36 protein-coding genes and 1 pseudogene are annotated in these 50987 nt (G+C 67.3%); 19 read left to right on the top strand and 18 right to left on the bottom strand.

Going from position 1 to position 50987, the window contains the following annotated elements; genetic code table 11:
• Positions 1-94 precede the first annotated feature (94 nt).
• From BLR75_RS14215 to BLR75_RS14195, 5 genes are read right to left on the bottom strand one after another with little or no spacing between them, the layout of a single operon-like run.
• A complete protein-coding gene (locus BLR75_RS14215; protein ID WP_084315442.1) occupies positions 95-2191 on the bottom strand; it encodes an HlyD family secretion protein in 2097 nt (698 codons plus the stop codon).
• Positions 2191-3534, bottom strand: coding sequence for an efflux RND transporter periplasmic adaptor subunit (locus BLR75_RS14210; protein WP_084315440.1), 1344 nt, complete (start codon positions 3532-3534; stop codon positions 2191-2193). Before BLR75_RS14210 ends, BLR75_RS14215 begins: the two co-directional genes overlap by 1 nt.
• Positions 3521-4294, bottom strand: coding sequence for an efflux RND transporter periplasmic adaptor subunit (locus BLR75_RS14205; RefSeq protein ID WP_084315438.1), 774 nt, complete (start codon positions 4292-4294; stop codon positions 3521-3523). Before BLR75_RS14205 ends, BLR75_RS14210 begins: the two co-directional genes overlap by 14 nt.
• Entirely contained in the window at positions 4275-5825 is a 1551-nt protein-coding gene (locus BLR75_RS14200) for a TolC family protein (RefSeq protein WP_084315436.1), read from the bottom strand. The genes BLR75_RS14205 and BLR75_RS14200 overlap by 20 nt, the downstream gene beginning before the upstream one ends.
• A gap of 14 nt (positions 5826-5839) precedes the next feature.
• Positions 5840-17188 (bottom strand): VCBS domain-containing protein, encoded by an 11349-nt coding sequence (locus BLR75_RS14195; RefSeq protein WP_084315435.1) that lies wholly within the window; start codon positions 17186-17188, stop codon positions 5840-5842.
• Positions 17189-17477: 289 nt separating this feature from the next.
• Between BLR75_RS14195 and BLR75_RS14190 the strand changes: the two genes are divergently transcribed.
• From BLR75_RS14190 to BLR75_RS14160, 7 genes are all read left to right on the top strand, one after another.
• Positions 17478-19109, top strand: coding sequence for a mechanosensitive ion channel family protein (locus BLR75_RS14190; RefSeq protein ID WP_084315433.1), 1632 nt, complete (start codon positions 17478-17480; stop codon positions 19107-19109).
• Positions 19106-20791 carry an aspartate-alanine antiporter gene (gene aspT, locus BLR75_RS14185; protein WP_084315432.1) on the top strand — a complete coding sequence of 562 codons (1686 nt, stop codon included), beginning with the start codon at positions 19106-19108 and terminating at the stop codon, positions 20789-20791. The genes BLR75_RS14190 and aspT overlap by 4 nt, the downstream gene beginning before the upstream one ends.
• A 142-nt stretch (positions 20792-20933) precedes the next feature.
• A complete protein-coding gene (locus BLR75_RS14180) occupies positions 20934-21440 on the top strand; it encodes a DUF3015 domain-containing protein (RefSeq protein ID WP_084315430.1) in 507 nt (168 codons plus the stop codon).
• A gap of 108 nt (positions 21441-21548) precedes the next feature.
• Complete coding sequence (locus BLR75_RS14175) at positions 21549-22145, top strand: paraquat-inducible protein A (protein ID WP_084315428.1); 597 nt, start codon at positions 21549-21551, stop codon at positions 22143-22145.
• A complete protein-coding gene (locus BLR75_RS14170) occupies positions 22142-22777 on the top strand; it encodes a paraquat-inducible protein A (protein ID WP_084315426.1) in 636 nt (211 codons plus the stop codon). Before BLR75_RS14175 ends, BLR75_RS14170 begins: the two co-directional genes overlap by 4 nt.
• Positions 22758-24398 carry a PqiB family protein gene (locus BLR75_RS14165; RefSeq protein WP_084315424.1) on the top strand — a complete coding sequence of 547 codons (1641 nt, stop codon included), beginning with the start codon at positions 22758-22760 and terminating at the stop codon, positions 24396-24398. The genes BLR75_RS14170 and BLR75_RS14165 overlap by 20 nt, the downstream gene beginning before the upstream one ends.
• Positions 24399-24422: 24 nt before the next feature.
• Positions 24423-24962 (top strand): PqiC family protein, encoded by a 540-nt coding sequence (locus tag BLR75_RS14160; protein WP_084315422.1) that lies wholly within the window; start codon positions 24423-24425, stop codon positions 24960-24962.
• A 20-nt stretch (positions 24963-24982) separates the two neighbouring features.
• Here the strand turns inward: BLR75_RS14160 and BLR75_RS14155 are convergent, their stop codons facing one another.
• From BLR75_RS14155 to BLR75_RS14125, 7 genes are all read right to left on the bottom strand, one after another.
• Positions 24983-25942: an HlyD family secretion protein gene (locus BLR75_RS14155; RefSeq protein ID WP_084315420.1), complete on the bottom strand. Its 960-nt coding sequence runs from the start codon at positions 25940-25942 to the stop codon at positions 24983-24985.
• Position 25943: 1 nt separating this feature from the next.
• Complete coding sequence (locus BLR75_RS14150; protein WP_084315418.1) at positions 25944-26297, bottom strand: DUF3302 domain-containing protein; 354 nt, start codon at positions 26295-26297, stop codon at positions 25944-25946.
• A gap of 148 nt (positions 26298-26445) precedes the next feature.
• A complete protein-coding gene (locus tag BLR75_RS14145; protein WP_084315416.1) occupies positions 26446-27117 on the bottom strand; it encodes a DUF3313 domain-containing protein in 672 nt (223 codons plus the stop codon).
• A 533-nt stretch (positions 27118-27650) separates the two neighbouring features.
• Positions 27651-28517 (bottom strand): isocitrate lyase/PEP mutase family protein, encoded by an 867-nt coding sequence (locus tag BLR75_RS14140; protein ID WP_084315415.1) that lies wholly within the window; start codon positions 28515-28517, stop codon positions 27651-27653.
• 245 nt (positions 28518-28762) lie between these two features.
• Positions 28763-29371 (bottom strand): L(+)-tartrate dehydratase subunit beta, encoded by a 609-nt coding sequence (ttdB, locus tag BLR75_RS14135; protein WP_084315413.1) that lies wholly within the window; start codon positions 29369-29371, stop codon positions 28763-28765.
• On the bottom strand, positions 29368-30267 hold the full coding sequence (ttdA, locus tag BLR75_RS14130) for a L(+)-tartrate dehydratase subunit alpha (RefSeq protein ID WP_084315411.1): 900 nt from the start codon (positions 30265-30267) through the stop codon (positions 29368-29370). Before ttdA ends, ttdB begins: the two co-directional genes overlap by 4 nt.
• Before the next feature lie 60 nt (positions 30268-30327).
• Positions 30328-31665 (bottom strand): dicarboxylate/amino acid:cation symporter, encoded by a 1338-nt coding sequence (locus BLR75_RS14125; RefSeq protein ID WP_084315409.1) that lies wholly within the window; start codon positions 31663-31665, stop codon positions 30328-30330.
• 176 nt (positions 31666-31841) lie between these two features.
• On the opposite strand from BLR75_RS14125, the gene BLR75_RS14120 reads away from it, so the two are divergent.
• Entirely contained in the window at positions 31842-32768 is a 927-nt protein-coding gene (locus BLR75_RS14120; RefSeq protein ID WP_084315407.1) for a LysR family transcriptional regulator, read from the top strand.
• A 225-nt stretch (positions 32769-32993) separates the two neighbouring features.
• A complete protein-coding gene (locus BLR75_RS14115; protein WP_084315405.1) occupies positions 32994-33962 on the top strand; it encodes a helix-turn-helix transcriptional regulator in 969 nt (322 codons plus the stop codon).
• Between the two features lie 48 nt (positions 33963-34010).
• Here BLR75_RS14115 and BLR75_RS14110 read toward each other — a convergent pair whose 3' ends face one another.
• From BLR75_RS14110 to dgoD, 3 genes and pseudogenes are all read right to left on the bottom strand, one after another.
• On the bottom strand, positions 34011-34910 hold the full coding sequence (locus BLR75_RS14110) for an SMP-30/gluconolactonase/LRE family protein (protein ID WP_084315403.1): 900 nt from the start codon (positions 34908-34910) through the stop codon (positions 34011-34013).
• On the bottom strand, positions 34907-35674 hold the full coding sequence (locus BLR75_RS14105; protein WP_217633613.1) for an SDR family NAD(P)-dependent oxidoreductase: 768 nt from the start codon (positions 35672-35674) through the stop codon (positions 34907-34909). Before BLR75_RS14105 ends, BLR75_RS14110 begins: the two co-directional genes overlap by 4 nt.
• A gap of 37 nt (positions 35675-35711) precedes the next feature.
• Positions 35712-36365 (bottom strand): annotated as a pseudogene (gene dgoD / locus BLR75_RS14100) (galactonate dehydratase); the annotation flags it as partial.
• Between the two features lie 50 nt (positions 36366-36415).
• On the opposite strand from dgoD, the gene BLR75_RS14095 reads away from it, so the two are divergent.
• From BLR75_RS14095 to arsJ, 3 genes are all read left to right on the top strand, one after another.
• The gene (locus tag BLR75_RS14095; RefSeq protein WP_084315397.1) at positions 36416-36772 is read left to right on the top strand and encodes a metalloregulator ArsR/SmtB family transcription factor; all 357 of its coding nucleotides are present in this window, start codon (positions 36416-36418) and stop codon (positions 36770-36772) included.
• Between the two features lie 83 nt (positions 36773-36855).
• Positions 36856-37860, top strand: coding sequence for an ArsJ-associated glyceraldehyde-3-phosphate dehydrogenase (locus BLR75_RS14090; RefSeq protein ID WP_084315396.1), 1005 nt, complete (start codon positions 36856-36858; stop codon positions 37858-37860).
• A 19-nt stretch (positions 37861-37879) separates the two neighbouring features.
• Entirely contained in the window at positions 37880-39112 is a 1233-nt protein-coding gene (gene arsJ / locus BLR75_RS14085; protein ID WP_084315394.1) for an organoarsenical effux MFS transporter ArsJ, read from the top strand.
• Between the two features lie 92 nt (positions 39113-39204).
• On the opposite strand, the gene BLR75_RS14080 is transcribed toward arsJ, so the two are convergent.
• Entirely contained in the window at positions 39205-40440 is a 1236-nt protein-coding gene (locus BLR75_RS14080; RefSeq protein ID WP_084315392.1) for an NADH:flavin oxidoreductase/NADH oxidase family protein, read from the bottom strand.
• A gap of 76 nt (positions 40441-40516) precedes the next feature.
• Between BLR75_RS14080 and BLR75_RS14075 the strand changes: the two genes are divergently transcribed.
• Positions 40517-40975, top strand: coding sequence for a MerR family transcriptional regulator (locus BLR75_RS14075; RefSeq protein ID WP_084315390.1), 459 nt, complete (start codon positions 40517-40519; stop codon positions 40973-40975).
• 342 nt (positions 40976-41317) lie between these two features.
• The gene (locus BLR75_RS14070) at positions 41318-42247 is read left to right on the top strand and encodes a malate dehydrogenase (protein WP_084315388.1); all 930 of its coding nucleotides are present in this window, start codon (positions 41318-41320) and stop codon (positions 42245-42247) included.
• A 67-nt stretch (positions 42248-42314) separates the two neighbouring features.
• On the opposite strand, the gene BLR75_RS14065 is transcribed toward BLR75_RS14070, so the two are convergent.
• Positions 42315-43823, bottom strand: a complete 1509-nt coding sequence (locus BLR75_RS14065; RefSeq protein WP_084315386.1) for a winged helix-turn-helix domain-containing tetratricopeptide repeat protein — start codon at positions 43821-43823, stop codon at positions 42315-42317.
• Between the two features lie 135 nt (positions 43824-43958).
• Here BLR75_RS14065 and BLR75_RS14060 point away from each other — a divergent pair, with 135 nt between their 5' ends.
• The 5 genes from BLR75_RS14060 to BLR75_RS14040 all read left to right on the top strand — a co-directional run bounded on the left by BLR75_RS14060 (position 43959) and on the right by BLR75_RS14040 (position 50457).
• A complete protein-coding gene (locus tag BLR75_RS14060; protein ID WP_084315384.1) occupies positions 43959-44174 on the top strand; it encodes a DUF1127 domain-containing protein in 216 nt (71 codons plus the stop codon).
• Positions 44175-44615: 441 nt separating this feature from the next.
• Entirely contained in the window at positions 44616-46010 is a 1395-nt protein-coding gene (locus BLR75_RS14055; RefSeq protein WP_084315383.1) for a TackOD1 domain-containing metal-binding protein, read from the top strand.
• Between the two features lie 2 nt (positions 46011-46012).
• Positions 46013-47341, top strand: a complete 1329-nt coding sequence (locus BLR75_RS14050) for a glycosyltransferase family 2 protein (RefSeq protein WP_084315382.1) — start codon at positions 46013-46015, stop codon at positions 47339-47341.
• 219 nt (positions 47342-47560) lie between these two features.
• On the top strand, positions 47561-49420 hold the full coding sequence (locus BLR75_RS14045) for a TolC family protein (protein WP_245726146.1): 1860 nt from the start codon (positions 47561-47563) through the stop codon (positions 49418-49420).
• A gap of 8 nt (positions 49421-49428) precedes the next feature.
• Positions 49429-50457, top strand: coding sequence for an efflux RND transporter periplasmic adaptor subunit (locus tag BLR75_RS14040; protein WP_084315380.1), 1029 nt, complete (start codon positions 49429-49431; stop codon positions 50455-50457).
• Between the two features lie 352 nt (positions 50458-50809).
• Here the strand turns inward: BLR75_RS14040 and BLR75_RS14035 are convergent.
• Positions 50810-50987: transposase (locus BLR75_RS14035; RefSeq protein WP_139207024.1), on the bottom strand; the 178-nt coding region annotated here is incomplete at its 5' end.

Genomic DNA, 50987 nt, shown 5'->3' with positions numbered 1-50987 from the left:
GCGAGCTTGCTCGCGATCATCGCGCTCACCGGCCATTCCGGCGTTGAGGGGAGAACTTGGTTCGCCAGCAAGCTGGCTCCTGCAGGGACTGCGTTCAGAACCCGCTCTCGCGCAGTGCCACCGCGGCCAGCCGGGTCAGGCCTTCACCCAGCAGGCTGCGCCGTGCGCCCTCGATCTGCAGGTGCCCGCGGGTTTCGCGCAGGGAGGGCGGCGGGGCGTCGAGCTGGACCAGCACATGGAACAGCGGCGGATTGGGGATCAGTTCGCGGTCCTCGCCATTGGTGTTCAGCGGGCCGCCGTGGCGGGCGGCGAGCATGGGGTGTTCCAGGCGGGCGATGCGGGTGGTGCCGATGGCGATGACCTTGCCGGGCAGCGCCAGCGGCTGGCCGTCGGGATAGAAGCGCACGCCGCTGCCGGTCTGCAGGCGGTGGATTTCGTCCTGCTTGACGTAGGCGTCCACCTGCCAGCGGCTGGGGTCGACGAGGATGCCCAGCGGCTCGCGGCTGCCGACCCACTGCCCGGGCTGCCAGTCCGGCGGCAGGTCCTGCCAGATTCCGGCGAACGGCGCCTGCAGGTTCAGCCGCGCCATCTCCGAGCGCGAGGCCCGCGCCTCTTCCTCCTGCACCCGCAGCTTCTGCCGGGTGGCGATCTGTTCGGCCAGCCCGGTCGGGTCGGCCATCAGTCCGGCCAGGCGCGCCTGGTAGCCGCTGACGCCGGCCTCGGAGCCGCGCACCTTGAGGGCGATGTCCGGTTCGTCGAGCACCACCAGCCGCTCGCCGGCCTGTACCCGGCCGGCCGGGTGGATGCGCTGCAGCAGCGCCGGATAGGGCGAGAACACGCGGAACTGCTGCTCCGCCCGCGCCACGCCGACGGCGGCCACCTGGGTGCGCCAGGGCAGGGCGAGCAGCAGCAGGAGCAGCGCCAGCACGCCCCAGAACAGCCGTCGACGGCTGCTCGGGATGTCGGCGCGGGCGTTCAACCAATAGCGCAGTTCGCGCAGCACCGGCAAGGCGATGAACCAGGCGATTTCCACGGCGAACAGGAAGATTCCCAGCAGCTTGAAGAAGAACAGGTAGACCGCCACGGCGATGCCGAGGAACAGCACCAGGCGGTAGACCCAGGTGGCGATGGCGAAGCCGATCAGCAGGCGCCGGCGCTCGGTCGGCTGTTCCTCCGGCCAGCCCTCCCGCAAACCGAGCAGGCCGCGGCGGATGGCGACCCGGGCCAGCGCCGAGGAGCGTTCGTGCAGGTTGGGGAAGTCGAGCAGGTCGGAGAGGATGAAGTAGCCGTCGAAGCGCATGAAAGGGCTGGCGTTCAGCGCCAGCGACAGCACCCAGCTGGTGGTCGCCAGGTAGAGCAGGGCGTTGCGCAGGGCGCCGGGATCGCTCAGTGCCCAGCCGAGGGCGGCGAGGCCGGCCAGCGCCAGTTCGGTGAGGATGCCGGCGGCGGCGATCGCCAGGCGTTGCCGCGAGCTGCGCAGCTTCCAGCTTTCTCCGGTGTCGGTGTAGAGCATCGGCCACATCACCACGAAGGCGATGCCCATGTGCGCCACGCGCAGCCCGAGCCGCGTGGCGACCAGCGCGTGGCCGAGTTCGTGGAGGGTCTTCGCCACCGCCAGGGCGAGGGCGAAGCTGAGCAGGCCCTCGGTGGAGAAGGACTCGACCACGTCGTGGCTGAAGGTGTCCCACTGGTGCAGGACGAGGACGATGCCGAGCACGCCGAGCGCCACCACCAGCACCGCGAAGAACGGCCGGAACAGCCAGTCCAGGCTGCGCGCCAGGACGCCGAGGAAGCGCTGCGGGCGCACCAGCGGGATGCGGAAGAACAGGTAGTGGTGCAGCCACCAGCGCCAGCTCAGCCAGGCGTTGCCCTGGTCGCGCTGGCGCAGGCGGTCGGTCGCTTCCGGGCCGGGGCGCAGCAACTGGTGGCGGTCGAGGAAGGCGCAGAACTCCAGCACCTGTTCGGGCTCCGGCTTGAGCGCGGTCTGCGCGCCGATCTGCTCGCAGATGCGCCGGGCCGGCTGGCCCCAGCGCAGCAGGCATTCGAACTCCAGCCAGCCGATGCGGTAGAAGCGGTTGAGCACGCTGTCCTGGATCACCCATACCGGTTCGCCGCTGGCGCCGGGCGCGGCCTCGCCGAGGCGCAGGTCCTCGCGCAGTGGCGGCAGCGGCACATCGAGGCCGTCGTCCATCACCAGCCCGTCCAGGCGCGCAGGCTGGCCAGCGGCCGGCGCAGCAGGTAGTAGCCGAGCAGCACCCGCTCGCCGTACAGCTTGGCGGTGCCGTGCAGGCCGAGGCGGGCGTGGGCGGGGTGTTCCTCGACGCTCGCCAGCAGGCGGTAGGAGGCCACGCCCTCGTCGCTGGGGCGCGCCTGGTAGCTGGTTTCCAGCACCTTGCCGCGGAGCGGCTGCAGCGGGTAGGCGGTGAGGAACAGGGTGACCTCGGCGCCGGGTTCCAGGGCGATGGCGTCGGCCACCGCGAGCTGGATGCGCATCGCCGGCCGCGCCGGGTCGGCCACCTGCATGATGCGTTCGCCGGTGACCACCGGCTTGCCCAGCCAGTCGTTGGGGTCGCTGTACACCGCCACGCCGTCCCGCGGCGACAGCACCCGGCTGCGCTGCAGCTGCGCGCGCACCGCCGCCAGTTCGGCGCGGCGCTGTTCGGCGCGGCTGGCGAGCAGGGTCAGCTCGTTGCGGCTCTGCGGGTTGTCGAAGGCGCGCTGGCTGGCGGCGAGCAGCTCGGCGTCGGCCACCGCCACTTCGCTGCCGAGCACCTCGGCGCGGTTGCGCAGGGTGGTCTGGTCCAGCTCGAACAGCGGCGTGCCGGCCTGCACCGCCTGGTTCGGCCGCACCAGCATGTGCTCGATCACCCCGTCGATGGGTGAGCTGACCACCTGCGCCTGCAGCGAGACGATCTCGGCCGGGGCGAGGGCGGTCTGCCGCACCGGGACCAGCAGCACCAGCAGGGCGGCGGCCAGCACCAGCAGGGTCTGCTTGCGGCTCGGCCAGAAGCGCAGGCGGCGCTTGTGCGCCAGCGCTTCCCAGCAGTAGGCGTAGGTGCGCCAGATGCCGCCGAGCTGCTGCTGCAGGGCTTCGGCCGGCGGCTCGTCGAGGAGGAACAGCAGCACGCCGAGGCGCTGGCCATCGCGCGCCTGCAGCGGCACGCAGCAGACGCCGGCCGGCCACCACTCGGCCCAGCCGTCGGCGATTTCCGCCGGCGGTTCGAGGTTTTCCCGCGCCAGCCATTGCGGCCCGTCGCCCGCGAGCTGCGTCTCCAGCCAGCGGCTGGCGCGCTTCAGCCAGACCAGGTAGGGCGAATCCTCGGTCGGCCGCGACAGCCCGGACACGCACAGCAAATCCAGCGCCTCGCCACGGCGGGCGAACACCAGCGCCTGGTGGAAGCGCAGCAGCGGGTAGAGGTCGTTGGCCATGCAGAAGGCCAGCGCCTGCAGCGAGTCGGCTTCCAGCGCGCGGTCGCGCAGCGCCGCCAGTCCGGCCAGGAACTGGACGCCGGGCGAGGGTTCACTGACGGTCATCGGGGAACCGCGCGGTGCCGGTCATGCCGGCGATCAGTTCGGGATGCTCGGCGTCCAGCTTCGCCTCCAGCTCGACGGTCTGCGCCACCGCGTCGACCCGCGAGTTGATCGCGCTGATGTGCGCCGGGTAGCTCCTGCCGGTCTCGTGGATGCTGACCTCCAGCGCCTGCCCGACCTGCAGGTGCGGCAGCAGGCGCGACGGCACGTTGAGTCGCACCTTGAGCGCGCCGTTGCTGACCAGGTCGAACAGCGGGGTGCCGGCGTTCACCGTCTGGTAGGGCTTCACGTAGACCTTGGCGACCCGTCCGGCGAACGGCGCCTGCACCTTGCAGTAGCTCGCCTGGGCCTGGGCCAGGGCGCGCGCGCCCTCGGTCTTGCGCACCTCGGTGGTGGCCATCGCCACTTCCAGGTCGCCCACCGCGTCGAGCTTGCGCAGGTTGCGCTTGGCTTCGAGGTTCTGCCGCGCCATGGTCAGCTCGGCGTCGGCGACCCGCGCGCGGGCCTGCGCCTCGGTGCAATCCAGCTCGGCGAGCAGGGCCTTGTCCTTCACCGTCTGGCCGAGGGCGGTGCGCAGCTCGCCGAGGGTGCCGTTCATCTGGCTCGACAGGGTGGTTTCCAGCCCCGCCGCCAGCAGTACGCGGATGGCGCCCGGCTCTTCCAGCCCGCGGCCGGGGAGGGCGGGTTCTTCGGCCTGGGCGGCCAGGGTGGCGAGGGACAGCAACAGCGGCAACATCACGAACCTACGGCTGGTATGAGGCATTGGCCATTCCCTGGTTGCTGGTTTCCTGGTTGCTGGCGAGCAGGTTGCGACCTTCCTGGGCGGAGAGGGTGCGTTCGATCTCCCGGGCCAGGCTCTTGATGTCGTGCTTGTCGATCTCTGCCGGCAGCACGTCCAGGCCGATCGAGTTGTACAGCCGGCCCCAGGCCGCCTGGGCGCTGGAGTAGGCCGCCTCGCGCTGGTAGCGCGACAGCAGGTAGCGGCCCTCGGCGCGGATCAGCTCCAGTTCGGAGCCGATGGTGGTGCTCTTCGCCGCCTTGGCATAGCTCAGCAGGCTCTCGTCGACACGCAGGCTCTCGTCGGTGAACTCCACCTCCTGGCGCGCCAGCTGGTAGCGCAGGGCGCCGACCCGCACCTGGGTGAGGATCGCCATGGACAGCGCGACGCGGCGGGCATCGTCGGTCTTCTCCTGGGATTCCTGGGCGGCGTTCAGGGCCGGCAGCTGCGCCAGGCGCAGCAGGTTCATCGACACCTGCACGCCGGTTTCCCACCAGTCGCTGTTGTAGAGGAACTTGTTGGAGTCGTACTGGAAGCCGTAGCTCAGGGTCAGGTTCGGCCATACCTGGGCCTTGGCGATCTTCAGGTCGTTGGCGGAAACGCGCTTGCGGTACCACTCCTCCATGATCTCCGGACGGTTTTCCAGCGACAGCTGTTCCAGCCGATCCATGTCCGGCTTGAGCAGCGGCAGCGGCGGTTCGGAGGTGTCGGCGAGGACCATCCGCGAGCCCGGCGGCAGAGACATCAGCGCCGAGAGCTCGGCCTGGGCGAATTCCAGGTCCTGGCGGCGCACGGTGAGCAGGTACACCGAATCCAGCAGGGCGCGCTGGTAGGCGAGGATTTCCTGGCGCGGCAGCAGGCCCTGGTCCTCGGCCTGGCGGGCGGCGGTGAGCGCGTGGTGGGTGCGCAGCAGCAGGTTGTCCACCTCGGGCAACAGCTTCTGTGCGCCGAGCGCGCGCCAGTAGGCGTTGCGCACGTCCTGCAGGACGTTCTGCGCCACCTTGCGGCGGCGTTCCTCGGCCATCTGGATCTCGTCGGTACGCTGCTGGTTGCGATAGTAGGCCACGCCGAAGTCGAGCAGGCTCCAGCTCAGGCCGAGGCTGTACAGCTCGCGGTAGCGCTCCTCGGAGGTGGACGCGCGCAGGGATTCCTGGCGGTCCTCGATGCCGATGGAGGTGCCGCCGGAATCGTTGTTGCGCCCGGCGTAGCCGGCCGAGGCCACCAGCCGCGGCAGCATCTCGTGGCTGGTCACGTCCTTGAGGTTGGCCGCCAGCGCGCTCTCCATCAGCTTGAGGCGATAGTCGAGGTTGTATTTCAGTGCGCGCGCCGCCGCCTCGTAGAAGGTGATCGGCGTGCTCACCGGTTCCTGCTCGGAATACATGCTCGCCTGGTCGAGGAGGAGCCGATGACGCTTTTCCTCTTCCGTGTAGGGCTTCGGGTCCAGTGAGGTGCAGGCACCGAGCAGCAGCGCGGAAGCGACGGAGACGCCGATGAGAGAAAGGGCATATCTGGCCATAGTCACCTTTGCAGTCAGGGTTCCTGTTGGGATTCGTTACGCGCCAGCCAGCCGGGGTGCAGGCGCTGCGCGGCGGCGCGCAGCTGGGTGCTGAAGCCGGGGGCGGTGCTCGCCTGCGGCGGCGCTTCGGACTGCGCCGGGCCGCGGGTCAGGCTGGCGGCGTCGCTGGCGAAGACCGACGGATCGCTGAGCAGGCCATCGGCGCTCAGGCCCACGCGGCCCTGCCGGCCGAGCACCCAGGCCAGGTCGAGGTTGCTGTCCAGGCGGCTCCTGGCGACCTGTTCGGCGACGAACTGGCCCTCCACCACGCCGAGGCCGGCGCCGATGGATTCGCTGCGGATTTCCTCCGGCAGGCCCAGGCGCAGGTTGCCGCCGCTGGCGCCCCAGGTGGAGAGTTCGAGCAGCCTGGCCTCGCGCTCCACCACCGGGCCGACGAACACCGCCGGGTCGATATCCGGCAGCGGCAGGTGGATGAAGGCGCTGTCGCCGCGCTGGCTGAACATCGGCGGGTTGCCCGGCGCCGGGATGAAGGGCGCGGCGATGTCCAGGGTGATGACCAGTTCGGCCTGGTCGGTGGCGCCGGCGAGGTCGGCGATGGTGTAGGTGAAGACATCCTGCAGCACCTGGCCGAGCCCGGCGGCGGCCAGCACTTCGGGATTGGTCAGGTCGATGACGTAGGTGTAGCTGCCGTCGGCGTTGAGGATCAGCGTGCCGTAGCGGCCGGCCAGCGGCTGCCCGACCGTGCCGGCGGTGCCGCTGCCTGCCTCGGCGCCGGTGCGGATGCCGACCACCTGCAGGGCATCGCCGTTGTCGATGTCGCCGTCGTTGGGCAGCACGTTGCCGCTGGTCTGCGGCGCCGGGGTCTGGTCGCTGGCGAGGTTGCTGTCGTTCTGCGCCAGCGGGTTGTCGTTGGCGCCCTGGATGGTGATGGTCAGGCGTGCCACGGAGGTCGCGCCGGCGGTATCGGCCATGGTGTAGGTGAACGCTTCGCTGAGCGTCTCGCCGGCGCTGCGCAGCGCCTGCACGGTGGGGTTGGCGTTGTCCAGCACATAGAGGTAGCTGCCGTCGGCGTTCAGCACCAGCGTGCCGTAGAGTCCCTTCAGCGCCTGTCCCGCGCCGGCGGTCTGGCCGGCACCGGTGCGGACATCGAGCACCCGCCTGGTCTCGCCGTTGGCGACGGAATCCACGTCGCTGTCGTTGGCCAGCACGTTGCCGCTGGCGGGCTGGCCCGGCGTCCCGTTGTTCACGCCGCCGGCCTCGATGGCGACGCCGCTGTCGTCCCGGGCGATGGGGGTGTCGTTGGCGCCGCCGATGACGATCACCAGCTGCGAGCTGGACTGGCGGCCGAAGCGGTCGGCGATCGTGTAGGTGAAGGTGTCGCTCAGGGTCTGGTTGGCGAGGCGCAGCGCCTGCACCTCGGGCAGGCTGTTGTCGAGCACGTAGCTCCAGCTGCCGTCGGCATTCAGCGTGAGGTTGCCCCAGGTTCCGCGCAGCGCCGTGCCCAGGCTGCCGGCGGTGCCGGCATCGCCCGCGCCGCCGGTGCGCACGCCCAGCACCGTCAACGGGTCGCTTTCCAGGTCGGTGTCGTTGGCCAGCACGTTGCCGACCGGGTTGATGCCCGGCACCGCGTTGTTCAGGCCGCCGGCCTCGATGGCGTTGCCCTGGTCGGGGTTGGCGGTGGGCGCGTCGTTGCGGCCGAAGACGAAGATGCGCAGCTGGGCCTGGGCGCTCAGGTCGCCACGGTCGGTCACCTGGTAGGTGAAGATGTCCTCGACGAACTGCAATGGCGCGAGGGCCAGGACTTCCGGGTTGTCGGAATCGACGAAGTAGGCGTAGGTGCCATTCGCGCCTATCACCAGGGTGCCGTAGCGGCCGACCAGCACCGCACCGTCGGCATTGGTGGTGCCCAGCGGGATCGGCTCGAAGGGGGCGCCCACCAGGATGCCGCCCGACCGGGCGGCGGTGCCGGTCTTCTGGTCGCCGAGATCGACGTCGGTGTCGTTGAGCAGGACGTTGCCAAGCGGGTTGAAGGCATTGCCGCCGCCGTTGTCGGCAACCGCGAAGGCGATGTCGTCGATGGCGACCGGCGTGTCGTAGGCGCCGCGAATCTGGATGGTGAACTGCGCGGTGTCGGTGGCGCCGAGCGAATCGCGCATGCTGTAGCTGAACACCTCCGTGACGCTGTCGCCGAGCTTGAGCGCCTGCACGGAGGCCAGGGTGTTGTCCACCCGATAGCTGTAGCTGCCGTCGGCCGACACTGTGAGGGTGCCGAACTGGCCGACTATGGTCTGGCTGCCGGTGACCGGCGTGAAGCCGCCGGGCACCCCGGCGCCATCCGCGCGAATGCCGGTGAGCACCTTGCCGTCGTTGGCGTCCACGTCGGTGTCGTTGGTCAGCAGGTTGCCGCTGGGGTCGATGCCGGGTATGGCGTTGAAAGTGCCGCCGGCCTCGACGGCGATGGCCGTGTCGTCCACCGCGACCGGATTGTCGTTGCGGCCCGAGATGACGATGCTGAGCACGGCGGAACTGGTCGCCCCGGCCAGGTCGCGGATGCCGTAGGTGAAGCTTTCCGTGAGGGTGTCGATGGCGCTGCGCAGTGCCTGCACCGCCGGGTTGGCGTTGTCCAGCACGTAGCTGTAGCTGCCGTCGGCGTTCAGCGTGAGGGTGCCGTAGGTGCCGGCGAAGGCCGTGCCGACGGTGCCGGTGCTGGCGCCCTGGCTCAGCGAGATCACGCTCAGGCTTTCGCCGAAGGCATCCACGTCGGTGTCATTGCCGAGCACGTTGCCGCTCGGGTTGACGCCCGGCGTGGCGTTGTTCGCGCCGCCGGCCTCGATGGCGAGGGCGACGTCGTCGTTCGCCACCGGCGCGTCGTTGGCGCCCTGGATGGTGATGTTCAGGGTGGCGCGGTCCTCGGCACCGGCGCTGTCGATCACCGTGTAGCTGAACAGGTCGACCAGGGTGTTGGCGCTGCCGCGCAGGGCCTGGACTTCGGCCATGGCGTTGTCCAGCCGGTAGCTGTAGCTGCCGTCGGCGTTGAGCGTCAGCCAGCCGTAGATGCCGCGCAGTTCGCTGCCGAGGGTGCCGGCGGCGCCGCTGCCAGCTTCGGCGCCGGTACGTACCGTGGAAACCGCCTGGGTCTCGCCGTAGTCGATCGGGTCGGCGGGAATCTCGCCGCCGTCCACGTCGGTGTCGTTGACCAGCACGTTGCCGATCGGATCGACGCCGGCCTGGCCGTTGTTCACTCCGCCGGATTCCACCGCGGTGGCGGCATCGTCGACGGCGACCGGGTTGTCGTTCTGGCCGAGGATGACCACGACGATCTCGCCGGTGTCCGTTTCGGGAGCCGGTGCGACGCCATCGGAAATGGTGTAGGTGAAGCGTTCGATCAGCAGGTCGCCGGCTTCGCGCAGCGCCTGGACTTGCGGATCGGTGTTGTCCACCACGTAGCTGAAGGTGCCGTCCGGGCGGATGGTCAGGGTGCCATAGAGGCCGATCACCTGGGTGCCCGCCGGGTCCACCGGAACGGCCGTGCCGGCATCCCCTTCGGCGCCGGCGCGGATCAGGGTGACGGTCAGCGGATCGCCGTCCGGATCGAAGGAATTGGCGGTGGCGTCGCCGGTCGGGTCGATGCCCGGCGTGCCGTTGGCCACTCCGCCGCTTTCCCTGGCGATGGCCACCACGTTCTGCGCCACCGGCGGGTCGTTGACGCCGCGCACGATGATGTGCAGCTGCGCCTGGTCGGTGAGGCCGGCGGTGTCGGTGATCTCGTAGGTGAAGAATTCGTCCAGTGTTTCGCCCGGCCCCAGGCCCTGGACAGCGGGGTTGGTGCTGTCCACGTCGTAGAAGAACGAGCCGTCGGCGCCGATGCGCAGGGTGCCGAACTGGCCGACGATCACCGTGCCGTCGGCCTGGGTGGTGCCGCCGGCCACGCCCGTCAGCGCACCGCCGGCGGTTTCCTGGCCGACGCGGATGCCGGTGACGTCGAGCTGGGTGCTGGGCCGGTCGGTGCGGTCGACGTCGAGGTCCACGCCGTCGCCGCCGTCCTGGTCGATGGGCCCCGGCCGGCTGGGGAAGAGGATGACGTTGCCGGTGGGGTTGCTTTCCTGGGCGTTGCCGTTGGTCGATGCGGCCTGGGCGGCGGCCTGGTCGTCGCTGGCCAGCGGGTTGTCGTTGGCGCCGTTTATGACGATGCGCAGCTGGGCGACATCGTTGAGGCCGCCGATGTCGGTCACCTGGTAGCTGAAGAATTCCACCAGGGTGTCGCCGGCGACCAGCCGCTGGACCACGGTGTTGTCGTTGTCCACCACGTAGCGGTAGCTGCCGTCGGCGCCGATGGTCAGGGTGCCGAAGGTGCCGACGATGACGGTGCCGTTGCTGCTGTCGGTGCCGGCGGCGACGTCGATCAGCGTGCCGGGCGCGGTTTCGCGCAGGTTGCGGATGCCGGTGACGGTGCGGGCGTCGCCGTTGTCGACGTCGGTGTCGTTGGCCAGCACGTTGCCGATGGCATCGTTGCCCGGCGTGCCGTTGAGCACGCCGCCGGCCTCGGTGGCGGAGCCTTCGTCGTCGACGCCCACCGGGGTGTCGTTGGCGCCGTGGATGGTGACGGTCAGGGTGGAGCTGGACTGCAGCCCGCCGAGGTCGGAAATGGTGTAGGTGAATTCCTCGACCAGGGTTTCGCCGGACAGGCGCAGCGCCTGCACCCGCGGATCGTCGTTGTGCAGCACGTACTCGTAGCCGCCGTTGGCGCTCACCAGCAGGTGGCCGAAGGTGCCGTTCACCACGGTGGCGCCGGCGCCGAGGATGGCGGTCGGCGGCTGCCCGCTCAGGCCCATGGAGACCACTCGCAGCACGTCGGCGTTGGTGGCGATGTCGACGTCGGTGTCGTTGTTCAGCAGGTTGCCGCGCGGGTTGACGCCCGGAACGTTGTTGAAGGTGCCGCCGGCTTCCACGGCGTCGGCCAGGTCGGGGTTGGCGATCGGCGGGTCGTTCACCGGCGCCAGGACGATCTGCAGGCTGTCCTGGTCGACCAGCGCGTCCTCGGGGTTCTCGCCGGGGATGCCGTCGCCGTCGGCGTCGCCGAAGTTGCCCAGGTCGCTGGTGCGCACCGTGAGGGTGTCGAGGCCGTTGAAATCGAGGTTGCCGAGGTAGACCAGGTTGGCCAGCGCGGCGTTGAGATCGGCGAGGTTGCCGGTGAGGGTCAGGCTGGCGCTGTTCGCCCCGCTGACGGTGACGCCGGGCGGCGTAGCCGACAGCGAGAGGGTGCCGTTCTGCACCGTGAGGGTGACCTGCAGGGTGCGGTCGGCGGCGTTCGGATCGCGGTTGGCGTCGATGTCGGCCACCGAGATGCCGGCGATCGGCAGCGGCACGTCCTCCAGGCCGTTCTGGGTGCCGGGCAGGGTGTTCACCGGCGCGTCGTTCTGTTCCACGTAGCCGGCGTCGGCGGCACCGGTGGCGCCTTCGCCGAGGGTCACGACGACCTGCCCGAGCGGGCTGGCGGTGTCGGTGTCGATGCGTACGCGCAGGTCGCCGAGCGGCTGCGGATAGCTGATGGTTCCGGCCGGCGCGTCGATGCGGAAGATGCCCGCCGGCAGCACGCCGAAGCGGTACTGGCCGTCGAGGTCGGTGACGGTGCTGAACACCAGGTTGTCGGCGCTGGTGGCGAGGTCGCCGTCGGCGCCGGCCCAGGTCAGGGTCACGGTCTGCCCGGGCAGGCCGGGGCCGTCCGGGACGGCGCTGCCGGTGGCCGAGCCGGTGTCGTTCCACAGGGTGCCGGCGATGATGCCGAGGCCGGCGCCTTCGCGGAGGATGTAGGTGTTGGGGCCGGCCTCGCTACCGGTGCGTTCGCCGTCGGGCTGGCCGTCGATACCGACGCTGGAACCGCCGAATGCGCTGAAGTCTTCCGGCAGGCTGGTCCAGGTCAGCACGGCGTTGCTGTTGGCGATGGCGGCGTCGTTCGGCACCGTGACCTGGTAGACGACCCGAATCTGCGTGCCCGGGTCGATCTGCGCGAAGTCCAGGGTGATGCCGCCGGCGTTGCTGAAGGTGACGCCGGGCGGCAGGTTGCCGGGGCCGAAGGTAGTGCCGCCGATCTGCAGGCTGACCAGGGTGTAGTCGCTGCCGCCGGGGAAGCTGTCCGTCAGGTGCGTGTCGAAGGCCGGCAGGCCGCCGTTCTGGGTGAAGTCGATCTGCACCGTGGCGGTGCCGGTGCTGCCGGCCGGGTTGGGATCGAAGTTGACGACCTGCTTGTCCAGGCCGTCGAAGCTCGGCTCGACGATGGATTCCGTGCGGATGTCGCTGCTGGAGCGGGCGACGCCATCGACGAACTCGTGGGCCTGGACGTCGAGAGTGGCGCCGGCGACGTTGCCCGCCTGGTTGAGCACGCGCACGTTGAATTCCAGCACTATGCCTTCGAGGTCGACGTCGTCGTTGGCGTTGACCAGGTTGCCGAGGTCGAAGGTCACCGTCTGGCTGCCATCGGGATTGGTGACCACCGTGACGCGTGCCGGGTTGAGCAGCGCCACCGGCGCGGCTCCGCTCAGGTCGGCGGTGATGGGACGGGCCTCGGCATTGGTTTCGTTGCCTTCGATCTGCAGGCCGCCGGTGAGGGCGAGGAGGGCGTCGCTGGTCAGCCCGCCATTGTTGGAAATCAGCGCGATGCGCAGGTTGTTGGCGCCGGGGTCGATGAACTGCAGGCCGTTTTCCAGCACGACCTGCAACTGGTAGTTGGGGTTGTCGCCCTCGGGCACCAGCACCGCCAGGCGGTAGCGGATCACTTCGCCGATGGTCACCTGCTCGCTCGGGGCGCGGGTGTCGGGCGTCGGCGCCGGGGTGTCCGGAAGGCCGCCGACGCGCGACAACTGCATGGCCTGGTTGACCGGGATGAGCAGGGTGGAATTGCGCTGGTAGTCGTTGAGCACGCCGCTGTTCAGCAGGCCGTCGGCGCCGGTGCGTTCGCCGGCCGGATCGACATCGCCGCCGACGTTGCCGTCGAGGCTGGTCCAGAGCACCGTCGCCACGTTGTCGAAGGTCGATTCGGCGGCCGCGGTGGCGTTCACCACGCCGGTCACGCGGATCACGATGCTGCCGCCGCGAACGATGTCGATGTTGGCGCCGGCCACGCTGCGCAGCTGCCCGCCGACCAGCTCGAAGTCCGCGCCGCCGTTGTTGCTGGCGCCGTTCAGGTAGGTGACGGTGAACTGCAGGTTGTCCAGTTCGGGGGGCAGGACATCGGCGAAGCTGATGTCGAAGGCATTGAAGTCGGTGCCCGCGGTGCCGTTGGCGATGGTGATGGTGAATTCCACCGGGTCGCCCTGATCGAAACCGTTGAAGTCGGGCACCGTTACCAGCTGCTGGCTGATCTGCAGGGTGGGTTCGCGGATGAACACCGTCGGCTGGCCGCCGGTCAGGGTCACCGTGCGCTCCAGCGCCACGGTGCCGTTCGGCGTATCGCCGTCGGGATCGCTGAAGAGTGTCTGCGCGTTGTTCTGCAGCACCGTGCCGGCCTGGTTGCCGAGCACGTTGCTGGCGACCAGTTGCACGCGGATGACGAAGCTGTTGTTGCCGAGGTTGTTGTCGGCGTTGGCGCTGGAGACGCTGAAGGTCAGGCGCACGTCGCCGCCGTCGTCGCCGAGGGCGCCGGTCAGCGCGGCGAAGCTGCCCACCGTGACGGTGCCGGCGAAGTTGCCGGTGAGGGCGCCGCTGCCGGCGACGGTGGTGATCAGCTGGTAGCCGAGGCCGCCGTTGAATGCCGGGTCGAGGCGCAGGCCGGGCGGGATCAGGTCGTCCAGGCGCAGGGTCTGGGTGGTGCCTTCGGGCAGGGTGACGACGATGTCGAAGACCATGCTCTCGCCCACCACCAGATCGGCGCCGGTGGTGTGGGTGGCGCTGGAATCGCCATTGTCGAGGGTGCCGCCGGCGAACACCTTGCGCACTTCCGGCGAGGCCACCTGCTGGTTGGCGAGTTCCTGCAGGTCGGTGGGGGTGAAGTCGGTGCCGTTGTCGACGCTGGCGTAGTTGCTGAGGACCGCGCTGCTCTGCAGGGTGCGCGCGGCGGCGATGGCGTTGTCCACCCGCACGTCGTAGACGATCACCACCATGTTGGCGCCGCTGGCGTCGGCCGCCGTGCCGGCGCGGCCGGCGAGCAGGCTGGCGGTATTGTTGGCGTCGAGGAAGGTGATGGTGTTGCCCGTCACCGCATAGTCCACGCCGGCCACCATGAGCGTGCCGTCGCCGCGGTAGATCTGCAGGTTGGCGGCGGCCAGGCTGCCGCCGACGAAGCTCAGGCCCGGCGGCAGGGTGATGCTGGTGACCACGTCGAAGGCGCCGCCGCCGCCGCTGTTCTCGATGGCGGTGGCCAGGCGCAGCAGGTCGCCGCCGTCGATGCCGCTGACGTCGCCGTTCACCGCGTTGAGTTCGGTGACGCTGCCGCTGAAGGGCACGCCGGCGGTGCCCGGCGCGCTCCAGCTGCCGGTGGTGCCGGTCACCGTGCCGTGGCTGGTGGATACCACGCCATGGCGGATGTTCAGCACCGGTTCGGCGACGGAGACGATGACGGCGACATCCGAGGAAATCAGCGTCTGGTCGGTGAGGGTGGTCTGCTGGGTCGACTGCGCCAGCACGTCCAGCGAGCGCTGGTCGGCGAACGGCTGGTCGCCGACGCGCAGGGTGAATTCGACGACGATGCGGCTGCCGTCGATGTCGGCGGTGGTGAAGCTGCCGAAGTCGAACACCACCGAGTTGCCGGCGCCGCTGGTGACGCTGACCAGCGGGCCGAGGTTGCTGTTGCCGGGGCCGATCTGCCACTGGCCGGAGCCGTCGCCGATGGTCCAGGTGAGGCCGGTGACATCGAACAGCGGCAACGGCAGGTAGGCGGTGAGCCGGTACTGCTCGTAGTCGCCGGTGACCAGGTCGTAGGACAGGCGGAAGGTCACCAGGTCGCCGGGGCGCAGCTCGCCGCTGGGCGGCGGCGTGCCGTTGTTGACCTCGACCAGCTGGATGTCGACGGTGCTGGTGGGAATGGTCGTGGTGCTGCTGGAATCGTCGGTCTGCGAGGCGCCGGTGAGGTTGAACAGGTCTTCGAGAATGGTGCCGCTGACCTCCACCGAGTTGCCGACGCTGTCGCCCTCGTTGATCTCGCTGTGCGGCGCGCCGGAGGGCGGCGTGTAGCTCTGGGCGATCACCGTGCTGTAGCTGATCACTGCGGTGGCGGCGCCGTCGCGGGTTTCATCGAAGGCCAGGTCGCCGTTGAACCAGCCGCGAATGCCGAAGAAGGCATTGCGCAGCGACTGGGCGATGTCGAACTCGACCGAGGTGGTGCCGTCCGCATTGGTCACCACGCTGGTGACCAGGGCGATGTTCCGGGTGACGCCGGCCAGGGTCACGGTGAGGGTCGGCGTGCCGGTCAGGGTCTGGCCGTCGCCGATCAGGTCGCGCACCACCAGTTCGCCGTCGCCGAAGAAGTCGCTGCCGTAGGCGAAGAAGTCGGATACCGCCATGTCCAGCCGGTAGTTCAGGGTGTCGCCGATGCTGATGCCGACGTGGCCGACGTCCACCTGCAGGGTCGCGGTCTTGCGCAGGGTGATCGACTTGGCGACGAAGCTGGTGTCCTCGCCGGTGGCGCTGAAGTCGATGCTGGTATCCGGCGGGACGACATCGCGCGGGTCCAGCGGCACCCACTGGCCGCTGGCGGTGGGCGCGTCGATGGTGATGGTGACCGGTGCGCCGGTGACCGGATCGAGGATCTGCTGGCCGCTGGAATCGGCATCCGGCACGTAGAACTGCACCAGGGTGTCGGTGGGGCCGCTGAGGGTGGCGTACTGGACGGTGAACTGGCTGATGAACACGTCGTCGGCGGCGATCAGCAGGTTGATCTCGGCCGGGTTGGTGACCACCCGGCCGTCGGCGAGGGTGATGGAGGTCAGGACGCCGCCGGCGCCGGGCGTTATCGCGGTGACCTGGATGTTGCCCGGCAGCGGCTGGGTGACCACCACGTTGGTCAGGGTCTGGCCGTTCGCCGGGGTGACGGTGGTGGTCAGGGTGCGGCCGTAGTTCGGCCCGGTGGTGGTTTCGCCCTCGGGAGCGTTGACCGTCTGGGTCGCGGTGATCACCGTCGGGTGGACGATGAAGGAGTGGGTCACGGCCTCGACCAGGCTGGGGTCCTGGGTGGGATTGTCGAGGGCGTCGTTGCCGAACTCGAAGCCGCCCCTGACCTGGATGGTCAGGTCCGGCGCGCCGTCGGAGAAGCTGGTGTCGGCCAGGTTGCTCAGGCTGGCGGTGATCTGCACGGAAATCACCGGCTGGTCCTGGGTCACGCTGGCGAACGGCAGTTCGACCACCACCATCTGGTCGCCGGCGCGCATGCCGAAGTCGGCGGCATCGATCACCAGCGGGTTGCCGTTGGCATCCTCGGCCAGCGGGTGGATGGCCTGGCCGTTGGCGTCGAAGGTGACCACGTGGCTGACCAGGTTCTGCCCGAGGTAGTTGGCCGAGATGAAGGTCACGCCGTCGTCGCCGTCCTTGCCGGTGGCGGGCATGAACAGCGTGACGAAGGGGGCGAAGCCGGGCTGGGTCGAGACGTTGGTGAAGTCCACGGTGAAGCTGAACTGGTCGCCGAGCAGCACGTCCTGGGCGGTGACGGGCAGGGCGGTGGTCGGCCCGGCATCGGCCAGCAGGCCGTCGAAGGTGGCGAGGGCATCGGCGCTGAGGGCGATCGGCCGGTCGATGAGGCCGCTGCGGACTTCCAGGTTCCAGTCGCCGCCGGCCGCGCGGGAGCCGGTGTCGTTGCTGGAGGCGCCGACGTCGGCGCCGGTGCGCAGCGCCAGTTCGTTCACCAGCTTCTGGCCCGCCGTGCCGGCGCCGATGTCGCAGCCGTAGAGCTGGATGTCCGCCCCGGCGTTCAGCGCGGCGCGCCAGCCGTCGAGGATGCCGGCGGCCTGGTCGAGGTTGCTCGCGGTCAGGGTGCGATTGCCGAGGGTGAACTGCCCGGCGCCGCCGTGGGAGAAGATCTGGATCGAATCGACCTTGCCCAGCTCGGCCAGCGCGGCGGAAATCGCCGCCAGGCCATCCTCGGTGGTGTTCACCACCACGGCCCTGACGTCGGCCGGCAGGTCGGCGGTGAGCCGCTCGCGGTTTTCCACGCGGCTGTCCAGCACCAGCAGGTGGCGCGCGGCCGAGGGCGCGGGAGCGGGCGCACTGGCGGAATTGGAGGGTTCGGCTACGGGTGCCGGGCGATCGGCCGGGGCGGGCGCGTGGCCCGGGTCGTTGTGCTGCTGGTCGGCGGCTGCCGCAGCTGCGCCATCGAAGAGGATGCGGGGCTCCAGCGCCAGCGCGTGGCTGGCCGGAGCGAAAACATTCACGCGCGGCATATGCTCATTCCCTTCCGCCAATCGGTGTCATCGAAGACGTAAAACCGTCCGGTTGGTCAATCCGTTCAGGCAACCTTAGACCCTCTCGCCAGACGCGCTACGCACCACGGACGAACGGACGCCATGAACGCGTTTTATCGACGACGTTTGTCACTTTTCCTTCGTTTTTCGGCTATTGATGTGTCATCCATCGACCCGAAAAACTGGTCTAGGCTGCAAATGCCGGGACACGGAATCCGGTTGGCCGGGTATGCCGGACCAACGATGAGACCTGGCTGGAGTGTGGACCATGGGGAAAGGGATTGGCGGGTGGATCGGGGTCGCGCTCTGCGTGCTGCTGGCGGCATGTTCCGCCCTGGCGAACGCGGCGGAAGAGGCCGTGGCGCCCACGCAGACCTCCGCCGAACTGAAGATCGCCAATCGCGGCGTCATGGTTTTCCGCGCAACCGTACTCGGCGAATCACCCGAGGCCCGCGCCGCGCGTGCGCAGGCAGTGATCCGCGAGATGCTCGACGGCGCGGAGGAAACGGCGGTCCGCATCGACCCGATCCAGGACAGCTACCTGGTGCTGCTCGGTGACCGCCGGGCGTTCATCGTTTCGCCGAGGGATCTCGCCCCGACGGACAGCTCGGTGCGCCAGGCGGCCGAGGACGCGGCCCAGCGCCTGCGCCAGGTGGTGACGGAGGCGGAGCAGGCGCGCAGCCTGCGCTTCCTGCTGATCGCGGGCGGTCTCTCCGTCGCCGCCACGCTGCTCTACCTCGCACTGTTGCGCGGCATTTCCTTAGCCCGCCGGAAAGCCCTGTCCTGGCTGCCCGGACTCATGCGCAGGCACACCGGTGCGCTGCGGGTGGGCCATACGCCGCTGGTCGATATCGGCAACCTGTTCCCCCTGCTGCGGGGAATCCTGGGCCTGGTCTACTGGCTGCTGGTGCTGCTGCTCAGCTACGAGTGGCTGAGCTTCGTCCTGCAGCGCTTCCCCTACACCCGGCCGTGGGGCGAAAGCCTCGACCAGTACCTGCTGGCGCTGGCGCGCTATCTGCTCGACGCGGTAGTCGGCGCCATTCCGGGGCTGGTGATCGCCGTGCTGATCTTCTTCATCGCCCGGGGCGCCAGCGCGTTCAGCCGGCGGCTGCTGGAGCGCCTTTCGCGTCCCGGCATCGTCAGCTGGCTCAACCACGAGACCCTGCAACCCACCACGCGGCTGACGTCGCTGGCGATCTGGCTGTTCGCCCTGGCCATGGCCTATCCCTACCTGCCCGGCGCCGGGACCGCCGCCTTCAAGGGGCTGTCGGTGCTGATCGGGCTGATGATTTCCCTCGGCGCATCCAGCGTGGTGGGGCAGGCCGCGGCGGGATTGATCCTCACCTATACCCGCACCCTGCGCCCCGGGGAGTTCGTGCGCATCGGCGAACACGAAGGCACGGTCACCGAGGTGGGCATGTTCACCACCAGCATCCGCACCGGCCTGGGCGAAGTGCTGACCATCCCCAACTCGACGATCACCGGGTCGGTGACCAAGAACTACTCCCGCGTGGTGCAGGGCATGGGCTATGTGGTGGATACCGTGGTGACCATCGGCTACGACACGCCGTGGCGGCAGGTCGAGGCCATGCTGCTGGAAGCGGCGCGCCGCACGCCCGGCGTGCTGGAGAATCCCAGGCCGCAGGTGTTCCAGACCGCGCTGTCGGATTTCTACCCCGAGTACCGGCTGGTGGCGCAGGCGGTGCCGAGCGAGCCGCGGCCGCGCGCCGAGCTGCTGAGCATGCTGCACGCCAACATCCAGGACGTGTTCAACGAGCATGGCGTGCAGATCATGTCGCCGCATTACCTGGGCGATCCGGAGCAGGAGAAGTGGGTGCCGAGGGAGCGCTGGTTCACCGAGCCGGCGAAACGACCCGACCCCGGGGAGGAGCGGCAATGATCGATTTCGTCCTCGGCGCGCTGCGCTCCAACCCGGAGATCGCGGTGTTCCTGGCGATAGCGCTGGGCGTGCTGATCGGCCGGGTCCGGCTGGGCAGCTTCCACCTCGGTTCGGTCGCCGGCGCGCTGCTGATGGGCCTGCTCATCGGCCAGATCGGCCTGGACGTGCCCCATGAGCTGAAGTCGGTGTTCTTCGTGCTGTTCATCTACGCCGTGGGCTTCAAGAGCGGCCCGGAGTTCTTCGGCAGCCTGAACCGCGGCACCCTCAAGCTGGTGCTGTTCTCGGTGGTGCTGTGCGCCACCGCGCTCGGCGCCATCCTGCTGATGAACGCGATCTACCAGTTCGACGCCGGGCTCACCGCCGGCCTGGGCGCCGGCGCGCTGACCGACACGGCGATCATGGGCACGGCGAGCAGCGCCATCGCCCAGCTCCCCCTGGACGATGCCGCCAAGGCCCAGCTCAACAGTCACATGGCCGTCGCCTACGCCATCACCTACCTGTTCGGCACCATCGGCCTGATCGTCTTCGTCGGCAGCATCGCGCCCCGGCTGCTGGGCGTGGACCTGCGCACCTCGGCGCGCGAGCTGGAGCTGGAACTGGGCATCGCCATCAACGAGGACGCCATCAGCATCCCCTACACGCGCATCGTGGTGCGTTCGCACCGGGTCGCGGCGGATGCCGCCGCCGGCGCGACCATCGCCGACATCGAGCGGCTGCATCCGGCGCTGAGCGTCGAGCGCGTGGTGCGGGGCGGCCAGGTACTGCCGCGCGATCCCGCGCTGTTGCTGCAGACGGGTGACATCGCCGGGGTCTATGCGCTGCGCGAGGCGGTGGGCGAGCTGGCCGAGTGGATCGGCCCGGAGATGGATCACCCGGAATCGCTGTCCTTCCCGACCCGCAAGGCGGACGTGGTGCTGACTGCCGCCGAACTGGCCGGCAGGACCATCCACGAGATCAAGGCGCGCCTGGTCGGCAGCGAACGGATGGGCTGCTTCATCCAGACCATCACCCGCCAGGGTCTCGAACTGCCGCTGCTGCCCAACACGGTGCTGCGGCGCGGCGACGTGATCTCCCTGACCGGGCGCACCGCCAGCGTCGAGGCGCTGGCGGCGCAGCTGGGGCGCATCCGCGAACGCAGCTACAAGAGCGACATCGCCGTGCACAGCCTGGGCATGGTGCTGGGGGCGCTGGTCGGCATGCTGTCGACCCACGTGGGCATGATTCCCATCGAGCTGGGCGTGGGCGGCGGTGTGCTGCTGGTGGGGCTGCTGATCGGCTGGCTCAATTCCCGCCACCCGGAGATCGGCGCCCTGCCGCCGGCGGCGCAGTGGGCCTTCTCCGAGTTCGGGCTGACCGCGTTCGGCGCGGTGGTCGGGCTGCTCGCCGGGCCGGCGGCCATCGACGCCATGCAGGAGCAGGGCGTGGCGCTGCTGATCTCGGGCGTGGTGGTGACCCTGCTGCCGCCGCTGGTGGCGCTCTATTTCGGCCGCTACGTGCTGCGCCTGCATCCGATGATCCTGTTCGGCGCGCTGGCGGGAGCGCAGACCGAGGCCGCCTCGATGAACAAGATCATCGAGCAGTCCGGCAGCAACACGCCGGTGATCGGCTTCACCGTCTGCTACGCCATCTCCAACGTCCTGCTGGCGGTCTGCGGTCCGATCATCGTGTTCGTGGCGGGTTGAATTCCGTCGACTACAGGAAGGGAGGATTTCGTAAGACCGGAAAGCCTGATCTAGAGTGTTCCACGGGGCTCGCGTGTCGTTCAGCAGGGGTGTCGTACGGCAATCGCGCGCGAAAACAGCGAGAAAGCAAGGAACGAAGCGCATGAGAAACGAACTGATCGTCAAGGGTGTACTGGTCGGGCTCCTGAGTGCCGCCAGCGTGATGGCCCACGCGGCACAGGCGGGCGGCAACGGCTGCGGATGGGGCAACATGGTGTTCGAAGGCCAGCGCGGACTGTTCCCGCACCTGCTGGCGACCACTACCAACGGCACCTCGGGCAACGCCACCTTCGGCCTGACCTCCGGGACCAACGGGTGCAACTCCGATGCCGTGCTCGGCTATGGCGGCCGCTCGATCTTCGCCATGAACGGCATGCTCGACAGCATCGCCGAGGACATGGCCAAGGGGCAGGGCGAGGCGCTGGATGCCTACGCCACCCTGCTGGGCGTGGAGGCGGGCGACCGTGCCCATTTCGCCCAGGTCACCCGGCAGCACTTCGGCGACATCTTCGCCAGCAAGGACGCCACCGGCGAGGAGGTCTACCGCAACACGCTGGCGGTGATGGAGAAGGACTCGATACTGGCGCGATATGTCCGTCAGCAGTCCTGACGTCCAGGCGAACGAATGCCCTCTGCCGAGGGCATTTTGTTTGCGCCGGAAAGGGGCAGTCGCCGGCTGCGGTCCGACGGCCGGCCGGCAACCCGAAGGGAGACCGGCATGAGCAGCCCCGGCGAGCTGATCATCTGCGAATACTGCGACGCGGTTTACCGGCGTGAGCCGTTGCAGCGCCACCAGCGCGCCCTGTGCGTGCGCTGCGGCGGCGTGCTGCAGCGGCACAACGCGCTGTCCGTGCAGCAGCGCCTGGCCCTGAGCGTGACCGGCGCCCTGCTGCTGGCCTTCGCCAACAGCTATCCGGTGATGTCCATCAGCATGCAGGGGCTGAGCAATTCGGCGACGCTCTGGGATGCGGTGCTGATCCTCGGCAGCGGCAGCATCACCATCATCGCGCTGGTCATGGCCCTCTCGATCATCCTCGCGCCCTGCCTGCAGGTGGCGCTGCTGATCTGGGTCCTGACGTTCGCCCTCGGCGCCCGGCGCGCGCCGGGTTTCGCCTTCTGCATGCGCTGGCTCGAAGCCCTGCGGCCCTGGAGCATGCTCGAAGTCTGCCTGCTGGGCACCATGGTGGCGGTGATCAAGCTGGCCGGCCTGCTGGACGTGATCCCCGGCATCGGGCTGGTCGCCATGGCGGCGCTGAGCGTGCTGATCATCTCCATCGCCGGCAAGGACATCCGCGACCTGTGGGGGCAGGTATGAGCACGCCGCCGCTCGCCGCCGAGCTGAAGCTGTGCCTCTGCCATGGCTGCGGAATGGCCTGCGACGTGCGCCGCAACGCCCACCAGTGCGAGCGCTGCGGCGCGCCGCTGCATCCGCGCAAGAGCGACGCCATCACCCGCGCCTGGGCCTACCTGGTCGCCGCGCTGATCTTCTATGTCCCCGCCAACCTGCTGCCGGTGATGCGCACCGAGATGCTCGGGCAGGGCATCGACAGCACCATCGGCGGCGGGGTGGTGGAGTTCTGGGAGAGCGGGGCGTGGGATATCGCCCTGATCATCTTCATCGCCAGCATCGGCGTGCCGGCGATCAAGTTCCTCTCCATGGGCATGCTGCTGGTCACCGCCCAGCGCCACAGCGCCTGGGCCCGCCCGCAGCGCTCGAAGCTGTTCCGCTTCGTCGAGCTGATCGGCTACTGGTCGATGCTCGACGTGATGGTGGTGGCGCTGGTCGCCGCCCTGGTGCAGTTGCGCGGGCTGGGTACCATCGAGCCGCGCGCCGGCATCCTGTTCTTCGGCCTGGTGGTGGTACTCACCATGCTTTCCGCCATGAGTTTCGACCCAAGGCTTATCTGGGACGATGGAGAACCGACCGATGGACCACGACACCCCTGAACAGGCCTCGCCAGGCAGCGCCGAGGTTCGCACGCGGCGCTGGAACGTCTCGCTGGTGTGGATAGTGCCCATCGTCGCGCTGCTGATCGGCGCGTCCCTGATCGTGCGCAGCTGGATGCAGCAGGGGCCCACCATCGAGATCTCGTTCAAGACCGGCGAAGGGCTGGTCGCCCACAAGACCCAGGTGAAGTACCGCAGCGTGGTGATCGGCGAGGTGGAGGAAGTCGAACTGGCCAAGGACCGGAAGAGCGTGATCGCCACGGTGAAGCTGCACAAGGAAGCCGAGTCCTTCGCCACCGAGAGCGCGCAGTTCTGGGTGGTCAAGCCGCGCATCGGCGCCGGCGGCGTCACCGGCGTGGATACCCTGCTGTCGGGCAACTTCATCGGCGCCGATGCCGGCGAATCGAAGACGCCGGCCAAACGCTTCACCGGCCTGGAGGCGCCGCCGCCGATCACCTATGGCGAGAAGGGCAAGAACTTCGTCCTGCAGGCCGACGACCTGGGCTCGCTGGACATCGGTTCGAACATCTATTACCGCAAGATTCCCGTGGGCCAGGTGGTTTCCTATGCGCTCAGGCCCGATGGCAAGGGCGTCGAGATCGGCATCTTCGTCGATGCTCCCAACGACGCCTTCGTGACCCAGGACACGCGCTTCTGGAATGCCAGCGGCATCGATGTCGACGTCGGCGCCAATGGCGTGAAGGTCAATACCGAGTCGCTGTCGTCGCTGCTGGTCGGCGGCCTGGCCTTCGGTGCTCCGCAACGGCCCGTCGAGAGCCCGCTGGCGGCCGACAAGCAGGTGTTCGAGTTGTTCGCCGACCGCGAGACGGCCCTGGCGCCGCCTTCCGGCAGGGCACAGCACCTGCGCCTGCGTTTCGACCAGTCGATGCGCGGGCTGGCCGTCGGCGCGCCGGTGGAATTCATGGGGGTCGAGTTCGGCAAGGTCACGGCGGTATGGCTGGATTACGACGAGCAGCAGCAGAGTTTCCCGGTCATGGTTGATGCGGTGGTCCACCCGCAGCGGCTGGGGCCGGTGCATCGGAAGCTGCTCGCGGCGCGCGACCATTCCCCGGACGACGATGCCAGCGTCAGCCGGCTGATCGGCAGCTTCGTCGAACACGGCCTGCGGGCGCAGGCGCGCAGCGGCAACCTGCTTACCGGGCAGCTGTACATCTCGCTGGACTTCTATCCCGACGCGAAGCCCGTGGCCTTCGACAACACCGCGCGGCCGATCAACGTCCCCACCATTCCGGGCAGCCTGGCCAAGCTGGAGGAGCAGCTGCAGGAAGTCGTCGAGCGCATCCGCAAGCTGCCGCTCGAACGGATCGCCAACAACCTGGATGGCAACCTGCGTGAGCTGCAGAAGAGCATGAAGCAGTTCAACAGCCAGACGCTGCCTGGCGTGACCAATACCCTGGCGGAGGTGCGGACGACCCTGCAGACGGCCAACTCGGCGCTGGCCGAGGATTCGCCGCAGCGGGAAAAACTCGGCGACACGCTGGATGAGCTGGACCGCATGTCGCGTTCGCTGCGCGACCTGTCCGACTATCTGGGCCGCCATCCCGAATCGCTGATCCGCGGCCGCCCGAAAGCCGCCGACGCCAACAACCTGCAGCCCTGATCCTGGACAAAGGAGAGAATTCAGATGCCGAAGCTGCCCATGCTGCTCCTGGCCGGACTGTTCCCTGCAATCTGGGGCTGCAGCAGCGCGCCCATCCATTACCACACCCTGGTCCCCAAGCAGCCGGGAAGCCCCGTCAGCGGCAACGTCCGCGTGGAACGGGTGTCGATGCCGCCGCAGGTCGACCGCGCGCAGATCGTGATCCGCCAGGGCGGCAGCGGCCTGGCCATTCTCGAAACCGAGTGGTGGGGCGCCAGCCTCGTCGACGAGTTCCGCAATGCCCTGGAGGACCAGCTGGGCGCGCCCGCCAACGGCAACGCGACGGCGTCGTTGCGCGTGGACGTCCAGCGTTTCGACTCGGTCCCCGGCCAGTACGCCCTGCTCGACGCCAACTGGCGCCTGCAGCGGGCGGGGGCGGCCAGGGCGCTGGCCTGCCGCAGCAGCCTGCAGACGCCGGCGGCCAACAGCGTCGAGGCCCTGGTCAACGCCCACCAAGTCAACCTGCGCAAGCTGGCGGAACTGATTGCCCGGGCCAATGCCAGCGGCGCGAGCAACTGCCCCTGACCGGAGCGGTCGGCGCGGGGTCAGTGGAACGGGTAGATGTAGTTCAGCCAGGACGACATGCGCAGCAGGATCTTGCGCATCACCGCCAGTTCCTCGGCGTGTTCGCTATAGACCGCCGCCTGGCCGAAGGAGCCGCCGGGCAGGGTGGCGCGGTACGGCTCGAAGGCCGCGTCGGTGATGTCGAGGATCACCGGCACGCGCCCTGCTGGCGGTGACTGGCTGAAGCTGATCAGGTTGCCGCCCGGCTGGATCTGGCCTTCGCCGATCACCGGCAGCACGCGCCGCACGCTGGCCTGGAACACCTGGCCGGGCAGGCCGTCGAAGGCGATCTCGGCGGCGTCGCCGGCCTTCAGGCGCAGCTGGCTGTTCTGCCGCATCCAGGCCACGTAGAAGTAGTCCTCGTTGGGAATGAAAACCATGGACGGCCGGGTGGCGAAACGCGTCGCGCGCACGCCGGGGCGCAGGATCAGCTGGGAGACGATGCCGTCGGCCGGGGCGCGTACCGTGGTGCTGGACAGGTCGTAGCGGGCGCCGATCAGTTGCGCCTCGATGGCGTTGACCTGGGCGGTGGCCTGGTCGAGGTCGCGGCGGTTGCCGACGTTGCGCTGCACCAGCGTGGAGGCGCGATGGAGGTCGGCCCTGGCCGAGACCAGTTGCGCCTCCAGGGACTTGACCCTGCTCTCGAAGGGCGTCGGGTCGAGGCGGAACAGCACGTCGCCTTTCTTCACCGCGCGGTCGCGCTCCACCGGCACCTCGATCACCTGGCCGCTGACGTTGGGCGAGATGGGCGTGCTGATGAAGTAGCTGCGGGCCACCTCGGAGTAGGGGTGGTTGTAGTTCATGAAGAACACCAGGCAGCCCACCAGGACGACGCCGCCCAGGGCGGCGGTGGGCACGGTCCACTTGTTCTTCGGAATCCTGAACAGCTTGAAGACGGCGACGCAGATGGCGGTGTAGGTCAGCAGCAGCAGGGTTTCCATGTCAGTGGCCTCCCTCGCCGGTATGCCGGTCGGCGCCGCCGAGCGTGCGCTTGAGTTCCAGCAGTTCGGCCTTCAGCGCGGCCAGCTCCTGCTCCATGGCGGGGGGCGCGTCGCTCGCCGGGCCGCCCATGCCCCAGCCGCGGTCCTCGCGGTAGAGCGTCGCCCAGATCCACAGGAACGGCCAGATGGCGTGCAGGGTGAACAGGCTGACCCAGCCGGCCACGTGGATGGCGTCCTGGTGCGGATGATTGCGCTCCCTGGCGATTTCGTAGGGGATGTCGTGGATGGCGATGATGCCGTAGAAGAGGATCAGCGCGACGGCGATCAGGATTCCCAGGGCGACGTAGTTCAGCATCGGTTTCTCCTTCTGGCACTGACCAGGACGAAAAGGTGGGCACCCTCTCGACGTATTCGGCGTGCAATCCGGCCGCGCACCGTTGCCGGGGCCGGAGGATTTTCGGGATCGCCGGCCAAGCGGCAGGACGATCCCGAAGGGCAGGTCCTTACTTCGCCTTGAGTTGCTGGTACGAACTGACCATGTCCCGTGCCCAGCTATCGAGCACGGCGCGGGTATCGCTTGCCTTCATGACCTGGGAGGAGCTGTCCAGCTCGGCGCCGGCGCCCTTGCGCACCACCTGGGCCACCACCTGGTTATTGCCGCCATCGAGGAAGGCCGCTTCGGTGGCGATGCTGGTGTCCTGGTCGCGGATACCGGTAGCGGCGCTCACGCCAGCGGCCACCAGGGCGATGGGAATCACCTCGTAGGGCTGCAGGCCCTTGGTGCTGGCGCTGACCGCGGTGATCGCCGGACGCACCACCAGCACGCCCGGAGCGGGGCCGCTGGCCAGCGGCAGGACCTTGGCGAATTGCGTCTGCAGCGCCTGGTCGTAGGACTGGGTGATGCCCTGCAGGGTGCTCGCCGGAATCTTCTCGGTGGGTTGTGGCTGCGGATAGAGCTGGCTGGGTTCGACGTAGACGCTGGTATAGCGGTTCACGTCGACGCCGGGCTGGATCCAGCGCATGACCGCCGCGCCGGACGGCGACTTGTCTGCCTTGAGCGCGTCGTAGTTCTTGAGGAATCCGGAATATTGCTCGGGCTCCACGTACTTGCTCGCGCAGCCGGATAGCGCGAGCGAGGCGGCGCAGAGCGTGGTCAGCAGATACTTCGACTTCATCGTGTTGCTCCTTGTGGACGGACTTGCAGAGTGGTGGGGGCAATGCATGGAAGCTGACGCAGGCGCCCGCAGGCCCGGGCGCCTGCGGGCAACAGGCCGGACGTGCAAGGTTCAGGGAGGCGGGGGCGACGGGTTGGCTGGGTCATGCTCATCCCTCCAATGGATGTTCGGCTGGCCGCGGCTGAATGCCTGGCGAACGAGGAAATCCGTATCGATCGGCCCCGCCTGAAGAAAAAGGCGGACAAGCCATCGGCACTGGCCGACGGCTTGTCCTCGCTGCCAACTGGCATCGCAAGGAGCAATCAGGGAGTGTCGATGTCGAACCTCATCGGTTCACGTGTGCGGTTCAGTCTAGAGCGACTGCGGAAACCTGATAGCCGGAAAACGAAGTCCATGGCGAGGAGCGGGGCAGGCAAGGCGATGACTTCGCGCTGGCCGCATGCGCCGCGCTCCCTCGACTGCGGCTGGCCACGGCTTGCCCGGACCGATGCCGCTCAGTGCAACGCCGAGCTGGGCCGGTGCATGCAGCAACGTCACTCCCTTACGTTCATATGCTCCCGCGCCCAGGCGATGTAGTCGTCAGGGCAGGTGTATCGGGTGACCAGTTCCGAGACGCTGAGGCCATTGCCGCTGGCGATCCCGCGCTGCTCGCGCAGGCTGTCGTAGGTGGCCTTGATTGCCGCGAAATAGGCGGCATGGCCGTTCACCACGATGCGCACGCCCAGTTCCGCCAGGCGCAGGTCATCGCGCAGTTCCGGGTTGCCGTAGGTAACCAGCATCAATGGCACGCGCAGGTTTTCGGCGATGGCTTCGAGATGGGCGAAATCCTTCACTCCGACCAGGCAGATGCCGTCAGCGCCGGCCGCCTGGTAGGCGCGAGTGCGGTGCACGACATCGGCCAGCGGCTGCACTCCGGCGTGGGTGCGGGCAATGATGGCCAGGGCCTTGTCGTCGCGGACTTCCTGGGCGGCGCGCAGCTTGCCGATGCCCTCTTCGACGCTGATCAGATCGTAGGATTTGCGTCCGAACTGTGCCGGCAACAGCGTGTCCTCCAGCGTGAGCGCAGCCACCCCGGCACGCTCCAGTTCGATCACCGTGCGCATGGCGTTGAGGGCGTTGCCGTAGCCGTGGTCGGCATCGGCGATCACCGGCAGGCGGGCGACCCGGCCGATGCGGGTGGCCTGCTCGGAGAATTCGCTGAGGGTGATCAGGGCGATGTCCGGTGCGGCGAGCACCTGCAGGGAGGCGACCGAGCCGCCGAGGATGCCGACCTCGAAGCCGAGGTCAGCGGCGATCCGCGCCGACATGGGGTCGAACACGGATGCCGTGTGGTAACAGGCGGGACTGTCGAGCAAGGCTCGGAAGGTGTTGCGCAGGTCGTGGTGACAGGCTTTCTGCATGGTCTTATCCCTTGAATCTTCGTCGGGTCTTCTACCGTTCGGCTCTGCAAGGCCCGTACCCGACCGTCGTGATGCCCGTGCCGCGCCCATTCGACCGGCGTTCCTGGCCGGCGAATGGAGGAAAGCCGCCGTAATCCGGATGCAGGATGGCGGAAACCCGCCGGAAACCGGTCCATGGCGCCCCTTTGCGAGAGGAGCATGAGAGGGGGCGATCACGGCGTACCGGCCGTGACTGCCCGACAGCGTCACTTGATGAAGCGGACCTGGCTGTTGATCTTCTCGATGACTACGCCCTTGCGTTCGTTGAAGCGCGCCTTGTTCTGCTCGAACAGGTTGTTGCCCCTGGTGTCGATGGAGATGATCAGCGGGCCGAACTCGCGGACGCGGTTGACCCACAGGGTTTCCGGCATGCCCAGGTCCTGCCACTCGGCGCGCTCGATTTCCTCTACCTTGGTGGCGGCCAGTACCGCGCAGCCGCCGGGGAATACCGCGTGCACCGCCTTGTTCTCAAGGCATCCGGCGGTGGTTTCCGGGCCCATGCCGCCCTTGCCGATGATCAGCTTGACGCCGGTTTCCTCGATGAACTGACGTTCGAACTTCTCCATGCGCATGCTGGTGGTCGGGCCGATGGAAACCATCTCGAAGCTGCCGTCGTCCTTCTTCCGCACTATGGGTCCGGCGTGGAAGATCGCCCCGCCGCGCAGGTCGACAGGCAATTCGCGCTTGAGCTCGATCAGTCGGCGGTGCGCCACGTCGCGGCAGGTCACCAGCTGGCCGGTCAGGTAGACCACATCGCCAACGTTGAGGGCAGCGAGGTCTTCATCCCTGATCGGGGTCGAGAGAACTTTTCTCACAGTACTACTCCTTCGTGGGAGAGGATGTCGTAGGACAGGTCGGCGTTGATGCGGATCTTGCCGCGACGGTGCGCCCAGCATCCGGTGGAGACGGCGACACCGATGGTGGAGGGGTGGCGCGCCGAGGATTCGATGTTCACGCCCATCACGCTGCTGTTGCCGGTGAGGCCTTGCGGGCCGATGCCGATCTCGTTGAGGCCCTCCTCGAGGAGCCTTTCCATCAGCGCCGCGTTCGCGTTGGGATGGGAGGAGTCCACCGGACGCAGGATCGCCTTCTTCGACAGGCGCGCTGCGGTTTCCACCGAGGTGGAAACCCCGACACCCACGAGCAGAGGCGGGCAGGCGTTCACGCCGCGCGAGGTGATCACGTCGAAGACGAATTCGGTCACGCCCTCGTAGCCCTGGCCGGGCATCAGCACCTTGGCGGAGCCCGGCAGGGTGCAGCCGCCGCCGGCCATGTACACGTCGATCAGCGCGTAGTCGGCGTCGGGGATGATTTCCCAGTCCAGCCACGGAATCTTCGAGCCGGTGTTGGTACCGGTGTTCTTCTCGTCGAAGGTCTCCACGGCGTTGTGGCGCAGCGGCCCCTTCTTGGTGGCTTCCAGGGTCGCGTTCTCGAGGATGCCTTCCAGCTCGCCCAGCAGCGGGAAGCGGGCGCCGGCGGAGATGAAGTACTGGATGACCCCGGTGTCCTGGCAGCTCGGGCGGTCGAGCTTGTCCGCATAGTCCTGGTTCTCGGCCATCGAGTCGTAGATTTCGATGGCCAGGGAATTGGTTTCCGCTGCGCGCAACTTCGCGGTCTTTTCCTTGACGTCCTTCGGCAGGCGCTTGCCGATATAGGCGGTGAACTTGGCCATCACGTCGGTAAGCGATTGAACGGCTGATTCGTTATCCATTTTGAGTCTCCTCACTGCATCACAAGGCGGGTCTGTTTGTCCGTTGGCGTGCCTGCTGAATCAGGCACCGGTGGCTGGGGTTAGCGGTTCTGCGCTGTGTGGCGCCGGTGATTCCTGCGCCTGCTTCTGTTCCGGCTGGTGGGTGCCGTTCAGCACCTGGTCCATGCGGGATTTGTCGAGGGCACCTACCCACTTGGCGATGGCCACGGTCCCGACCGCGTTGCCGATGGTGTTGGTGATCGCTCGCGCTTCGGACATGAAGCGGTCGACGCCGAGCAGCAGCACCATGCCGGCGACCGGGATGTTGTCCAGCGAGGCCAGGGTGGCGGCCAGGGTGATGAAGCCGGAGCCGGTGACCCCGGCCGAGCCCTTCGAGGTGAGCAGCAGCACGCCGAGCACGATCAACTGGTCGGTCAGGGTGAGCGGGGTGTTGGTGGCCTGGGCGATGAAGATGGCCGCCATGGTGTAGTAGATGCACTGGCCGTCGGGGTTGAAGGTCAGCCCGGAGGGGATCACCAGGCCCACCACCGGCTTGGAGACGCCGGCGTGCTCCAGCTTGTTCATCAGCTGCGGCACCACCGATTCCGAGGAGCTGGTGCCCAGCACGGTGAACAGTTCTTCCTTCAGGTACTTGAGGAACTTCCACAGGTTGAAGCCGGAAAGGCGGGCGATGAAACCGAGGACGATGACCACGAAGAGGAAGCAGGTCAGGTACATGGTCGCCATCAGCTTGCCGAGCGAAACGATCGAGCCCAGCCCGTACTTGCCGACGGTGAAGGCCATCGCGCCGCAGGCGGCCAGCGGGGCGAGGCGCATGACCATGCCGACGATGTGGAACATGCCGTGGGAGAAGGCTTCCAGCACATCGACCATGGGCTTGCCGCGCGCTCCCAGGTGGGACAGGGCGATGCCGAACAGGGTCGAGAACAGCAGGATCTGCAGGATCTCGTTCTTCGCGAAGGCATCGGTGACGCTGGCCGGGATGATGTGCAGCAGGAAGTCGGTGAAGCTGCCGGAGCCGCTGGCGGCGGTTGACGTGTAGGTAGCGATGGCCTTGGTGTCGAGGGTGGCCGGATCGACGTTCATGCCCTGGCCCGGCTGCACGAAGTTGACCACCACCAGGCCCAGCACCAGGGCGAAGGTGGAGAGGATCTCGAAATAGAGCAGCGCGCGGACGCCGACCCGGCCGAGTTCCTTCATGTTTTCCATCCTGGCGATGCCGAGGACCACGGTGGCGAAGATGATCGGCGCGAAGACCATCTTGATCAGCTTGATGAAGGCATCGCCGACCGGTTTCAGGTCCGCACCGAACTGCGGCCATGACACACCGAGCAGAATGCCGATGGTCACGCCGATCAGAACCTGGACATAGAGCTTTCCTAGGAATTTCCTGGCCATGGTTTCTCCGAATTGTTGTTGTGAGTCGGATCAGTTCCACCCGGGCGGCTGAACCGGGCGATGGCTGAAAAAATGCCCAGGTTTTTTGTGGGCAATTTCTGAGAGGCGAAATTAATGGTTTCCCAGGAATTGAGTAATACAATGAAAGTTATTTCATTGTTTCCCTGAGGTTAATTATGAATCCGGTGTCGGAATTGGCCTTCTTCACCCAGCTGGTCAGGCTGGGCAGCCTTGCGGCCACGGCGCGGGAGCTCAACCTGACGCCTCCGGCGGTATCCAAGCGGCTGGCACAGCTGGAGCAGCGACTGGGAGTGCGTCTGCTCAATCGCACCACGCGCAGCATCAGCCTCACGGCCGAGGGCGAGCTCTATCTGGTCAATGCCCAGCGCATCCTCGGCGAGATCGAGGAAATGGAGAGCCAGATCTCCAGCAGTCGCGCGGAGCCCAGGGGGTTGCTGCGGGTCAACGCACCGCTGGGCTTCGGCCGCACTCATGTCGGTCCGGCCATTTCGTCCTTCGTCACGCGCTATCCGGAAGTCGAGGTGCAACTGCAGCTGACCGACCGGCCAATCAATCTGCCCGACGATGCCATCGACGTCGCCATCCGCTTCGGCGAGTTGCCCGACTCCCGGCTGATCGCCCGCAAGATCGCCGCGAATCGACGCCGCCTGTGCGCTTCGCCTGCTTACCTGGAATGCTTCGGTGCGCCGGAAACGCCCAAGGACCTGATGCGGCACAACTGCATCGTCCTGCGCCAGAACGATGCGGCCTTCGGTATATGGCGGCTCAGTCGGGGCAAGCAGAGCGAATCGATCAAGGTCCGTGGCGGCCTCAGCACCAATGACGGCGAGGTGGCATTGAACTGGGCGCTGGAGGGGCACGGCATCCTGATGCGCGCCGAATGGAACCTCGCCAGTCACCTTCGGGATGGTCGTCTTGTCGAGGTGCTGGGCGATTATGAAACGCCGCCCGCGGACATCTATGCCGTATATCTGGAGCGTCTCAACCTGTCCGCGAAGGTGTCCCTCTTCGTCGATCACCTGCGCGACGTTTTCCAGCGCAAAGCCATCGGGCAGGGCGATAGCCTGGGCAAGTGGCGGTAAGCATCCGTCCGTCAACCCGGGCGGACATGCTGTGCTGGTCGTGGTGAGCCGATGGCAAACGGCAGCTCCTGCACCGCTCGCGGCAACTACCAGCCGTTGTTCATCGGGATTCGACCTCACAGGCCGGGGATCCCGTCTTGAACGACTGGACCTGTATGCAGTGCGGTCTAGAGTGACTGCAGAGGCCCGATAGCCGAAAAACGCATTCGCGGCGAGGAGCAGTACATGCAAGGCAATGTTTCATTCCGGCGATACAGTCAGTCCGCGCTGGACCCTTCACTGGCTTTCGACGTCGTCTATGGCGCCCGTTTCGAACATCGGATCCTGTCGCCCAGGCATTCGTACATGGCGCATCAGCGGCTGGCCCTGGGGAACGTGATACTCGAAACCGGCAGCTATGACTTTGCGGTGGCGGCATGCGGCGTCATGCCCAGGGACCTGTTGTGCATCGGCATGGTGGCGCACTCGGGCGAGGTGACCCGCTGCAACACGGCGCCGATCGATGCCGACGAAATCCAGATCTATCCGTCCGGTTCGGAGTTGCTCTATCACGCCAGCGGGAGTTCCCGCTGGATCTCCCTGGTGCTTCCGGAAGCGCTCCTGCAATCGGCCGCGATGGCCCATATGGGCCGCCCCTTGAACCTGCCGAAACGGGACTTCGTTTCCATTCGCTTGCCTGCTGGCGGTGGACGGCGCCTGGCGCAGCTGACCGACGATGCATTCGCCATGGGCCGGATGCTGGAACCCGAGGGGATGTCGGATGTGCTGGCCGCCAGCATTTTCCATGAGTTGGTCGACAGCTACGTGGTCGCGCTGGGCAGCGCCAGACTGGCCAATCGCAAGCGCATGACCACGGCCCAGCAGCACTCGCGGCTGGTGCTGGCCTGCGAGCGGCTGGCAATGACCGAGGATGCCCTGAACGTCGAGCTCGACGATATCGCCCGGCGCAGCGGATACAGCCGTCGGGCACTGGAGCTGATCTTCAACCGTTCGACCGGGATGCCGCCGGGGCGCTGGTTCCTGAATATCCGCCTGAACAATGTGATGCGCGACCTGCTGCTGGCCCGCCCGGACTGCCGCGTCGCCGACATCGCGGCGCGCTGGGGGTTCAGGCACTTCTCCCGCTTCGCCTATCAGTACCGCAGGGCGTTTGGCGAGCTGCCCAGCGAAACGCTGAGGCGGGCCGCGTCCTGATAGCCAGATTGCCAGTCACGGTGGCGCGCGCAGCGGTGCCGGTGCCGTTCACCAGCCATCTTCCAGTGGATTACCGGCAAAGCGCGGTTCGGGCAGGCCGCGCGCGTTCGGTTGACTGCGAAACAGCGCACCGGCCTGTGGGGCGGCGACGAGCGCATCCGCGGGCAGGCCATGACGGGCGCTGGTGACGTAGAGGGTGTCCAGCGCCGGCCCGCCGAATGCCGGCCGGGTCGGCTGGGAAGTGGGGACCGGCCAGATTTCCCGGAGGCTGCCGTCGGGTGCGTAGCGAACCACGCGGCCGAGGCCCCACTGGGCGTTCCACAGGCAGCCTTCGCTATCGACGCATGATCCATCCGGCTCGCCTTGGGCATTGCCGAGTTCGGTGAACAGCCGCGGGGGACCCAGTGAGTCGCCGTAGTCGCAGCAGTGAATCCGTAGCGACAGGGAATCGCAGTAGTAGAGGGTCGCGCCGTCGGGGCTGAAGGCAATGCTGTTGCTGATGGCGACCGGGGGCAGGGGCAGGCGTTCCAGCTCCAGCTGCCGATCCAGGCGCCAGAAGCTGCAGATGGGTTGGCGAGGGCCGTGGGCCGGTTCGTGCAGGGTGCCGAACACGAAGCGCCCCTGGCGATCACAGGCGCCATCGTTGCAGCGGGTGGGCAAGTCCGGCTCGATCAGGTGCAGCGTCCGCAGCTTGCCGTCTGCCAGGCGGAAGAAGGCAAGCCGTGACGCCAGGGCCAGCAGCAGCCAGCCATCGGCCTCGCACAGCGCGAAGCTTGCCAGCCGCTCGGGCATTGGCCATCGCTGCAGCGTGCCGCTGTCGGGGTGCAGGCGGAACAGGGTGGCGCGCTGGATATCGGTCCAGAACAGCGCCTGGGCGCGCGGGCACCAGAGTATGCCTTCGCCGAGGAGGTTGCCGGCATCGAGCGCGACATCCATGGGCTGGGTCATACCCAGCCACCATCGACGATGAAGTCCTGGCCGGTGCACATGCGGCTGTCGTCGGCGGCGAGGAACAGGGCCGCGCGCGCCAATTCGTCCGGTTGGAGGAGGCCGGGCATGCACTGGCCGCGTCCTATCTCCTCACGGCCCGCGTCGTCGAGCCAGAGGCGGGCCTGCTTGTCGGTGATCACCCAGCCGGGCACCAGGGTGTTGATGCGGATGTTCTGCCGACCCAGTTCGCGGGCCATGCCATTGACGAAACCGCGTATCGCCGCCTTGGCAGCGGCATAGATGGGGAAGTTGGCGTCCTTCTTCATCCAGCAGATGGAGCCCAGGCAGATGATCGAGCCGCCACCCTGCTGGCGCATGTCCGGGATCACCGCCTGGGTGGCGAAGACCTGGTGGCGCAGGTTCACCGCCAGGTTGCGTTCGAAGGTTGTCTCGTCGATGTCGCTCAGGGCATGGCGGATGTCGTTGGCCGCGTTGTTGACCAGCACCGTGATCGCGCCGATCCGCTCGCGCGCAGTGTCGATCGCAGTGCGCAGCGCGGGGAGGTCGGTGAGGTCGCAGTGCAGGTAGTACGGCACATGGCGCGCGTCGGCCAGGGCCGCGACCAGGCGGGCGGCCTCTTCGCCATCCAGGTCGAGGAAGGCGACACGCGCACCCTGGCGGGCGAAGTGCTCGACGAAAGCTGCGCCAATGCCGCTGGCACCGCCGGTAATGAGGACGCTGCGGTCCATCAGGCTGGGATATTGAGCGAATCGGGACATCAGCGAACTCCTTGCAGGTGGGATGGGAAAGCGGGCCGGCCTACCATTCGGCGACGCTCCCGTCGGCATGACGCCACAGCGGATTGCGCCAACGGTGGCCGATGGCCGCTCGTTCGGCGACGTAGGCTTCGTCTATCTCGATGCCCAGGCCCGGGCCGCCGGGGATCTTCACGAAGCCGTCCTCGTAGGCGAAGGCGCTGCGGTCGGCCAGGTAGTCGAGCAGATCGTTGGCGGCGTTGTAGTGGATGCCCAGGCTCTGCTCCTGGATGAAAGCGTTGTGGCATACCGCATCGAGTTGCAGGTTGGCCGCCAGGGCGATCGGCCCCAGGGGACAGTGCAGCGCCAGGGCGACGTCATAGGCTTCGGCCATGGAGGCGATCTTGCGCGTTTCGGTGATGCCGCCGGAGTGGGACGGGTCGGGCTGGATGATGTCGACGCCGCCCTGGCTCAGCACGCGCTTGAAGTCGTAGCGAGAGTACAGGCGTTCGCCCAGGGCGATCGGCGCCGGGGCGATGCTCGCCAGTTCGGGGATCGCTTCCAGGTGTTCGGACAGCACCGGCTCCTCGATGAACATCAGCTTGTAGGGCGTCAGTTCCCGCATCAGCACCTTGGCCATGGGCTTGTGCACCCGGCCGTGTATTTGAATTTCCATATATGCGGTTTCGCATATATATTCAGCGGCCAAGACATTCGCCCATGGCTCGTGATCCGGCCCGCCAGGCGAATTCCAATGCGGAGGCCGCCATGACCGACCCAATGACTCCCACTACCGTATTCAAATGCCTGGCCGACGAAATCCGCGTGCGCCTGATGCTCCTGATCACGCGCGAGGAAGAGTTATGCGTGTGCGAGCTGACCTGCGCCCTCGATGAAAGCCAGCCGAAGATTTCCCGCCACCTTGCGACGCTGCGGACCTGTGGGCTGCTGGCGGATCGACGTCAGGGACAATGGGTGTATTACCGTCTGCACCCCGATCTTCCGGACTGGGTACGCCGCGTGTTGATTACTGCGCTGGACGCCAACCTGCTCTGGTTGGACGCCGACGCCAAGCGCCTGGATGCCATGGGCGATCGCCCCGAACGGGCAGCCTCCTGCTGCTGAGCGTCCGCCCCGATGGCGGGACCGGCGGACTCGATCAGCCAGGGATTCCTCCTTTCTCTCAACAGACATCCGAGAACACGAGCATGAGCATCAAAGTCGGTATCAACGGTTTTGGTCGGATCGGTCGCCTGGCGCTACGAGCCTCCTGGGACTGGCCGGAGTTCGAGTTCGTCCGCATCAACGACCCGGCAGGTGACGCGGCGACCCACGCCCACCTGCTGAACTTCGACTCGGTGCATGGGCGCTGGCACCGCGAGGCCAGTGCCGAGGGCGATTGCGTGGTGATCGGCGGCAGGCGCATCCAGGTCACCGCCAACAAGGCCATCGCCGACACCGACTGGTCGGATTGCGATCTGGTGATCGAGGCCAGCGGCAGGATGAAGACCGTCGCCGTGCTCCAGGCGTACCTCGACCAGGGCGTGAAGCGGGTGGTGGTCAGCGCGCCGGTGAAGGAGAAGGGCGCGCTGAACGTGGTCATGGGCGTCAACCAGCACCTGTTCAATGCGGAAGAGCACCGCATCGTCACCGCAGCGTCCTGTACCACCAACTGTCTCGCACCGGTGGTCAAGGTGATTCATGAGAAACTCGGCATCCGCCACGGCTCGATCACCACCATCCACGACCTGACCAACACCCAGAGCATCCTCGACCAGCCGCACAAGGATCTGCGCCGTGCCCGTGCCTCGGGCATGAGCCTGATTCCCACCACCACCGGCTCCGCCACGGCCATCGCGGAAATCTTCCCCGAACTGCGGGGGCGTCTGAATGGCCATGCCGTGCGCGTGCCGCTGGCCAACGCCTCGCTGACCGACTGCGTGTTCGAAGTGGAGCGCGCGACCAGCGTCGAGGAGGTCAACCAGTGGCTCAAGGCAGCCGCCGAGAACGAGCTGAAAGGCATCCTTGGTTATGAGGAACGCCCCCTGGTGTCCATCGACTACCGCACCGATCCGCGCTCGTCGATCATCGATGCGCCGTCGACCATGGTGGTCAATGGCACCCAGGTGAAGCTCTACGCCTGGTACGACAACGAGTGGGGCTATGCCAACCGCGCCGTCGAGCTGGCCCGCCTGGTCGGCCTGGCCGGCTGAGCAGGAGCTAACGGCGATCATGAATGCGTTGTCAGCCCTCTCCACGGAAGTCCGCCAGTACCTGCTGGTCACCGGCAACTACTGGGCCTTCACCCTCACCGACGGCGCCTTGCGCATGCTGGTGGTGCTGCACTTCCATACCCTGGGCTACACGCCGCTGCAGATCGCCGCGTTGTTCCTGTTCTACGAAATCTTCGGCGTCATCACCAACCTGGTGGGCGGCTACCTGGGTGCGCGCATCGGGCTGAACCGCACCATGAACCTCGGCCTCGGCCTGCAGGTCATCGCGCTGCTGATGCTGGTCGTACCGGCCGCCTGGCTCACCATCCCCTGGGTGATGGGGGCGCAGGCGCTGTCGGGAATCGCCAAGGACCTCAACAAGATGAGCGCCAAGAGCTCGATCAAGCTTCTGGTGCCGGACGGCCAGCAGGGCACTCTGTACAAGTGGGTGGCCATCCTCACCGGCTCGAAGAACGCGCTGAAGGGGGTGGGCTTCTTCCTCGGTGGGGCCTTGCTGGCGCTGCTGGGCTTCAAGGGTGCGCTCGTCGCCATGGCGGCGGTGCTGGCGCTGATCTGGCTCGGCAGCCTGGTGATGCTGAAGAAGGATCTGGGCAAGGCCAGGGCCAGACCGAAGTTCCGCGACATCCTGTCCAAGAGCCGGGCGATCAACATCCTCTCGGCCGCGCGGCTATTCCTCTTCGGCGCCCGTGACGTCTGGTTCGCGGTGGCGTTGCCGGTCTACCTGAGCACGGCGTTCGGCTGGGACTTCTGGCTGGTGGGTGGCTTCCTCGCCACCTGGATCATCGGCTACGGCATCGTCCAGTCACTCGCACCGGCCATCACCGGCAAGCAGCGCGGCCATGTCCCGGATGGGCGCGCGGCCTTTGTCTGGGCCGGCCTGCTGGCAGTAGTGCCAGCGGCCATCGCTGGCGGCCTTGCGGTGGACTGGTCGGCCCAGGTCATATTGCTGGGCGGGCTGATGCTGTTCGGCGTGCTGTTCGCGGTGAACTCCTCGCTGCACAGCTACCTGATCGTCAGCTATGCCAAGGAAGACGGCGTGTCGCTGGACGTGGGTTTCTACTACATGTCCAACGCCCTGGGCCGGCTGTCCGGGACGCTGCTGTCCGGTTGGGTGTTCCAGGCATACGGACTGGAAGCCTGCCTGTGGATCTCCACGCTGTTCATATTGCTGGCGGCATCGATCTCCGTCGCCTTGCCGCGGCACTCCACGAGTCACATGAGTCGCACCTGATTCGTCGACGCCTGCCCTGTGGCTGCTTCCACCCCGGGCCGCGCAAATGCGTTCTCGAAGATGAAGCCCTTCCAGGCGCCAGTTGTCGGCTGTCAGGCTTTCGAAAGCTGCTCCATCCTGCGCCGGTACTGGCGGGTGCGCAGGGCGTTCGCGAGTTGCTGCAGGATCAGTGCGCGCAATGGCGATACCTTCGGGTCGGGCGTTCTGCCGATGCTGAGTTTGCGCAGCTGGAACTTGACCGCGGCCATGTTGGCCAGCGATGCCAGGGGCTTGTTCTTCCAGGTGATCGGCCGCAGTTCCGGGGCCTTGTCCTGGCCCTGGCGCCAGTCGCACGGCAGGTTCGGGTCGATGGCCAGCGCCGTTCCCATACCGACCACGTCCACTCCGCTCTCGACCACCCGTTCGGCGACCGGCAGGCGGCGGATGCCGCCGGTGACCATCAGCGGCATCTCCGCCACATTCCGGATGTCGCGGGCGAAGTCCACGAAGTAGGCCTCGCGGGCGAGGGTGCGGCCGTCGCGCGCTTCCCCCTGCATGGCCGGGGCCTCGTAGCTTCCGCCCGACAGCTCGACCAGGTCGACCCCCAGGCCGTTGAGCAGTCCCACGACCTGCCGGGCGTCATCGGCGCTGAAGCCGCCGCGCTGGAAGTCGGCGGAGTTGAGCTTGACCGCGACCGCGAAGCCGGGCGAGACCACAGCACGCACCGCCTTGACGACCTCCAGCAGCAGGCGCGCCCGGTTTTCCAGGGCGCCACCCCATTCATCGGTTCGCTTGTTGCTGAGCGGGGAGAGGAACTGGCTCAGCAGGTAGCCATGGGCGGCGTGGATCTCCACCCCGGTGAAGCCAGCCTGCTCGCCCAGCTGGGCGGTACGGGCGAAGCGCCGGATCACCTCGGCGATGACTTCCGGCGTCATCGCCCGCGGCGTGTCGAAGTGCCGGGACATCCTGCCCAGTTCCAGCGGCACCGCCGAAGGCGCCCAGGTCTTCTGGCCGAGGTTGGCGGGCATCTGCCGTCCGGGATGGTTGATCTGCAGCCAGAACTGCGCGCCCCGGGAGCGGCCGATCCGGGCCCAGCGCCTGAACTTGTCCAGTTGCCCGTCGTCCTCCAGCACCACGCCGCCGGGGCCGGTCATGGCGCGGCTGTCGATCATGACGTTGCCGGTGATGAGCAGGCCGGCGCCGCCGTCGGCCCAGGCCTGGTAGAGGCGCATCAGCTGTTCGGACGGCGCCTGGTCGGCGTCCGCCATGTTCTCTTCCATGGCGGCTTTGGCGATGCGGTTCGGCAGGGTCGAACCGTTGGGAAGCGCAAGTGGGGCGAACAGGTTCATGGGGCTACCTCGTGTGGACGTGGCTCGACCTTAAGATTGAAGTAAGCTTTAAGGTCAAGCTTTTCCGAGGTGCGGCATGCGAATAGGTGAACTGGCGAAACTCAGCGGCCTGACGGCTTCGCGCATCCGCTTCTACGAGTCGAGCGGGCTGATCAAGTCGGTCGCGCGCAAGGCCAACGGCTATCGCGACTACGCGCCCGAGGCGGCGTGGATCCTGGAGATCATCACCGGCGCCCAGCGCGCGGGCTTCTCGCTGGAGGAGATTCGCCATCTGCTGCCGGTGGGACCGAAGGCCTGGCAGCACGACGAGTTGCTGGACGGCCTCAAGCGCAAGGTGGCCGAGATCGAGGCGATGCAGCAGCGCCTGGAGCAGAGCAAGGCGCAGCTGCTCGTCGCCATCGAGGGCATCGAGAACCGGCCCGAGGGACTGCAGTGCGCCGACAATGCGGAACGGGTCCTGAACCGCCTGCGCGAGGAAGGCGCCGTGACGGGGCAGGGGGCCGCGAAGCCCAGGGCGAGGCGTGCCCGGGGTTGAGCCCCGGGGCTCGCGAAAGGCGGGCCGGCTCTGGATGCCTGGCTCGTAGCGAATGCTGGCCTGAAGCGCCTTGCGGTATCGATCGGCGGGTTCCGGCCGGTCTCAGTGGGTCCTGACCGACACAGGCCGGCTAATGGGTGTCCCCTTTTCGACCGGCCTTGCGCCAGGCCATTTTCGAACTCTGACTTGCCCAGCAAGCGTCGGCAGGGGTATGTCCTGGCGCCAGGACGGCCCATTAGCGACGGCTTCGGCCACCTTCGGGTGGCCTTTTTGCGTTGGCGGGTAATACTTCTCTGCAAAGGCGGGCGTGTTGCTGGTGGCGTGCGCCGCGGGAGGTGTGAGGTGAACAAGCTATCAATCGTGGGTGCCGGTATGGTGGGCGAGGCGGCGGCTCAGATCATCGCCCGGGAAGAGTTCTGCCGTGAGTTGGTGTTGATTGATGTGCAGGGCGAGTTGGCGCAGGGCAAGGCGCTGGACGTCTGGCAGGCGGCAGTCGAGTCAGGTTCCGATACCAGGGTCTACGGCGGGTCCAATGCCGAATTGCTGCAGGATTCCGATCTGGTGGTGATTACGGCGGGTGTGCCCCGCAAGCCTGGTCAGTCGCGTCAGGATGTATTGAGTATCAATCTGCCAATTCTCGACGGCATCATGCGGGATATCAATCGTCATGCTCCGGCGGCGACGGTGTTGGTGGTGTCGAACCCGGTCGACGTGCTGACCTATCGGGCCTGGTCTCTCAGTGGGCTGGGACGCGACAGGGTGTTCGGGCAGGCGGGGGTGCTGGATACGGCGCGCATGAAGTGTTTCATTGCCGAGGAGACAGGGTTTTCCGCTCGGGATATCACGGCACTGGTGCTGGGAGGGCATGGCGATAGCATGGTGCCGCTGATGCGATACTGTGCGGTCGGTTCGGTGCCGCTGTCCCACTTCCTGTCCAGTGAGCAGATAGAGCGGATTGTGGAGCGCACACGTAAGGGTGGCGGCGAGATTCTGGGTTTGAAGAAGCTGGGAAGCGCCTGCGATGCGCCGGGCGTGGCAATTGCGCAGATGGTGGATGCTATCGCCAATGGGCGAAGACGCATTTTGCCGGCGGTCGCGATTCTCGAGGGCGAGTACGGGCGAACAGATATTGCCATGGGTGTCCCCTGCGTGCTGGCAGAGGAGGGGATTGTGCGGGTGATCGAGTTGCCTCTGGATGCGCAGGAGCAGGCGATGTTCGACCACTCTGCAGATCAGGTGGTGCGTGATATCGCTGAAATGAATGCTTTGTGAGCGAGGGTATAAGAGGGAGGCGCAAGCGTGTCCCGGGAATTGGTGTAACTGAGGTCATGCCGCTGCGTCACGCGGGAAGACCGGCCTTGCGATAGCCGTCAACGAAATGCTCGAGCGTCGCAGCGTCGCGGAAGGGTTCCGTCGCGGCCCAGTGGCGGATCGTGAAATGCGGGTTGGCGACGAGGAACAGTTCGACCTCTGCACGCGCCTCGTCGAGCCGGCCCAGTTGGGCAAGGCTTGCCGCCAGGAAACGGCGCGAGCTGGTGCGATAGGTCTCGTCCCTGCGCAGTGTCTCGACAGCGGCTTCGTATTCGCCGGCCGCATATTGCGCCTGGCCGAGCGTCAGGTAGTACCAGCTTGCCGGGAACGGGTTCAGCCGGAACGCCTTGCGAATGTGTTCGAGGCCTTCTTCGACGCGCCCGGCCAGGACCGCGATGTCGGATAGCGTCGCCCAGATGTCGGCCTCGTTCGGGTCCAGCTCGATCGCCCTGGCGAATTCCGCATCCGCCTCGGCGAAGCTGCGCTCATAGGCGAGCAGGTAGGCCAGGACCCAGTGGCAGCCGGCATCGTTGGGGTCGAGCGCCACGGCCTTGCGCGCCAGTTCCAGGGCAAGGCTGCGGTTCGGTTCGATCGGCTCGCCCCAATGCACCCATCTCATCCAGTGGTTCATGGCAAGCCAGCGCCAGGCCTCGGCGTATTCCGGATCGAGCGAAACCGCGCGCGTGAGCATCAGGTGCGCTTCCCGCGCCGTCTGCGGCGAATCGTCGATCAGCTTGCGCGCCCGCACGCAGAGATCGTAGGCCTCGATATTCCGCGGTCGCTTGCGTGGCGGCGGTGTGCGCAGCCGGCCGAGCAACGCCTCCACGATCTTGCCGGTCACCTCGTCCTGAACGGCAAAGATGTCTTCCAGGCTGCGATCGAAGCGTTCCGCCCATAGATGATCGCCAGCCAGCGCGTCGACCAGCTGGGCGTTGACCCGCACGCGCCCCGCGGCGCGTCGTGCGCTGCCCTCCAGCAGGTAGCGCACGCCGAGGTACTGGGCGATCTCGCGCACGTCCATCGCCTTTCCCTTGAAGGCGAAGGCCGAGTTGCGGGCGATGACGAACAGGCCGGCGGTCCTCGACAGGTCGGTGATCAGGTCTTCGGTCAAGCCGTCCGCGAAGGATTCCTGCTCGGGATCGTTGCCGAGATTCACGAAGGGCAGCACGGCTATCGATGGCTTGCCGGGCAGCGGCAAGGGTTTCGCCTTTGCGCCGCCGAGCCGCTCGATGGTCCCCGTGAAGCGGTAGCCGACGCGCGGAACCGTGGCGATCCATTGACCGCCATCGGCGGCCGGACCAAGCAGCTTGCGCAGCAGCGCGATCTGGACGGTGAGATTGCCTTCCTCGACGACCGTGCCCGGCCAGGCCGCGTCCATCAACTCGGCCTTGCCCAGGATTTCGCCGGGCCGCTCGACGAGTGCCGCCAGCAGCTTCAGCGCGCGGTAACCAACGGCAACGGGGGCACCATCGCGAAGCAGCGTTCCCGCGCCCGGATCGAGCAGGAACGGACCAAAGGCAAAGCGTGAACCCTGCATACGGCGCATCCATATCCGCTTTGGAAGTTTTCAGAACTATTAGGGAGCGCTTAAGTACGACGCCGCTCGTATTCCGCAGAATTCCTCTCATGCAGCTCGAGATCCCCTGGACCCTCGAACCCCATGGAGGCTGCCATGAACGATACTACCCACCCGGGATCGGCGGAAGCGCCGCGTCGGCACTACAGCCTGGCGACTCTGCGAAGCATCCTCGCGACCTGGAGCGAGCGCGCACGCTTTCGCCGGAAACTCGAGCAGATGTCGAAGGCCACTCCCCATTTGATCGACGATATCGGCTTTACCAGACGGCAGGCGGAGGCGGAGATCGCCAAGCACTTCTGGCAGCGATGAGCCGGAGACTGCACCTTCGCAGCGGTGCCGGCAGCGCAAGCCGGGGTTGCCGGCAACCCCATGCTGCAACTGCGGATTCATGTGTGTGACTGCCATCTACAATGTGCTGGGCAGACGCCGAGGCACTGCTCTCGCAAGCACAGGCAAGCGCGTCACGCGGTGATCTCTGGATGAGGCAGGCAGCTGGCATGTGGCAACCCCAAGGCATGCAGAGGCTGGATGCGGGGCGTGTCACTGACATCGATCACGCGAGGCGCGGACGCTTTGCGTCAAGCTGCAGGCTCCGCTGGAGCGGAGACTGTCGGGTTTTCCAGTAGACGGTTTTCAGCCGACTGACTGGTATTTTCGCGGTGTTTGACATGGAGGCGTCGAAAAAACCGCCGGACGCATGATGGTGTTCTGGCATGGCTGCCCAGATTGAGAAGGACTCGCAGAGTTCCCATGGTTACCGCCTCGCCCCGCGTTGCACTTGTTGGCACGGGTTCTTCCCGCTACAGCGGAAGTGAACTGGACCATTTCCCTGATTACGATGGCCTGGAATCGGCGCCGGCCTACGACGTGCTGCTGCTCGACCTGCCAGGCACGCAGGCCGGTCGAATGCTGCGCAGCCTGCGCCAGGATCCCCGCTATCGATTCGCCCTGATCTATTGCTGCCAGGACCTGGACTCCTGGTGCATCGCCCTGGGTGACGGTCCGCCGCCGGCCGATCCAGGCGCCATCACGCCACTCTGGCGCCTGTGGCGCGAGCGCTTCAGCCTGTTCAACCGGGGGGCAGCGCCGACGCGCTTCGAGGAGCGCGCGCTGGCCTGGCTCTGGTTGCGCTCCCGCGGCGCGGTTCATGCCGTGCGTGATGCCTCCGTCCCCCAGCACTACCGCTACCCGCTCCTGGAGGCCCTGGCCGATAGCGAGGAGATCAACCAATTCTCCTGGCTGCAGCTGATGGGGCAGCAGGGCTGGCTCGAAGCGGGCGAGTTGATCGACAGGCTGCGTCTGTGCACCAACTGTGGATCGGGGCGTTTGAACTACGTGGATGTCTGCCCGGAGTGCCAGGCCCTGGACATCGGCCGCCAGCCATCGCTGCACTGCTTCACCTGCGGGCACGTCGGGCCCCAGGAGCACTTTCTCAAGGAAGGACTGCTGCTCTGCCCGAACTGCCTGACCCGTCTGCGCCATATCGGCAGCGACTATGACCGTCCCCTCGAGAACTACCGTTGCCGCAATTGCCAGGCCTTCTTCGTCGACGCCGCAGTGGAAGCTCGTTGCCTGGATTGCGGGGAGAACCATGAACCTGGCAAGTTGCGTGTGCGTGAGGTGCGTCACTTCCGCCTCGGCGAGGCCGGGCGCCTGCGCTGCCGCGAGGGCTTCAGTGCCACGTCGGCGAACATGGATAGTTTCGGCAGCCTCAACCTGTTGCCGCGCCAGGCTTTCCTGGAACTGCTCAACTGGCAACTGCAACTGACCACGCGACACCGGGATCCACCTTTCTCCCTGCTCGGGTTGCGCTACGTCAACTTGCTGGAGCTGCTTTCCCAGCTTGGTGAGATGCGTGGACATGCGTTGCTGGACGGTCTGGTGGAGCGCCTGCAGGAGGCCGTGCGCGAGACCGATCGTTGCTGCCGCCTGAGCGAAGAAGTGCTCTGGCTGCTGATGCCCCATACCGATGCCGCCGGGCTGGAAGTGGTGCGCCAACGCCTGGCCAAGGGCGCCGAGCGCCTGACCATCGAGAAGGCGACGCGCATCGAAGTGCGCCTGGCGACCTTCACCGCACCGGACGAGCAGGTGGAGCAGGAAGATGCCGCCTTGCTGCTGGCCAGACTGACTGGGCAGCTTGGCTGAGCATGGAAGCGTTCATCGAACAGTGGATGCTTCTGGTCGGGGAGTTCGCTCGTCCCGACGGATTCTTCCAGGCCGCGCTCACGCTGCTGCCGGCATTCATGCTCCTGGAGGTTCCGCTCAACCTCCTGGTGCTGCTCGGCGTGCTGCGCTGGTTCATGCGCAAGCCGTTCGAGCTGCCCCGGGAGAGTGGCTACCGCCCGCGGGTGTCCTGCATCATCACCTGCTACAGCGAAGGGCTCGATGTGCAGAAGACCCTGCTCAGCCTGTGCGAGCAGACCTACCCGGGCTACATCGAAATGATCCCGGTCGTCGACGGCGCGGCCGTGAACCAGCCGACCATGCAGGCGGTTCGGGACTTTCGCGTCGATCCGACGCTCTATCCCCGTCGTCTGCTGAGGCCCATCGCCAAATGGCAGCGCGGAGGTCGTGTCTCGTCGCTCAATGCCGGTCTGGCGCATTGCACGGGCGAAGTCATCATGGCGCTGGACGGCGACACTTCCTTCGACAACGACATGGTCAGCCGGATGGTCCGCCATTTCGCCGACCCCGATGTGCCGGCAGTGGCGGGCAGCCTGCGGGTGCGCAACGCCTGGGCTTCGCTCACCACGGCGATGCAGGCGCTGGAATACCAGCTGTCGATCCACATGGCCAAGATCGGCCTCGGCGAATGGAACCTGGTGAACAATGTGTCTGGCGCCTTCGGCGCATTCCGGCGCAGCTTCCTCGACAAGATCGGCGGGTGGGATACCCACACGGCGGAAGACCTGGACCTCACCTTGCGGATCAAGAACTACTTCGGCCGCAGGCCCTTGCGCATACCCTTCGAACCCGGCGCCATCGGGCATACCGACGCCCCCGTGACCTTTCTCCAGTTCCTCCAGCAGCGTCTGCGCTGGGATGGCGACCTTTACTTCCTCTACATTCGCAAGCATCGCCACAGCTTCAACCCGCGCCTGCTGGGCTGGCCCAATTTCCTGATGACGCTGGTCACCGGCTTCTTCTTCCAGCTGGTGCTGCCCTTCATCATTTTCGGCTACTGCCTGATCGGCCCATTCGTCGTGCCCTGGCCGACCTACTTCGCCCTGGCGCTGCTCATCTACCTGGTCTACCTGGGCATGACCCTGCTGCTGTACCTGGCCATGCTGGCCCTGGTTTCCGAACGTCCGCGCCAGGACCTGCGGCTGCTCCTGGTGGTCCCCATCTTCCCGCTGTTCATGCTGGTCATGCGCATGTGGAGCGCGGTGGCCATGCTCAACGAGGCGCTGCGCCGCGGCCACGAAGAAACCAGCATGGCGCCCTGGTGGGTGCTGCGTAAGGCAAAGAGGTTCTGAGCTGATGATCCGTTACCTGCTTCTGGGCACCTTGCTACTGGCTGCCGGCCTGTCCCGGGCCGACGTGCTGCCGTTGTCGCGGGTGCTCGAAAGCGCCGAACCGCCCTGCAGGCCAACGCCGCCGATCTGCGGGCCCTGGACGCACTCAAGGAACAGCGTGGGGCCGAAGCGGGCTGGCAATGGTTCGGCTCGGCCAGCACGGGGCACTATCACGAGCTGGTGACTGACGACATACGCGATGACTACTACGGGCGGAACATGGCGCTGGGCTTGCGCCACCCGCTGCTCGGCAGCTTGCGGCGGCAGGTCCAGGCCGTGGCCGCCGTCGAACTCGAACAGCAGCGGCAGCAGTCCCGCCGCCTGCTGCGCAGGGCCGAGCAGCGGCTGGCCTTGCGCAGCGCCTACGCCGACTGGTGGCGGGCGGAAGAGGAAAATCGCTGGTGCCGGGCACTGTTGCCGAATGCGGCGTCCGCCCGCGAGCGCCTGGCTGTCCGCCAGCGCGAGGCCTGGCTGTTGCCGTCCCAGGCGCAACTGCTGGACGGACAGTGGCAGGCCCTCCAGCGTCGCTGTGAATCGAGCGCGCTGCTGATGGACGACACCCGCGCCAGCCTGGCCGAGCTATCCGGCCTGGACATCGCCCCCGGTCAGATGCCCCAGGCGGAGCCGCTGGCGGCGCGTGTGCAGCCCATGGCCAACTGGCGCCAGGCCCTGGAGGGTCATCCGCGCCTGCAGGAGCGCCGGGACGAACTGCGCCAGGCCGAACGGAACCGGCAGTCGCCCTGGTACGACAGCATCGACTCCAGCTTCAGCCTTGCGCAGAGCTACGAGGAGCGCAGTGGCGCCAGCAAGAACGGCGATGGCCTGGTCGCCAGCCTGAACTTCTCCGCCCCCTTCGACCTGATGACATACGGCCAGGCCCGGGGGCGGGAGGGCGAAGCACGCCACCAGGCGGCCCTGGCCCAGTTGAATGCCGAGCGCCAGCAGTTGCTGCAGGCCCTGAACAGGGCGCTGCAGGGTCAGCGGCAGGCGGTAGCCGAGCTGGAGCGCGAGCGTGACCAGCTGTCCGTGTCGGCGGTGGCCATGCGCGAGCAACGCCTGCGCGCGGAGCGTTCGGTCTCCGGCTCGCCGGGCGAGGAACTGGCCGTGGAACTGGAACGCTACAACAACGGTTTTCGCCTGATCGCCGCCTGGCATGCCGCCTGGTTGCGCGAGGCGGCCTTGCGCCTGTTCGTCGATGACGACCGGGCACTGAGTCCGCTGCTCGGTGCGCAGAACCTCGACTGGCGGTCGCCGGGAGGCGGGCAGCCGATGGCCAGCCCGCCCCGGGCGGCGGGTTGGAGCCAGGGGGTCTACCTGTGGAAGAGCCAGGCCCTGCTGCGGCCCGACACCCGGCGTGCCGAATTGAAGGCGCTGCGCAGCGCCGGCATGCAGCGTCTCTATGTGGGACTCGACGCCAGTCAGGTGGCGGATATCGCGACCCTGCGCGGGCAGTTGCAGGGCGCACTGGATGATGCCCATGCCCAGGGCATGCAGGTCGTCCTTCTGCTGGGCGATCCGGCCTGGCTGTCGGGCAGCGGGCGACAGGACCTGCTGGCGCTGCTCGGCCAACTCCGCGGATTGCGATTCGACGCCCTGCATCTGGACCTCGAGGTCGAACAGCTTGGCTGGCCCGTGCCTGAAAGCCGCCTGCAGGACTGGCTGGACACGCTGGGTGCCGTCGCCCGGCTCGACTACTGGCCGCTGGAGCTGTCCAGCCATCCTCGCTGGTTCGCCGAGCCATCCGGCAGGAATTGCCTGCCCTGCGCCTTGCCACAGCGGGGCGTGCGGCAGGTCAGCCTGATGATCTACACCCGCAACCCCGAACGCAGTGCCGAGTTGGCGCAGTCCATTGCCCGGCGCTGGCCGAAATTGCGTTTTCGCCTGGCGCAGAGCGTCGAGCCGCAACTGCCGGCCGAGGAGTCCTGGGCCGGGGCGTCGCGCGTCCAGCTGCAACGGCAGGTGGCGAGCTGGCGCAAGCGTCTGCAGGCGGCCGGAGTCTCTGGCGTCGACTGGCAGGACTGGTCCCATTACCCGCATTGAGCCATCCCATGAAGATTCGATTCTCCAGCCCCAAGGAACAGCAGCCCACACAGGAACAAGGCCTCAAGGTGCTCTACGCGCCGGGCAAGCGCATGGCGTTCAAGGTGCGCTGGTATCTCATCCTGCTGGTGGTGACCAGCCCGCTGCTGTTCCTGGTCGGGCGCGAAGTGCTTGGCTCCTGGGTGATCGAAGCCCCGGCCCAGTTGCACCTGCCGTTCAGCGAACTGCGCGCCCGGGAGCCCGGGCAAGTGGCGCAAGTGCTGGTCCGGGCCGGCGACAGGGTGCAGGCCGGCCAGTTGCTGCTGCGGATGGACAATCCCGAATGGCGCGCGCGCCTGGCCTTGCTGGCCGGGGCGCCCGAAACTTCCGGACGGCGGACCCTCGGGGAGGGCGCGCGCGAGCCCCTGATACGTTTGTTGAACAGCGCGGAAATCCGCCTGCAGAAATTGCGTGGCCTGCTCGCCGCGGGAGCCGCGACCCGTGGCGAAGTGCAGCAGGCCGAGGACGAGCGTGACCGCCGTCAGCGCGACCTGATGGAGTTCGAATGGCGCGCGGCACAGCCGGTGGATGACAGCCTGGATCGTCAGCGTCAACTCGAGAGCGACTGGCTGAAATCGCGCCTGCAGGGGCTGGAACTGAAGGCCGCCGACTCCGGAGTCATCAGCGAAGTGCTGGTTGGCGAGGGCGAGAATGTCGGGCCCGGAACCTTGCTGGTGCGCCTGCAGCGGCTGGGCGATGCCGAGATCTGGATTTATCTCGATCCGCGCTTCGCCGAGTACGCCACGCCCGGCCAGCCTTTCCGGGTGCGTCTGCCGGATGGAACCTGGCTACCGGCGGAGGTGGTGCGTACGGTGGAAGACGCAGCTCCAGTGCCCGTGGAACTGCGCGAAGCCTTCAGCCCGCCGGCCCGCAACCTGCGCCTGCTGGCGCGGGTCAAGGGCGAATGGCCGGCATTCTGGCGGGTCGATCGCCTGGGTCTGAAGGCGCGTTTCCCGCATCGCTGGAACTGGTTAGATCGCTGGGCTGTGCAGGAGTGATCGTGTGTCCTCACGGACCAGCAATCTGCACAAGCACACCGGCTTTGACCTGTCCGGCCACTGGCTCGGGCGCGGCGTCCGGGCGGCCATGCCCGAGACGGCTTGAACTTGGCCGGTTTCTGCCCATTCAGGCCGGCAGAAGTCAACCCATAGCGGTAGTTGGCGAAAGGCAGAATCCGGCCGAGGCTGTGTAAAAACGCGGCGGGTGATGAATAGCTGGATGTTGGGTTGTTTTAGCAGCGCCCAGAGGCCCCATGGGCGCTGGGCGTGTCGATCCGAGTCATTCAACTGCCTTGGGAAAGTGTGGCTCCGCGATGCTGTGCGACGGGCTCAGCGGGCCGCCAATGGAGTTTCAGGCCTTAATGGCGGCCATCAGCGCACTATTGCCCAGCAGGTTCAGCACTCGTTTGAAGTTGTAAGCGAGCACATGCAGGCTCATCTCCGTGCTCACCCGCTCGAGCGTTCGGGTGAGGAAATGGGTGGCACCCATCCAGGCCTTCAGCGTGCCGAATGGGTGCTCCACCGTCTGG

The sequence above is a fragment of the Pseudomonas jinjuensis genome (genome assembly GCF_900103845.1).
In the GTDB taxonomy this organism is placed as follows: domain Bacteria; phylum Pseudomonadota; class Gammaproteobacteria; order Pseudomonadales; family Pseudomonadaceae; genus Pseudomonas; species Pseudomonas jinjuensis.
Note: the sequence above shows the minus strand (reverse complement) of the source record. Positions and strands in the feature narration are given on the sequence as shown.

Coding starts and splice junctions, on each gene's coding strand:
- BLR75_RS14090 (WP_084315396.1), top strand. CDS start 36,856: ATGAGCATCAAAGTCGGTATCAACGGTTTTGGTCGGATCGGTCGCCTG.
- BLR75_RS14080 (WP_084315392.1), bottom strand. CDS start 40,440: ATGAACCTGTTCGCCCCACTTGCGCTTCCCAACGGTTCGACCCTGCCG.
- BLR75_RS14170 (WP_084315426.1), top strand. CDS start 22,142: ATGAGCACGCCGCCGCTCGCCGCCGAGCTGAAGCTGTGCCTCTGCCAT.
- BLR75_RS14050 (WP_084315382.1), top strand. CDS start 46,013: ATGGAAGCGTTCATCGAACAGTGGATGCTTCTGGTCGGGGAGTTCGCT.
- BLR75_RS14195 (WP_084315435.1), bottom strand. CDS start 17,188: ATGCCGCGCGTGAATGTTTTCGCTCCGGCCAGCCACGCGCTGGCGCTG.
- BLR75_RS14190 (WP_084315433.1), top strand. CDS start 17,478: ATGGGGAAAGGGATTGGCGGGTGGATCGGGGTCGCGCTCTGCGTGCTG.
- BLR75_RS14205 (WP_084315438.1), bottom strand. CDS start 4,294: ATGCCTCATACCAGCCGTAGGTTCGTGATGTTGCCGCTGTTGCTGTCC.
- BLR75_RS14125 (WP_084315409.1), bottom strand. CDS start 31,665: ATGGCCAGGAAATTCCTAGGAAAGCTCTATGTCCAGGTTCTGATCGGC.
- BLR75_RS14155 (WP_084315420.1), bottom strand. CDS start 25,942: ATGGAAACCCTGCTGCTGCTGACCTACACCGCCATCTGCGTCGCCGTC.
- BLR75_RS14055 (WP_084315383.1), top strand. CDS start 44,616: ATGGTTACCGCCTCGCCCCGCGTTGCACTTGTTGGCACGGGTTCTTCC.
- BLR75_RS14120 (WP_084315407.1), top strand. CDS start 31,842: ATGAATCCGGTGTCGGAATTGGCCTTCTTCACCCAGCTGGTCAGGCTG.
- BLR75_RS14175 (WP_084315428.1), top strand. CDS start 21,549: ATGAGCAGCCCCGGCGAGCTGATCATCTGCGAATACTGCGACGCGGTT.
- BLR75_RS14140 (WP_084315415.1), bottom strand. CDS start 28,517: ATGCAGAAAGCCTGTCACCACGACCTGCGCAACACCTTCCGAGCCTTG.
- BLR75_RS14115 (WP_084315405.1), top strand. CDS start 32,994: ATGCAAGGCAATGTTTCATTCCGGCGATACAGTCAGTCCGCGCTGGAC.
- BLR75_RS14215 (WP_084315442.1), bottom strand. CDS start 2,191: ATGGACGACGGCCTCGATGTGCCGCTGCCGCCACTGCGCGAGGACCTG.
- BLR75_RS14160 (WP_084315422.1), top strand. CDS start 24,423: ATGCCGAAGCTGCCCATGCTGCTCCTGGCCGGACTGTTCCCTGCAATC.
- BLR75_RS14165 (WP_084315424.1), top strand. CDS start 22,758: ATGGACCACGACACCCCTGAACAGGCCTCGCCAGGCAGCGCCGAGGTT.
- arsJ (WP_084315394.1), top strand. CDS start 37,880: ATGAATGCGTTGTCAGCCCTCTCCACGGAAGTCCGCCAGTACCTGCTG.
- BLR75_RS14040 (WP_084315380.1), top strand. CDS start 49,429: ATGAAGATTCGATTCTCCAGCCCCAAGGAACAGCAGCCCACACAGGAA.
- BLR75_RS14060 (WP_084315384.1), top strand. CDS start 43,959: ATGAACGATACTACCCACCCGGGATCGGCGGAAGCGCCGCGTCGGCAC.
- BLR75_RS14065 (WP_084315386.1), bottom strand. CDS start 43,823: ATGCAGGGTTCACGCTTTGCCTTTGGTCCGTTCCTGCTCGATCCGGGC.
- BLR75_RS14150 (WP_084315418.1), bottom strand. CDS start 26,297: ATGCTGAACTACGTCGCCCTGGGAATCCTGATCGCCGTCGCGCTGATC.
- BLR75_RS14180 (WP_084315430.1), top strand. CDS start 20,934: ATGAGAAACGAACTGATCGTCAAGGGTGTACTGGTCGGGCTCCTGAGT.
- BLR75_RS14210 (WP_084315440.1), bottom strand. CDS start 3,534: ATGACCGTCAGTGAACCCTCGCCCGGCGTCCAGTTCCTGGCCGGACTG.
- BLR75_RS14075 (WP_084315390.1), top strand. CDS start 40,517: ATGCGAATAGGTGAACTGGCGAAACTCAGCGGCCTGACGGCTTCGCGC.
- BLR75_RS14200 (WP_084315436.1), bottom strand. CDS start 5,825: ATGGCCAGATATGCCCTTTCTCTCATCGGCGTCTCCGTCGCTTCCGCG.
- BLR75_RS14145 (WP_084315416.1), bottom strand. CDS start 27,117: ATGAAGTCGAAGTATCTGCTGACCACGCTCTGCGCCGCCTCGCTCGCG.
- aspT (WP_084315432.1), top strand. CDS start 19,106: ATGATCGATTTCGTCCTCGGCGCGCTGCGCTCCAACCCGGAGATCGCG.
- BLR75_RS14110 (WP_084315403.1), bottom strand. CDS start 34,910: ATGACCCAGCCCATGGATGTCGCGCTCGATGCCGGCAACCTCCTCGGC.
- ttdA (WP_084315411.1), bottom strand. CDS start 30,267: ATGGATAACGAATCAGCCGTTCAATCGCTTACCGACGTGATGGCCAAG.
- BLR75_RS14095 (WP_084315397.1), top strand. CDS start 36,416: ATGACCGACCCAATGACTCCCACTACCGTATTCAAATGCCTGGCCGAC.